Annotated in this window: 47 protein-coding genes and 2 pseudogenes; 22 read left to right on the forward strand and 27 right to left on the reverse strand. The window is 71.7% G+C overall.

Annotated features, from left to right (window positions below; translation table 11 throughout):
* Window positions 1-155: 155 nt before the first annotated feature.
* A complete protein-coding gene (locus ACFTXQ_RS30025) occupies window positions 156-866 on the reverse strand; it encodes a uridine kinase (RefSeq protein WP_382646733.1) in 711 nt (236 codons plus the stop codon).
* An 87-nt stretch (window positions 867-953) separates the two neighbouring features.
* Between ACFTXQ_RS30025 and ACFTXQ_RS30030 the strand changes: the two genes are divergently transcribed.
* Window positions 954-1,310: a hypothetical protein gene (locus tag ACFTXQ_RS30030; protein WP_382646619.1), complete on the forward strand. Its 357-nt coding sequence runs from the start codon at window positions 954-956 to the stop codon at window positions 1,308-1,310.
* 82 nt (window positions 1,311-1,392) lie between these two features.
* Here ACFTXQ_RS30030 and ACFTXQ_RS30035 read toward each other — a convergent pair whose 3' ends face one another.
* From ACFTXQ_RS30035 to deoC, 3 genes are read right to left on the reverse strand one after another with little or no spacing between them, the layout of a single operon-like run.
* Window positions 1,393-2,292, reverse strand: coding sequence for an aldehyde dehydrogenase family protein (locus ACFTXQ_RS30035; RefSeq protein ID WP_382646622.1), 900 nt, complete (start codon window positions 2,290-2,292; stop codon window positions 1,393-1,395).
* Window positions 2,285-3,721, reverse strand: a complete 1,437-nt coding sequence (locus ACFTXQ_RS30040) for an aldehyde dehydrogenase family protein (RefSeq protein WP_382646625.1) — start codon at window positions 3,719-3,721, stop codon at window positions 2,285-2,287. The genes ACFTXQ_RS30035 and ACFTXQ_RS30040 overlap by 8 nt, the downstream gene beginning before the upstream one ends.
* Window positions 3,722-3,726: 5 nt before the next feature.
* The gene (gene deoC, locus ACFTXQ_RS30045) at window positions 3,727-4,689 is read right to left on the reverse strand and encodes a deoxyribose-phosphate aldolase (RefSeq protein ID WP_382646736.1); all 963 of its coding nucleotides are present in this window, start codon (window positions 4,687-4,689) and stop codon (window positions 3,727-3,729) included.
* Window positions 4,690-4,932: 243 nt separating this feature from the next.
* On the opposite strand from deoC, the gene ACFTXQ_RS30050 reads away from it, so the two are divergent.
* The 3 genes from ACFTXQ_RS30050 to ACFTXQ_RS30060 all read left to right on the forward strand — a co-directional run bounded on the left by ACFTXQ_RS30050 (window position 4,933) and on the right by ACFTXQ_RS30060 (window position 7,285).
* Window positions 4,933-5,913, forward strand: coding sequence for a hypothetical protein (locus ACFTXQ_RS30050; protein WP_382646628.1), 981 nt, complete (start codon window positions 4,933-4,935; stop codon window positions 5,911-5,913).
* A 75-nt stretch (window positions 5,914-5,988) separates the two neighbouring features.
* Window positions 5,989-6,603 (forward strand): class F sortase, encoded by a 615-nt coding sequence (locus tag ACFTXQ_RS30055; RefSeq protein WP_382646631.1) that lies wholly within the window; start codon window positions 5,989-5,991, stop codon window positions 6,601-6,603.
* Between the two features lie 25 nt (window positions 6,604-6,628).
* Window positions 6,629-7,285 (forward strand): PH domain-containing protein, encoded by a 657-nt coding sequence (locus ACFTXQ_RS30060; RefSeq protein WP_382646634.1) that lies wholly within the window; start codon window positions 6,629-6,631, stop codon window positions 7,283-7,285.
* A 48-nt stretch (window positions 7,286-7,333) separates the two neighbouring features.
* Here ACFTXQ_RS30060 and ACFTXQ_RS30065 read toward each other — a convergent pair.
* Window positions 7,334-8,686: pseudogene (locus tag ACFTXQ_RS30065) on the reverse strand (calcium-binding protein); the annotation flags it as partial.
* Here ACFTXQ_RS30065 and ACFTXQ_RS30070 point away from each other — a divergent pair.
* A complete protein-coding gene (locus ACFTXQ_RS30070; protein WP_382646637.1) occupies window positions 8,600-9,184 on the forward strand; it encodes a VanZ family protein in 585 nt (194 codons plus the stop codon). The pseudogene ACFTXQ_RS30065 and the gene ACFTXQ_RS30070 overlap by 87 nt on opposite strands.
* Window positions 9,185-9,229: 45 nt before the next feature.
* Complete coding sequence (locus ACFTXQ_RS30075; protein ID WP_382646640.1) at window positions 9,230-9,430, forward strand: PspC domain-containing protein; 201 nt, start codon at window positions 9,230-9,232, stop codon at window positions 9,428-9,430.
* Between the two features lie 22 nt (window positions 9,431-9,452).
* On the opposite strand, the gene ACFTXQ_RS30080 is transcribed toward ACFTXQ_RS30075, so the two are convergent.
* From ACFTXQ_RS30080 to ACFTXQ_RS30090, 3 genes are all read right to left on the reverse strand, one after another.
* The gene (locus ACFTXQ_RS30080; protein WP_382646643.1) at window positions 9,453-10,217 is read right to left on the reverse strand and encodes a hypothetical protein; all 765 of its coding nucleotides are present in this window, start codon (window positions 10,215-10,217) and stop codon (window positions 9,453-9,455) included.
* A gap of 136 nt (window positions 10,218-10,353) precedes the next feature.
* Window positions 10,354-10,614 carry a hypothetical protein gene (locus tag ACFTXQ_RS30085; protein ID WP_382646646.1) on the reverse strand — a complete coding sequence of 87 codons (261 nt, stop codon included), beginning with the start codon at window positions 10,612-10,614 and terminating at the stop codon, window positions 10,354-10,356.
* A 139-nt stretch (window positions 10,615-10,753) separates the two neighbouring features.
* Window positions 10,754-11,902, reverse strand: a complete 1,149-nt coding sequence (locus ACFTXQ_RS30090) for an adenosine deaminase (RefSeq protein ID WP_382646649.1) — start codon at window positions 11,900-11,902, stop codon at window positions 10,754-10,756.
* Between the two features lie 113 nt (window positions 11,903-12,015).
* Here ACFTXQ_RS30090 and ACFTXQ_RS30095 point away from each other — a divergent pair, with 113 nt between their 5' ends.
* Window positions 12,016-12,750: an alpha/beta hydrolase gene (locus ACFTXQ_RS30095; RefSeq protein ID WP_382646652.1), complete on the forward strand. Its 735-nt coding sequence runs from the start codon at window positions 12,016-12,018 to the stop codon at window positions 12,748-12,750.
* 75 nt (window positions 12,751-12,825) lie between these two features.
* The gene (locus tag ACFTXQ_RS30100; protein WP_382646655.1) at window positions 12,826-13,194 is read left to right on the forward strand and encodes a cupin domain-containing protein; all 369 of its coding nucleotides are present in this window, start codon (window positions 12,826-12,828) and stop codon (window positions 13,192-13,194) included.
* On the opposite strand, the gene ACFTXQ_RS30105 is transcribed toward ACFTXQ_RS30100, so the two are convergent.
* Window positions 13,170-14,474, reverse strand: a complete 1,305-nt coding sequence (locus ACFTXQ_RS30105; protein WP_382646658.1) for an ATP-grasp domain-containing protein — start codon at window positions 14,472-14,474, stop codon at window positions 13,170-13,172. The two genes, ACFTXQ_RS30100 and ACFTXQ_RS30105, sit on opposite strands and share 25 nt — an antisense overlap.
* Before the next feature lie 137 nt (window positions 14,475-14,611).
* Here ACFTXQ_RS30105 and ACFTXQ_RS30110 point away from each other — a divergent pair, with 137 nt between their 5' ends.
* Complete coding sequence (locus ACFTXQ_RS30110) at window positions 14,612-15,628, forward strand: LuxR C-terminal-related transcriptional regulator (protein ID WP_382646661.1); 1,017 nt, start codon at window positions 14,612-14,614, stop codon at window positions 15,626-15,628.
* Window positions 15,629-15,652: 24 nt separating this feature from the next.
* Here the strand turns inward: ACFTXQ_RS30110 and ACFTXQ_RS30115 are convergent, their stop codons facing one another.
* Window positions 15,653-16,591, reverse strand: coding sequence for a LysR family transcriptional regulator (locus ACFTXQ_RS30115; RefSeq protein ID WP_382646664.1), 939 nt, complete (start codon window positions 16,589-16,591; stop codon window positions 15,653-15,655).
* Between the two features lie 98 nt (window positions 16,592-16,689).
* On the opposite strand from ACFTXQ_RS30115, the gene ACFTXQ_RS30120 reads away from it, so the two are divergent.
* The 3 genes from ACFTXQ_RS30120 to ACFTXQ_RS30130 all read left to right on the forward strand — a co-directional run bounded on the left by ACFTXQ_RS30120 (window position 16,690) and on the right by ACFTXQ_RS30130 (window position 19,895).
* Window positions 16,690-17,973: an MFS transporter gene (locus ACFTXQ_RS30120; RefSeq protein ID WP_382646667.1), complete on the forward strand. Its 1,284-nt coding sequence runs from the start codon at window positions 16,690-16,692 to the stop codon at window positions 17,971-17,973.
* 114 nt (window positions 17,974-18,087) lie between these two features.
* Window positions 18,088-18,801 (forward strand): L,D-transpeptidase family protein, encoded by a 714-nt coding sequence (locus tag ACFTXQ_RS30125; protein WP_382646670.1) that lies wholly within the window; start codon window positions 18,088-18,090, stop codon window positions 18,799-18,801.
* A gap of 95 nt (window positions 18,802-18,896) precedes the next feature.
* Window positions 18,897-19,895, forward strand: a complete 999-nt coding sequence (locus ACFTXQ_RS30130; protein WP_382646672.1) for a sigma-70 family RNA polymerase sigma factor — start codon at window positions 18,897-18,899, stop codon at window positions 19,893-19,895.
* On the opposite strand, the gene ACFTXQ_RS30135 is transcribed toward ACFTXQ_RS30130, so the two are convergent.
* The 13 genes and pseudogenes from ACFTXQ_RS30135 to ACFTXQ_RS30195 form a co-directional block, all read right to left on the reverse strand.
* Window positions 19,791-20,126, reverse strand: a complete 336-nt coding sequence (locus ACFTXQ_RS30135; RefSeq protein WP_382646675.1) for a hypothetical protein — start codon at window positions 20,124-20,126, stop codon at window positions 19,791-19,793. The genes ACFTXQ_RS30130 and ACFTXQ_RS30135 overlap by 105 nt on opposite strands.
* Window positions 20,127-20,176: 50 nt before the next feature.
* The gene (locus tag ACFTXQ_RS30140) at window positions 20,177-20,767 is read right to left on the reverse strand and encodes a Uma2 family endonuclease (protein WP_382646677.1); all 591 of its coding nucleotides are present in this window, start codon (window positions 20,765-20,767) and stop codon (window positions 20,177-20,179) included.
* 96 nt (window positions 20,768-20,863) lie between these two features.
* Window positions 20,864-22,141: a thymidine phosphorylase gene (locus ACFTXQ_RS30145; RefSeq protein WP_382646680.1), complete on the reverse strand. Its 1,278-nt coding sequence runs from the start codon at window positions 22,139-22,141 to the stop codon at window positions 20,864-20,866.
* A gap of 101 nt (window positions 22,142-22,242) precedes the next feature.
* Window positions 22,243-22,641, reverse strand: a complete 399-nt coding sequence (locus tag ACFTXQ_RS30150) for a cytidine deaminase (protein WP_382646683.1) — start codon at window positions 22,639-22,641, stop codon at window positions 22,243-22,245.
* A complete protein-coding gene (locus ACFTXQ_RS30155; protein ID WP_382646685.1) occupies window positions 22,638-23,903 on the reverse strand; it encodes an ABC transporter permease in 1,266 nt (421 codons plus the stop codon). The genes ACFTXQ_RS30150 and ACFTXQ_RS30155 overlap by 4 nt, the downstream gene beginning before the upstream one ends.
* Window positions 23,900-25,015 (reverse strand): ABC transporter permease, encoded by a 1,116-nt coding sequence (locus ACFTXQ_RS30160; protein WP_382646687.1) that lies wholly within the window; start codon window positions 25,013-25,015, stop codon window positions 23,900-23,902. Before ACFTXQ_RS30160 ends, ACFTXQ_RS30155 begins: the two co-directional genes overlap by 4 nt.
* Complete coding sequence (locus ACFTXQ_RS30165) at window positions 25,012-26,607, reverse strand: ABC transporter ATP-binding protein (protein WP_382646739.1); 1,596 nt, start codon at window positions 26,605-26,607, stop codon at window positions 25,012-25,014. Before ACFTXQ_RS30165 ends, ACFTXQ_RS30160 begins: the two co-directional genes overlap by 4 nt.
* Window positions 26,608-26,858: 251 nt before the next feature.
* On the reverse strand, window positions 26,859-27,923 hold the full coding sequence (locus tag ACFTXQ_RS30170; protein ID WP_382646691.1) for a BMP family protein: 1,065 nt from the start codon (window positions 27,921-27,923) through the stop codon (window positions 26,859-26,861).
* 229 nt (window positions 27,924-28,152) lie between these two features.
* Complete coding sequence (locus tag ACFTXQ_RS30175) at window positions 28,153-29,397, reverse strand: amidohydrolase (protein ID WP_382646742.1); 1,245 nt, start codon at window positions 29,395-29,397, stop codon at window positions 28,153-28,155.
* Window positions 29,398-29,534: 137 nt separating this feature from the next.
* On the reverse strand, window positions 29,535-30,683 hold the full coding sequence (locus ACFTXQ_RS30180; protein WP_382646694.1) for a hypothetical protein: 1,149 nt from the start codon (window positions 30,681-30,683) through the stop codon (window positions 29,535-29,537).
* A 33-nt stretch (window positions 30,684-30,716) separates the two neighbouring features.
* Window positions 30,717-31,631, reverse strand: coding sequence for an N-acetylneuraminate synthase family protein (locus tag ACFTXQ_RS30185; protein WP_382646744.1), 915 nt, complete (start codon window positions 31,629-31,631; stop codon window positions 30,717-30,719).
* Between the two features lie 339 nt (window positions 31,632-31,970).
* Window positions 31,971-32,354: pseudogene (locus tag ACFTXQ_RS30190) on the reverse strand (cytidylyltransferase domain-containing protein); the annotation flags it as partial.
* The gene (locus ACFTXQ_RS30195) at window positions 32,351-33,670 is read right to left on the reverse strand and encodes a DUF6716 putative glycosyltransferase (protein WP_382646696.1); all 1,320 of its coding nucleotides are present in this window, start codon (window positions 33,668-33,670) and stop codon (window positions 32,351-32,353) included. The pseudogene ACFTXQ_RS30190 and the gene ACFTXQ_RS30195, both read right to left, overlap by 4 nt.
* 176 nt (window positions 33,671-33,846) lie before the next feature.
* Here ACFTXQ_RS30195 and ACFTXQ_RS30200 point away from each other — a divergent pair, with 176 nt between their 5' ends.
* Both ACFTXQ_RS30200 and ACFTXQ_RS30205 read left to right on the forward strand, forming a co-directional pair.
* The gene (locus ACFTXQ_RS30200) at window positions 33,847-34,902 is read left to right on the forward strand and encodes a glycosyltransferase family 2 protein (protein ID WP_382646699.1); all 1,056 of its coding nucleotides are present in this window, start codon (window positions 33,847-33,849) and stop codon (window positions 34,900-34,902) included.
* Entirely contained in the window at window positions 34,902-36,215 is a 1,314-nt protein-coding gene (locus ACFTXQ_RS30205; protein ID WP_382646703.1) for a polysialyltransferase family glycosyltransferase, read from the forward strand. The genes ACFTXQ_RS30200 and ACFTXQ_RS30205 overlap by 1 nt, the downstream gene beginning before the upstream one ends.
* Before the next feature lie 13 nt (window positions 36,216-36,228).
* On the opposite strand, the gene leuE is transcribed toward ACFTXQ_RS30205, so the two are convergent.
* Together leuE and ACFTXQ_RS30215 are read right to left on the reverse strand one after the other, a co-directional pair.
* Window positions 36,229-36,879 (reverse strand): leucine efflux protein LeuE, encoded by a 651-nt coding sequence (leuE, locus tag ACFTXQ_RS30210; protein WP_382646706.1) that lies wholly within the window; start codon window positions 36,877-36,879, stop codon window positions 36,229-36,231.
* A gap of 60 nt (window positions 36,880-36,939) precedes the next feature.
* On the reverse strand, window positions 36,940-38,520 hold the full coding sequence (locus ACFTXQ_RS30215; protein WP_382646709.1) for a methylmalonyl-CoA mutase: 1,581 nt from the start codon (window positions 38,518-38,520) through the stop codon (window positions 36,940-36,942).
* A gap of 205 nt (window positions 38,521-38,725) precedes the next feature.
* On the opposite strand from ACFTXQ_RS30215, the gene ACFTXQ_RS30220 reads away from it, so the two are divergent.
* Complete coding sequence (locus ACFTXQ_RS30220) at window positions 38,726-39,598, forward strand: peptidoglycan-binding protein (RefSeq protein WP_382646712.1); 873 nt, start codon at window positions 38,726-38,728, stop codon at window positions 39,596-39,598.
* 251 nt (window positions 39,599-39,849) lie between these two features.
* Here the strand turns inward: ACFTXQ_RS30220 and ACFTXQ_RS30225 are convergent, their stop codons facing one another.
* Window positions 39,850-40,887 (reverse strand): hypothetical protein, encoded by a 1,038-nt coding sequence (locus ACFTXQ_RS30225; protein ID WP_382646715.1) that lies wholly within the window; start codon window positions 40,885-40,887, stop codon window positions 39,850-39,852.
* Complete coding sequence (locus ACFTXQ_RS30230; protein ID WP_382646747.1) at window positions 40,887-41,618, reverse strand: RNA polymerase sigma factor; 732 nt, start codon at window positions 41,616-41,618, stop codon at window positions 40,887-40,889. The genes ACFTXQ_RS30225 and ACFTXQ_RS30230 overlap by 1 nt, the downstream gene beginning before the upstream one ends.
* A gap of 328 nt (window positions 41,619-41,946) precedes the next feature.
* Between ACFTXQ_RS30230 and ACFTXQ_RS30235 the strand changes: the two genes are divergently transcribed.
* From ACFTXQ_RS30235 to ACFTXQ_RS30265, 7 genes are all read left to right on the forward strand, one after another.
* A complete protein-coding gene (locus ACFTXQ_RS30235) occupies window positions 41,947-42,552 on the forward strand; it encodes a 2-oxo-4-hydroxy-4-carboxy-5-ureidoimidazoline decarboxylase (RefSeq protein ID WP_382646718.1) in 606 nt (201 codons plus the stop codon).
* A 152-nt stretch (window positions 42,553-42,704) separates the two neighbouring features.
* Window positions 42,705-43,085, forward strand: a complete 381-nt coding sequence (gene sdhC / locus ACFTXQ_RS30240; RefSeq protein ID WP_365917729.1) for a succinate dehydrogenase, cytochrome b556 subunit — start codon at window positions 42,705-42,707, stop codon at window positions 43,083-43,085.
* Between the two features lie 5 nt (window positions 43,086-43,090).
* Window positions 43,091-43,582 carry a succinate dehydrogenase hydrophobic membrane anchor subunit gene (locus ACFTXQ_RS30245; RefSeq protein ID WP_382646721.1) on the forward strand — a complete coding sequence of 164 codons (492 nt, stop codon included), beginning with the start codon at window positions 43,091-43,093 and terminating at the stop codon, window positions 43,580-43,582.
* Between the two features lie 23 nt (window positions 43,583-43,605).
* Complete coding sequence (sdhA, locus tag ACFTXQ_RS30250; RefSeq protein ID WP_382646724.1) at window positions 43,606-45,360, forward strand: succinate dehydrogenase flavoprotein subunit; 1,755 nt, start codon at window positions 43,606-43,608, stop codon at window positions 45,358-45,360.
* The gene (locus ACFTXQ_RS30255) at window positions 45,360-46,127 is read left to right on the forward strand and encodes a succinate dehydrogenase iron-sulfur subunit (RefSeq protein ID WP_382646727.1); all 768 of its coding nucleotides are present in this window, start codon (window positions 45,360-45,362) and stop codon (window positions 46,125-46,127) included. The genes sdhA and ACFTXQ_RS30255 overlap by 1 nt, the downstream gene beginning before the upstream one ends.
* Before the next feature lie 190 nt (window positions 46,128-46,317).
* Window positions 46,318-46,497, forward strand: coding sequence for a hypothetical protein (locus ACFTXQ_RS30260; RefSeq protein ID WP_382646730.1), 180 nt, complete (start codon window positions 46,318-46,320; stop codon window positions 46,495-46,497).
* A gap of 205 nt (window positions 46,498-46,702) precedes the next feature.
* A complete protein-coding gene (locus ACFTXQ_RS30265; RefSeq protein WP_382646732.1) occupies window positions 46,703-47,239 on the forward strand; it encodes a hypothetical protein in 537 nt (178 codons plus the stop codon).
* Window positions 47,240-47,414 lie beyond the last annotated feature (175 nt).

Here is a 47,414-nt window from a genome sequence, read left to right on the forward strand (position 1 = left end):
CCCCGTACGTGCGCTCCGCGCCCGTGCCCTCAAACGCCGGGCGGGCTGGATTTGCGCAGCAAATCCCAGCCCCGCCGGCGTTTGAGGCGCGGGGTCCGGGGCGGAGCCCCGGCAACGGCGCCGCACGGAGATGGTGGCGTCGGCAAGCCGGGCGGCTATGCGGCCGGGGCTGCGGCTCGGTGGCGGCCCGCTGCGGCGGCGGCCAGGCGGCCCAACGCCTCGTCCCGGCCGCAGGCGTGGGCGCCCAGCGCGATGTGGCGGGCCACGATGCCCCGCTCGGCGCGCATCAGCCGCCAGCCCCTGCGCAGCAGGAAGGGGACGGACTTGCGGCCCTCCCGCAGGTCACGGGCCAGCCGGCGCCGGAAGGTGGTGGACGGCCGCCCCCGCAGGCAGATCGCATCGGCGAGCAGCCCCAGCTCCTGGCACCGCGCCGCGATGTCGGCGGCGAAGATGCCCTCGGCGATGAACAGCGGTGTCCGCGGCGACCGCGCGATGTCCAGCACCTCGGCTCCCGTACGCGCGCTCGTCGCGATGTCGTAGACCGGGACGTCCGTACGGCCGGACGCGCACAGCTCCACGATCGCGGCCACCGCCGCCTCCGCGTCCCAGGACAGCGGCGAGTCCCAGTCGATGTCGGAGCTGCCGTCGACCAGCGGGAGGGTGGGGTCGTCGCCCTCCTTGTAGAAGTCGTCGAGGCGCAGCACGGGCAGCCCGGAGCGGGCGGCCAGTACGGATTTTCCGGAGCCCGACGGACCGGTCAGGAGGACGACACGGGTCGGCGAAGGAGAGGAACAGCTCACGGGACACCAGTGTGGGGCATTACCCCGCGTAGGGGATCCTCCCGGTGCAGGGTTGGTATCCAGGATCACATCTCCACTACGCTGCGTGCGCGCACGACTACGACCGACTACGACCGAGTACGTCCGTACGACGACCCACAGGGCGGGAAACCCATGGCACGCCACTCAGCAGCAGCCCCCTCCGCAAGCAGCCGGCTCCGCAGCGCCGGGCTGACGGTTTCGATGGCCGGCGCGGCCCTGGCGATGGCGGCCGGGGGTGCGCAGGCCGGGGAGCTCGATGTTCCGGCGGCCCTGGCCGGGGTCACGGACCCGATCGCGAACCTGAAGGTGAACCCCCTCGCCCACACCGGCGTGGACCCCCTGGACAACGGCGTGGGAACCCAGGTGGCCGACTTCCCGGCCGTCAGCACCAAGGCGGTCACGGGGATCCTGACGCAGGGCCCGTCGGTCGGCGAACTGCCCGCCGCGGCCGCGTCCTCGCTGCTCGGGCCACTGCTGCCCAAGCAGTAGTACGGCCGGGAGGCACGGGAAGGCCCCGGCAGCGCGGGGGACGCTGCCGGGGCCGGTTCATGGGGCCTTCTCGTACGGGCTTCTAGTACGAGGAGCCGCCCGAGCCCAGCGAACCCGTCGGGTGCCAGACCGTCTTGGTCTCCAGGAAAGCCGTCATGCGGGAGGTTCCCGGGTCGGCGGTCCAGTCGTCCACAGGCTGTGGACGCAGGACGCGCTTGAGGTTGTCGGCCGCCGCGATCTCCAGCTCCTTGGCCAGCGCCGCGTCCGCGCCCGCCAGGTCGATCGCGTTGACGTCCTGGTGGGCCGCCAGGTGCGGGCCCATCTCCGCGGCCTTGCCGGAGAGGATGTTGACGACGCCGCCGGGCAGGTCGGAGGTGGCCAGCACCTCGCCCAGGGAGAGCGCGGGGAGCGGGGCCTTCTCCGAGGTGACCACGACCGCCGTGTTGCCGGTCGCGATGACCGGGGCGACCACGGAGATCAGGCCCAGGAAGGACGAGTCCTGGGGGGCGATGACCGTGACGACTCCGGTCGGCTCCGGGGTGGAGAGGTTGAAGAACGGGCCCGCGACCGGGTTGGCCCCGCCCACGACCTGGCCGATCTTGTCGGTCCAGCCCGCGTACCAGACCCAGCGGTCGATGGCCGCGTCCACGACCGCGCCGGCCTTGGACTTGGACAGGCCCTCGGCCTCGCCGACCTCGCGCACGAACTGGTCGCGGCGGCCCTCCAGCATCTCGGCGATGCGGTAGAGGACCTGCCCGCGGTTGTACGCGGTCGCGCCCGACCAGCCGCCGAAGGCCTTGCGGGCCGCGACGACCGCGTCACGCGCGTCCTTGCGGGAGGACAGCGGTGCGTTGGCCAGCCAGTTGCCCTTGGAGTCCTTCACCTCGTACACCCGGCCGCTCTCGGAGCGGGGGAACTTGCCCCCGACGTACAGCTTGTAGGTCTTGAAGACGTTCAGTCGGGTCGCAGAAGACTCAGACATCGAGGTAGCCCTCCAGGCCGTGGCGGCCGCCCTCGCGGCCGAAGCCCGACTCCTTGTAGCCGCCGAAGGGCGAGGTCGGGTCGAACTTGTTGAACGTGTTGGCCCAGACGACACCCGCGCGGAGCTTGTTGGCGACCGCGAGGATGCGGCTGCCCTTCTCCGTCCAGATGCCCGCGGACAGGCCGTACTGACTGTTGTTGGCTTTGGCGACGGCCTCGTCGGGCGTACGGAAGGTCAGCACGGACAGCACCGGGCCGAAGATCTCGTCGCGGGCGACGGTGTGCGCCTGGGTGACATTCGTGAAGAGCGTCGGGGCGAACCAGTAGCCGGCGGACGGCAGCTCGCACGCGGGAGACCAGCGCTCGGCGCCCTCGGCCTCGCCGGTGTCCGCGAGCGCGGTGATCCGGGCGAGCTGCTCGGCGGAGTTGATCGCGCCGATGTCGGTGTTCTTGTCGAGCGGGTCGCCGAGGCGCAGGGTCGACAGGCGGCGCTTGAGGCTGTCGAGCAGCTCGTCGTGGATCGACTCCTGGACCAGCAGGCGCGAGCCCGCGCAGCAGACCTGGCCCTGGTTGAAGAAGATGCCGTTCACGATGCCCTCGACGGCCTGGTCGACGGGGGCGTCGTCGAAGACGATGTTGGCGCCCTTGCCGCCCAGCTCCAGGGTGACCTTCTTGTCGGTGCCGGCGACGTGGCGGGCGATCTTCTTGCCCACGGCCGTCGAGCCGGTGAAGGCGACCTTGTTGACGTCCGGGTGCTCGACGAGGGCCGCGCCCGCGTCGCCGTAGCCGGTGAGGATGTTGACGACGCCCTTGGGCAGGCTCGCCTGGCGGCAGATGTCCGCGAAGAACAGCGCCGACAGCGGCGTGGTCTCGGCGGGCTTCAGGACGACCGTGTTGCCGGTGGCGAGCGCCGGGGCGATCTTCCACGCGAGCATGAGGAGCGGGAAGTTCCACGGGATGACCTGGCCGGCCACGCCCAGCGGGCGCGGGTTCGGGCCGTAGCCGGCGTGGTCGAGCTTGTCGGCCCAGCCCGCGTAGTAGAAGAAGTGCGCGGCGACCAGCGGGAGGTCCGCGTCGCGGGTCTCCTTGATCGGCTTGCCGTTGTCCAGGGTCTCCAGGACGGCCAGCTCGCGGCTGCGCTCCTGGATGATCCGGGCGATGCGGAAGAGGTACTTGGCGCGCTCGGAGCCCGGCAGCGCGGACCACGACGCGAAGGCCTTGCGGGCGGCCTTGACGGCGCGGTCCACGTCGGCGGCGCCCGCCTGGGCGACCTCGGCCAGGACCTCTTCGCTGCTCGGCGAGACGGTCTTGAAGACCTTGCCGTCGGCGGCGTCGGTGAACTCGCCGTCGATGAAGAGCCCGTAGGAGGGGGCGATGTCGACGACCGAGCGGGACTCGGGAGCCGGTGCGTACTCGAATACAGATGCCATGGTGATCAGTCCACCGTCACGTAGTCGGGACCGGAGTAACGGCCGGTGCTCAGCTTCTGCCGCTGCATCAACAGGTCGTTGAGCAGGCTGGAGGCGCCGAAGCGGAACCAGTGGTTGCTCAGCCAGTCCTCGCCCACGGTCTCGTTGACCAGGACCAGGAACTTGATCGCGTCCTTGGTGGTGCGGATGCCGCCGGCCGGCTTCACACCGATCTGGATTCCAGTCTGCGCGCGGAAGTCGCGGACGGCCTCGAGCATCAGCAGGGTGTTCGCCGGGGTGGCGTTCACCCCGACCTTGCCGGTCGACGTCTTGATGAAGTCGGCGCCCGCGAGCATGCCGATCCAGGAGGCGCGGCGGATGTTGTCGTAGGTCGACAGCTCACCGGTCTCGAAGATGACCTTGAGGCGGGCCGCGGTGCCGTCGGGGCGGACGCAGGCCTCCTTGACGGCCTTGATCAGCTCGTACGTCTCCAGGTAGCGGCCGGCGAGGAAGGCGCCACGGTCGATGACCATGTCGATCTCGTCGGCGCCGGCGGCGACGGCGTCGGCGGTGTCCGCGAGCTTGACCGGCAGGGCGGCGCGGCCCGCGGGGAACGCGGTGGCGACGGAGGCGACCTTGACGTCGGCGCCGTTCAGCGCCGCCTTGGCGGTGGCCACCATGTCGGGGTACACGCAGACGGCGGCCGTCATCGGGGTGCTGCGGTCGGTCGGATCGGGGTTGACGGCCTTGGCGGAGAGCGCCCGGACCTTGCCCGGGGTGTCCGCGCCTTCCAGCGTCGTCAGGTCGATCATCGAGATGGCCAGGTCGATGGCGTAGGCCTTGGCCGTCGTCTTGATCGAACGGGTGCCGAGGGAGGCCGCGCGGGCCTCCAGGCCGACAGGGTCGACGCCGGGCAGCCCGTGCAGGAAGCGGCGCAGCGCACTGTCGGACGTCGTCACGTCAGCGAATGCGGTGAGGGTGGTGGGCATGGTCACCACATGAGCATATCTACGCGCGTAGCGACCTGTCACCCCCTCCCCCGTATCCATTCGGAATCGGACATCCCGTTTGCTGTTACGCGGCCATGACAGGACCAAGATCGTCCACCCGCACAGGCTCCGTAGATTCTCCTTCAGCAGCCCGCCACACCTGACCCGGTGAACCAGACCGACCAGACTCAACGCGGCATGCGACTCTCCTCCACTCTCCTCACCCACGCTTCAGGAGTCGTTATGCGTACCGCCCTCGCCCTCCGCACCTCGCTCGTCACCGCCGTCGTCGCCGGTGCGCTCCTCGCGCCCGCCGCGGGTGCAGCGTTCGCCGCCGCCCCGCAGACCGCCGCGACCGGGTACGGAACCGTCTCGACGGGCAAGGCGGTCACCGTGAAGATCGGCAACAACCTGGTCGCGATCATGACGAACTCCGCGTCGGAAGGCCCGCGCGTCGAGATCCGCGTCACGGACAAGGACGGCAAGGTCGGCGGCCAGATCACCCAGGCCCCGCTGGACCGCACGCACACCAAGGAGGCGGTCCAGGGCACCGTCTTCGCCCTCACCAAGGCGGACTCCGCCACCCCGGTCCTCACGGTGACCACGTTCACGGAGAACGGCCCCGGCGAGACCAAGTCCTTCCCGCTGCCGGCGGGCGAGGCCACCGGTCCCGGCTCCTGCCTCTCCGAGATCAAGCAGGTGCAGGTGGGCGCCGGCATGATCGCCGACCTGACCATGTCCCCGAAGGGCCCGAAGGCCGTCGTGTACGGTTCCGCCCCCGAGGACAACTGGGCGCAGACGCTGGACCGCCTGCACCCCAAGGGCTCGGACGACTACTACCTGCGCATCGCGAACCCGAGCGGCGCCCAGCCCGTCCTGGAGTGGAAGACCCAGGGCGGTGACAACGTCCCCGTCCGGAAGGCCTCCTTCCCCGCGCTCCCCAAGGGCTGCACGCTCGAGTACAAGGTCACGGAGGAGCAGTCCGGGACGCCCGCGCCGAAGCCGTCGGCCACGGCGAGCGCCACCCCCACCGCCGCCCCGAAGCCGCAGACCGCCGGTCAGACCTCCGTCGTGCCCAAGGGCGGGGTCGCCGCCGGTGCCGAGATCGCCGCCGAGGACACCGACAACACCACCACCGTGGCGGCCGGGGCCGGTCTGATGGCCATCTTCGGTGCGCTCGGCGCCAGCGTGGTCCTGCGCCGCCGCCGCGCCACCCAGGGCTGATCCCCTCACATCTCGACCCGCGTCCGGCGGGCCACCTTCCCGGTGGCCCGCCGGAGCCCGTTCCCGGAGCACCCCATGGCCCACCGTGCCGCCCGCCCGCTGTTCGTCGCCGTACTCCTCGCCGCCGCTGTGACCGGCTGCGGTGCCTCCGCCACCACCGCCGGGACCCCGACCCCGGCCGCCCCGCCCGCCGTCACCCCGACGGCCGCCCCCGCCGCGACCGCGCCGGCCGCGCCGCTGCCCGCCTCCGCGCCCGTACGCGTACGGATCCCCGCGGCCGGGGTCGACGCCTCGCCGCTGCTGACGCTGGGGCTCGCGGCCGACGGCACGGTCGAGGTGCCCTCCGTCGCCGACGCGGAAAAGATCGGCTGGTACGGCAAGGGCGTCACCCCCGGCGAGACCGGCCCCGCCGTGCTGATCGGCCACTTCGACACCGTCCGCGGCCCGGCCGTCCTCAAGGACGTCTCCCGCGTCCACACCGGCGACGAGATCACGGTCTCCCGGGCGGACGGCAGCACCGCCGTCTTCCGCGTCCGCGAGCTGGAGCAGGTCGACAAGAAGCGGTTCCCCACCGACAAGGTCTACGGGGACACCGCCCGGCCGGAGCTGCGCGTCATCACCTGCGGGGGCGCCATCACCGACGGCCACCGGCCCGACAACATCATTCTGTACGCCGATCTCGTGGGGTGAGACGGCGTGGGGCACAATCGGCCCCATGAGCAGCCAGCAGCAGCCGACCCCCGACGAGCCGGTCTACCACGACCGGGTGTACCGCTCCTCCATGGGCGTGGCCGGCGGGATCGCGCTGCTCGCCCTGATCGCGTGGCTCTGCGGCGACGCCGTGGTGCGCGGCTCCGGCAACACCCCCTGGATCGCCCTCGCGATCGCGGTGTTCGCGGTCCCGCTGACGGTGGCCTTCACCCTCCGCCCGGCCGTCTTCGCCAACGACGACCGGCTGCGCGTTCGGAACCCGTTCCGGGTGATCGAGCTGCCCTGGGGGGCCGTGGACGCGGTGCGCGCCGGGTACTCGACGGAGGTGCTGGCCGAGGGCGGGAAGTACCAGCTCTGGTCCGTGCCGGTCTCGCTGCGCGAGCGGAAGAAGGCGAGCCGCGGGCAGCTCAGCCGCCGCGGCGGACTCACCGGCAGGGGCCTTTCCGCCCCGGAGCCGGACGGCGCCGCCACGCCGGCCGCACCGGCCGCGCCGCAGCGCGCCCGGGCGGACCAGGTCGTGGACGAGCTACGGGAACTGGCGGAGCGCGGTGCCTCGCGGCCCGGAGCCCAGGGCAGCGTACGGGTGCACTGGTCGTACGAGATCATCGTGCCGGTCCTGGCGGGCGCGCTGCTCCTGATCGTGCTGCTCGCCGTCAGCTGAGGCGGAGCCGGCGGCCACGGTCTCGCAGTTGAGCTCGACGTCGGTGCCGCCCTCGCCGTCGCAGTCGTCCGTGCCGGCGCCGCCGTTGAGGCTGTCGGCGGCGGGGCCGCCGCGGAGGAAGTCGTCGCCGGCGCCGCCGCTGAGGTGGTCGTTCCCGCCGGCGGCGCCGATCGATCCGCCCGCGAGGTCGCCCACGTTGTCGCCGATGATGTGGTCGTCGCCGCCGCGGCCGTCGATGATGTCGTTGCCCGCGGTGGCCCCGGTGGCGTCGTCGACTCCGCTGTCCCCGGCGAGGATGATCTCGCTCGCGGCGCCGCCGATGATCCGGTCGTTCCCCGAGCCGGTCGCCCGGCCCGAGTACGCGAGGTGGTCGCCCCAGGCGCCGAATCCGCCGTCGGCGCCCAGGTCGATGACGTCGTCTCCGCCGCTGCCCGTGGCGTTGCCGAGGATCGCGATGCTGTCGCCGGTCACGTCGCCGAACTCGCCCGGTCCCTCCAGCAGGATGTCGTCGGCGGCGCCCGAGGCGTCGTAGAAGCCGATCGAGTCGCCGACGAGGCCGTCGCTGTCCGCGCCGCCGTCCAGGCGGTCGCTCGCCGCGCCGGTGACGTAGTCGCCGCGGCTGTCGCCGGTCAGGACGTCGGTGCCGCCCCCTCCGAGCAGTACGTCGGACGAGGCGCCTTCGGCGATGCCCTGCAGGGCCCAGTGATCGCCGGTCAGGGTGTCGCCGTCGTCGCCGCCGGTGAGGATGTCGCGCCCGGTGGGGCCGGTCGCGTTCCCCGTCCACGCGATGTCGTCGCCGATCAGCGTGTCGTTGCCGGCGCCGCCGTCGACCCGGTCGTCGCCCGCGCCGCCGGCGATGTTGTCGTCGCCCGCGCCGCCGATGAGGGTGTCGCTGCCGCCCAGTCCGCAGATCAGGTCGTTGCCGCCACCTCCGTCGATGACGTCGTGACCAGGCGTGCCGATGATGACGTCGTCACCGGGTGTGCCCACCGTGGTCGTGGCTTCGGCGTTGAAGCAGGTCTGTGGCGCAGCGGCGGCCTCGGCCGCGCCGAGCCCGAACAGGGCCGCGACCAGGACCTGGGTGCTGACCGCGGCCACCGCCGTGCGGACGGCTCTTCGCTTTCCGAGCATGGCTGCTCTCCTTCCAGGGGCGTCGCGCTCACTGTGCGTGAGACCTGGGTGGTGCCGGGGCGGACTCGTCGCCGACTGCGGTGATTTCATCCGATCGGATTCTGATCGGATTCCTATCCGGCCTGCCGCAGAGCTGCTCCGACCGGCGGAACCAGCGCTACCGCGCGGTGCGTCCTCGCAGGTGTGCAGCGCAACGAGGCAGGCGGCAGCCCCGCCAACGCCATCCCTCTCCGGGCCCGGCTCCTGGCCGCCGCCCTGCTCGCCGCCCATCTCCTGATCGTCGGGTGGCTGACCCTGCGGCCCCTCGACGTCCCCTGGGCCGCCGCCGCCAACCTGACCCCGCTGGAGGGGATCAGAGCGCACCTCGGCCACGGGCCGCTGGAGGCCGCCCGGCGGCTCGGCGAGGGCGTGGCGCTCCTCGCTCCGCTCGGGATCCTGCTGCCGCTGGTCAGCGGGCGGCTCGCGCCGTCGCCGCTGTCCGCCTGGTCCTCGCTCGCCCGGACCGCCGCCGCGGGCGCGCTGGTCTCGGTGTGCATCGAGATGCTCCAGACCGCCGTTCCGGGCCAGGTCGTCGACGTGGACTCGGTGCTCCTGAACACCGTCGGGGTACTGCTCGCGCACGCGGCCGTCGTACCGGCGCTGCGCGCCCGTCTGCGACGGTCCCGCGCGGCCTCACAGACCGCTTATCAGGGGGCTACCCCGAGAATTACCAGGGTCGGGCTCGGCCCCTGGACCGAGGTTCTCTCGGCGGTGCCGCGGGAGTATTGAGGCATCGCGGGAAAGGGATCCCGCGATCTCGACGAAGGAGAAACCATGAGCGCCCTTGTCCGACCCCGTGACGGCCGATGGATCGGCGGAGTCTGTGCCGGTCTGGCGCGCCGCTTCGGGATTTCCGCCAACACGATGCGCGTCATCTTCGTCGTCTCGTGCCTGCTGCCCGGCCCGCAGTTCCTGGTCTACCTGGCGCTGTGGCTGCTCCTGCCGAACGAGAAGTCCGCCTCCACCGCCTGGTAGTGCTCGGGGGTGCCCGCCAGGGTCAGCCGGCCCGCTTGACCTTGTCGAGCTGCTTGTCGGCGACCTCCTGCGGCACCCGTGCCTTCTGCGCGCCGGACGCCACGTTGAGGGCCATCAGCCGCACGACGGTGTCGCCCTCGCGTACGACGACGAGGTGGACCTGCGCCGAGACGCCCTCGGCGGCCGCGACCGTGGTCCAGCTGACGCTCTCGTCGCCGGCCGTGCGGAAGTCGGCCGGCTGCACCTCGCGGTAGGTGCCGGTCTGCTTCTCGACCTTGGCGGAGAATCCCGTACCGCAGGCGGCGACGGCGGCCTTGAGCCGGGCGATGAGGGCCTTGGCGTCGCTCTCGGTGTAGGAGCTGACGGAGGCGGAGACGGCGAGTCCGACCTGCTTCTGGGAGCCGATGCCCCGGTTGACGGTCTCGTGTGCGGCCGGGTCCGGCTCGTCGCCCATGATGTCGGCCAGCGGCTGGCAGGCCTTCTTGTCGGCCTGCGGCTGGCCGTCCGGGGCGTTGGGGTTCTTGCCCTGGGCGGAGATCTGGTAGCCGGCCAGGTCGCCCTGTTCCAGTGCGGACCGCTCCAGCCTGCTGCCGCCGGTCTTCGGCGCGGCCGATCCGGCGGGGGTGGTCGCCGCCGGGGCGCCGGGCGCGCCCGAGGCGTGGCCGGGGGAGCCCTTGGGGTCCGGTGCCTTGCCCTTCGCGGGGGCGTCCGTGCCGGCGCAGCCCACGGCCGCGAACAGCAGGACGGGGAGCAGCGCGACCGTCGTCGCTCGTGCCTTCATGCGCATGACCAATGACCTCATACCGAGTGCGTCGGCGGGCAGTTGGTGGTGATCGTGGCACACGGCGCGGCGGGGTACACACCTCCTCGAAGAGGCGTACGCCCGCCGCACGCGCGTACGTTTCACGGCAGGATCGGCAGGATCAGCCGCCGAGTCCGTTCAGGCTGTTGGTGAGCGGGTTCAGCAGGCCGGTGACCTGGGAGGTGGGGTCGCTCGACTGCTGACCGTCCTCGGCGCCCATGTGCTGCTGGCTGGTCGCACCCTGGAGCAGGCCCGTGGCCGTGCCCAGCGTGTCGGTGAGGCCGACGGCCGGAACGGCGGCCGAGGCGGTACCGGCGGCGGCAACGGCGAAGGCGGCACCGATTGCGGCGGCACCGAGGGTCTTGGCAGCTGACTTCTTCATGAAAACGTGTCCTTGCGACGGGGAATTGAGCGGCTCCGCAAACTAGTCACTTCAAACCCCCGCCCGCAAACATCGGTAAATATGAGAAAGCGCCCGGGAATTGCTCCTCCCGGGCGCTTTCAGTACGTCAAGCCATGACCTAAGCCGAGACGGAACCGCTGGTGGAAGCGGTCTGCTGGAACAGCCACTCCGACTTCAGCTCCGCATAACCGGGCTTGATCACTTCATTGATCATGGCCAGTCGTTCATCGAAAGGAATGAACGCGGACTTCATCGCATTGACGGTGAACCACTGCATGTCGTCGAGCGAGTAGCCGAAGGTGTCGACCAGGTGCTCGAACTCCCGGCTCATGCTCGTGCCGCTCATCAGGCGGTTGTCGGTGTTGACCGTGAGCCTGAAGTGCAGCTTCCGCAGCAGACCGATGGGGTGGTCGGCGTACGAGGTGGCCGCGGCGGTCTGCAGGTTCGAGGTCGGGCACATCTCCAGGGGGATGCGCTTGTCCCGGACGTAGGAGGCCAGGCGGCCCAGCGTCACGGAGCCGTCCTCGGCGACCTCGATGTCGTCGATGATCCGCACGCCGTGACCGAGGCGGTCGGCGCCGCACCACTGCAGGGCCTGCCAGATCGACGGCAGACCGAAGGCCTCGCCCGCGTGGATGGTGAAGTGGTTGTTCTCGCGCTTGAGGTACTCGAAGGCGTCGAGGTGGCGGGTGGGGGGGAACCCGGCCTCGGCGCCGGCGATGTCGAAGCCGACGACGCCGTTGTCGCGGTAGCGGTTGGCCAGCTCGGCGATCTCCAGCGCGCGGGCGGCGTGACGCATGGCGGTCAGCAGGGCGCCGACGCGGATGCGGTGGCCGTTGGCCCGCGCGCGGCGCTCGCCCTCGCGGAAGCCCTCGTTCACGGCCTCGACGACCTCTTCGAGGGTCAGGCCGGCTTCGAGGTGCTGCTCGGGCGCGTAGCGGATCTCGGCGTAGACGACGCCGTCCTCGGCCAGGTCCTCGGCGCACTCGGCGGCGACCCGGAACAGGGCGGCCTTCGTCTGCATGACCGCGCAGGTGTGCGCGAAGGTCTCCAGGTAGCGCGGGAGGGAGCCGGAGTCGGCGGCTTCGCGGAACCAGATGCCGAGCTTGTCGGCATCGGTCTCGGGGAGGTTCTCGTACCCGACCTCGCGGGCCAGCTCGATGATGGTCCCGGGGCGCAGCCCCCCGTCGAGGTGATCGTGCAGGAGCACCTTCGGGGAGCGGCGGATCTGATCCGGGGTCGGCAGGTTGGGGGTCTCGCTCGTCATCTGGGCACTCTAGCTCCTACGCGCGTAGAGCGGGTGCCGACGGCGTGCGCCGATATGTAACAGAGACCGCACGGACCGGTGGCGTACACCTCGGAGTCTGAGACTGTTCCGCCATGGCACATCATGCGCCGCCGGCGCGCGGGGTCCGCCTGGGGCGGGCGGCCGGCGCGAACGGCTCGGATTCGACGGACAGACCGGTCAACGGGGTGGTGCTCCTGCTCCCCGGGGCGTCCAGGTTCTCCCCCGGTCCGGTGCGCCCGCTCGCGCGGGCGCTGGCCCGGGCGGGCGGGGCGGAAGGGCTGGTCGCGCACACCCTGGTCCACGGCGGGGGCGCCTCCCGGGAGGACGAGGCGGGCTGGGCCGCGGACGAGGCGGTGCGGCGGTACGGGGACGTACCGGTGTGCCTGGCCGGCTACGACGCCGGGGCCGTCGCCGCGCTGCGGGCGGCGGGTCACGAGGCCGTCAACTCGGTCCTGGCGCTCGCCCCTTGTTTAGGGGAAACGGCCACCGCCACGGATTCGCCGGAACCGGTGAAACAGCTGTCGGGCCGTCAGGTGCTGATCGTCCACGGTACGAACGACGCGCGCAGCGACCCGGAGGGATCGTTCCGGCTGGCGGCGCGGGCGAAGAAGGCGAACCGTTCGACCTGCCGGTTCGAGGTCCACTCGGACGGGCACGCGCTGCGCGAGCACCAGGCGGAAGTCGTGGCCCTGTCCGTGGACTTCGTCCTCGGCGCGGTGTTCTCGGGGCGGTACTCGCGCCCGGTGACGGACGCGCTCGCCGCTCCCCCGCCGCTGGGTCTGCGGATGCCGCTGGCCTCCGGCTTCGGGCGGTCGCTGCGGAGGTGAGGCGCGGGGTCCGCGCGTACCGTGGGGAGTGGACTCGGGGCGGCTCGGGGTGCCATTCCTCCGGAGGCGATGGGTATGGGCATCGTGCGCAGGAGCTTCGACCAGGCCGACGAAACGCGTCCGTTCACGGACGGCAAGGGCCGGCTGGACCTGATCCAGGCGGAAGGCGGCCCTGTCGGCCGCGCGGTCTTCGAGCCGGGCTGGAAGTGGTCGGAGAACATCAAGCCGCTGGCCGGTACGGACAGCTGCCAGTCCGCGCACACGGGATACGTGGTGAGCGGCCGGATGCACGTCGTCATGGACTCCGGGGAGGAAGACGACTACGGACCCGGCGACTTCATGCAGGTCACACCGGGACACGACGCGTGGGTCGTGGGCGACGAGCCGTGCGTGGCCGTCGACTGGACCGGCTTCGGCGACTACGCGAAGGCCGCCGGCGGCTGACGGTCGCGGGGACCCGGCTCCTGCCCGGGCCCGCCGCCGCGCGGGCCGCCGGGGTGGTGCGCGCCGTGCGCGGGTAGCGCCGCACGCCCGAGCGTGAGGACCGCACGGTCGAGGGTGCGTGCGAGGGCGCCCGCCGTGGGGGCGGTCGCGAGGACGTACGCGTGGTGCAGTGCGCCCGTCGGCGGGCGGCGGACGGTCGCGCCGCGCGGGATCTCCAGCCGCACCCCGGCCACGCCCGGGACGGCCCACGCGGCGGCCAGGCCCTGGCGCAGGCCGTCGACGCGGTGGCCGGGCGGGAAGTCCACGTACCGCACGCCGGCGTACGCGGCGCGCGGGCTGATCACCGGGTCGGGCAGGCCCAGCCCGGCGGCGAGCGCGAGGCCGAGGACGTCGGTGCCGTGGGCGGCCCGCAGCAGCCGGCTGAACTCCTCGCCGCCGGGGCGGGCGTGGGCCTCGACGAGGCGCGGCCCGTGCGGGGTGAGGATGACCTCGGTGTGGGAGGGGCCGTCGTGGTGCCCGGCGAGGTCGAGGACCCCGCGCACGAGGGCCCGTACGGCCTGCGCGGTCCCGGGATCGAGGGGCACGGGGAGGTCGTGGCCGGTGGCGGTCAGCCGGGGGCCGGTGAGGCGGCGGGTCCAGCCGAGGATGCGGTGGCGGCCCGCGCGCGAGAGGGCCTCGACGGTGAGCTCCGGCCCTTCCAGGTACTCCTCGACGAGGAGGTCGGTGACCTCGGGGTAGCCGCGGGCGGCGGCGCGCGCCTCGGCTTCGTCGCGGACGAGGCGGACCCCTTCGCCGTCGGTGCCCGCGCGGGGCTTGATGACGCACGGGTATCCGATGAGGGTGGTGATGAACGGGAGCGTCGCGGCGCGGCCGCAGCGCGCGAAGGACACGGGGCGGGCGGGGTGCAGGGTGTTGGAGCGGGCGCGCAGGGCGGCCTTGTCCATGAGGGCGGTCACGGCCGAGGTGGGGGTGCCGGACAGGCCCAGTTCCTCGTTGGCGCGGGCGGCCGCGAGGGCACCGGGGGCGGTGAAGCCGAAGACGGCGGCGCGGCCGTGCCGTACGGCTTCCATCCGGCCGATCGCCCCGACCAGCAGCCGGTGGTCGCGCCAGTCCGTCCGTACCCGCCGCTCCGCCCCCTCACGGTCGGATGGCACCGATGGATCCGGCGCGACCACCACGGTGCGCGCGCCCGCGCGGCGGGCGGCCGCCACCACGGCGGGCCGCGGGCTCAGCAGGACGGCCACGGGCCCCCGCCCCGTACCGGGCGTTCGCTCCTGCATACCGCGCTCCCCCCTCACGCCGTGCAGTCACTGTGCCTCTTCGGCATATGCCGAAAGCCCCCGGCCACGCGTCGTCTTGCCGCCTTGCGGGAACACGAGGGGTTTATAAACGGATGCAATCCGGGACCAATACGCATATGCCAGCCGAAGAAGCCGGAGAACTGAGCCCTGCGGCCCGGCGCCTCTACGCCTACGCGGTCGAGCGGCACGCCTTTGACGCGGGAGAGGCCACCGAGGCCCTGGGCGTGCGCGCGGCCGCCGCGATCACCGAGCTGGCCGCCGCACACCTGCTCCAGCGGGCGCCGGACGGGGCGCCGGACCGGTGGAGCGCGGTGGCCCCCCGGGCGGCGGCGGCCCGGGCGCTGGCCCCGCTGGCCCTGCTCGTACGGGAGACCCACGACGAGATGGACCGGCTGCGGGGGCGGCTGGAGGAGCTGGTGCCGGCCTACGAGGCGGGGACGGCGCACCGGGACCTGAGCGGGGCGGGGCGCCTGGAACTGGTCACCGACCTGGGCGCGGTGCGGGCCCTGATCGCGGAGCTGGTCGCGGCGTGCGAGAGGGAGCTGCTGACCTCGCAGCCGGGCGGCGGGCGGCCGCTGGAGACGCTGGAGGAGTCGATCGGGCGGGACGAGCAGCTGCTCACGCGGGGGGTGCGGATGCGGACGATCTACCAGCACACGGCGCGGTACTCGCGGCCGACGGCCGCGTACGTCGAGCGGGTGACGGCGCTGGGCGCGCAGGTGCGGACGCTGGGCGACGGGCTGATGCGGATGCTGGTCTTCGACGGGCACACGGGGCTGATGGCGGTGCCGGACCGGAGCGGGGCGGCGCTGGTGGTGCGGGAGCCGAACGTCGTGCACTTCATGACGTCGGCGTTCGAGCGGTCGTGGGTGGGGGCGGAGCCGTTTCCGGTGACGGTGAGTCCGGAGGCGGCGCGGTCGATCTCGGAGGAGTTGCGGCAGACCATCGTGCGGTTGCTGGCGGAGGGGCTGGAGGACAAGGTGATCGCCCGGCGGCTGGGGATGTCGGAGCGGACGTGTCAGCGGCACATCGCGGAGATCATGCGGGCCGTGGGGGCCAAGTCCCGCTTCCAGGCGGGGTACTTGCTGGCCCCCGGCCCGGGCCGGTCCCCGGCTCCGCCGGACACCCCCTAGGCCCGGACCTCGCGCGGGGTCCGGTCAGGCGGGCGGCTCCAGGTCGGGGATCAGGCGGCCCCTGCGGGAGAGGAGGAAGCGTTTGAACTCCGCCACCGGCGGGGTGTCGGGGTGGCCGTCCAGCCAGGCGACGCCGATCTCGCGGACGGCCCGGGGGGCGGTGACCGTCAGCTCGACCACGCCGGGGCGGGCCACGGCCGGGGGCGGCAGGAGGGCCACGCCGAGGCCGGCGGCGACGAGTCCGCGCAGGGTCTCGGCCTCCTCGCCCTCGAAGGCGACGCGCGGGGTGAACCCGGCCTCCGCGCACAGGTCGTCGGTGATGCGGCGCAGGCCGTAGCCCGCTTCCAGGGTGACGAAGGTTTCCTCGGCGGCCTCGGCGAGGCGGATCCGCTTGCGGCCGGCGAGGCGGTGGTCGTCGGGGACGACGAGGCGCAGGCGCTGTTCGTCGAGGCGGCGGGCGACGAGGTCGGGGGCGTCGGGGAGCGGCGAGGTGAGGCAGAGGTCGAGTTCGCCGGCCCGGAGCTTCTCCAGCATGGCCTCGCCGTAGTTCTGGACGAGCGAGAACCGTACGCGCGGATGGTCGGCGCGGAAGGCGCGGATGAGGCCGGGTACCGTCTCGGGGCCCAGGGTGTGCAGGAAGCCGAAGGCGACCTTGCCGAAGGCCGGATCGGCGTCCTGCTGGACGGATTCGGCGGCGCGGGCGATCCCGTCGAGGGCCTGTTCGGCGGAGGCGAGGAAGGTGCGGCCCGCCGTGGTGAGGGCGACCGTACGGCCCTTGCGGGCGAACAGCGTGACGCCCAGGTCCTGTTCGAGGCGGACCATCGCCCGCGAGAGGGTGGACTGCGGAACGCCCAGCTCGTGCGCGGCGCGCGTGACGTGCTCGTGCCGGGCGACGGCCGCGAAGTACGCGAGGCGCGGCGCCAGCAGACGTGTCAAGGAGACGTCTTCTTCGTAACGGTTCATTGACAGGCACCGTCCTGAGCTGTGCTGATGCGTGAGTGGATCGATTATCGCGAATCCGTGCATTGGACGCATCAAACGGACGGGCCTACCTTCGGGGTATGCCTCCCGCTCATACCGGGGCACCCGTCATCCCGGGTGCCTCCACCCCGTCGTTCCCCCGGCCCGAACCGCACTCCCCCGGCCGCCCCGGTTACCGCCGGATGAGCCTCGCGCTCTTCGCCGCCGGACTCGCGACGTTCGCGCTCCTCTACTCCACCCAGGCGCTGCTGCCCGCGATCTCCGACGGCTTCGGGGTGACGGCGGGTCAGGCCAGCTGGACGGTGTCCGCGGCCACCGGCGCGCTCGCCCTGTTCGTCCTGCCGCTCAGCGCGCTGTCCGAGCGGTTCGGGCGCACCCGGATGATGACCTGGTCGATGGCGGTGGCCGTCGGCGTCGGCCTGCTGGTGCCCTTCGCGCCGAGCCTGGAGTGGCTGGTGGCGCTGCGCGCCGTGCAGGGCGCGGCGATCGCCGGGATCCCGGCCTCCGCGATGGCGTACCTGGCGGAGGAGGTCAAGCCGAAGGCGCTGGTCGGTGCGATCGGCCTGTTCGTGGCGGGGAACTCCATCGGCGGCATGAGCGGCCGCCTCGTCACCGGCTGGGCGGCCCAGGCCTGGGGCTGGCGCGGCGGGCTCGCCGCGGTCGGCGCGATGGCGCTGGCCTGCGCGGTGGCCTTCCTGGTGCTGCTGCCCCGGGCCCGGTTCTTCCGGCCCGCGTCGCTGAACCCGCGCGCGGTGGGCCGTACGGTCGCCGGGCACCTGCGCGATCCGCTGCTGCTGCGGCTGTACGGGATCGGCGCGCTGTTCATGACCGTCTTCGGCGCGGTGTACACGGTGATCGGCTACCGCCTCGTCGACGAGCCGTTCTCGCTCGGGCAGGGCGTCATCGGGTCGATCTTCCTGATCTACCTGGTCGGGACGGTCTCCTCGGCGGCCGCCGGGCAGCTGGTGGCCCGGACGGGCCGGCGCGGTGCGCTGTACCTGGCGGTGACGACGACGGCGCTGGGGCTGCTGCTCTCGCTGGCCGACTCGCTGGCGGCGGTCCTGGCGGGGCTGGTCCTGATCACGGCCGGCTTCTTCGCGGGCCACGCGGTGGCCTCCTCGGCGGTGAGCCGTACGGCGAAGACGGGCCGGGCGCAGGCCTCCGCCCTCTACCAGTCGGCGTACTACCTGGGCTCCAGCGCGGGCGGCACCCTGGGCGCCCTCGCCTACCACTCCGCGGGGTGGGCGGCCACGGTGGGCATCGCGCTGCTGGCGGTGCTCGGCGTCGTCTCGATCACGCTGTACGGGACCCACGCGGCCCGCGCGGAGCGCCGGATCCCGACGGTGGCGGGCGCGGCGCGCTGACGCGCACCGATTCGTACAGGCGCTCGCCGGGAAAATACGCCTCCCCCGCACGCAACTCGGGTTTGTTTTCCGGGCATTCACTACGGAGGACGTGGTGCGAGCCGGGGAGGGCACATGGGAACGCGGACGGTGCGGGGGCGCGCGGGGCGGCGGGCCGCGGTGGTCCTGGGCGGGGCGGCGGCGCTGGTGCTGTCACTGCCGGCCGGGGGCGGCGCCACGGCGAGCGCCGCCTCCTGCAACCTCACCACCGGGCCCTACCAGCGGCAGGTGGAACAGTTCCTGGGCCGTCCGGCGGACGGGGTGCAGTCGGCGGCCGACTGCACGGCCATCAGGTCCTTCCAGGCGACCCACGGCATCACCCCGACCCAGGGGTACGCGGGGCCGCTCACGTGGCAGACGATGAGCACGATGCTGGCCCAGCGGGCGGCCGGCACCACCCCCAACCGGGCCGGGAACTGCCCGGTGGACCGGGGGCGGATCGCCTGCGTCGACCTGACGCGGCAGCTGAGCTGGATCCAGGACGGCTCCGTCCTGAAGTACGGCCCCGTCCCCGTCCGCACCGGCAAGGACGGCACGGAGACCCGGACCGGCCTGAAGAAGATCTACTACCGCAGCATCGACCACTGGTCGACGCTCTACGACGTGGCGATGCCGTACGCGCAGTTCTTCGACGGCGGGATCGCCTTCCACTCGACCACCAAGAGCATGTGGAACCCGCCCGGTTCGGGCGGCTGCGTGAACATGCGCCCGTCCGACGCCAAGGCGTACTGGAACATGCTGGGCAACGGCGAGGACGTCTACGTGTACGGCCGCAAGCCGGGCACGTAGGGCGACCGCACGGTCCGGTCCGGTGCTTCCGGCTGCCGTTGTCGGACCCTTCCGGTAGTTTCCGAAGGACCGGAACTACTGGGGGAACGACAGCCATGAGTGACCTCGCGACCACACCGACGGACCTGGATTCCGCGCTGGAGCGCTACCGCGTCGAACTGACCGGCTACTGCTACCGGATGCTCGGCTCCTCCTTCGACGCCGAGGACGCGGTGCAGGACACGTACGTCCGTGCCTGGCGCAGCTTCGAGAAGTTCGAGGGCCGCTCCTCGCTGCGGTCGTGGCTGTACCGGATCGCCACCAACGTGTGCCTGGACCTGCTGAACGCGGGCAACAAGCGGGCCCGCCCGATGGACCTGACCGCCCCGCAGCACCAGGCCTCGGCCGTGCTGAACGAGCGGCCGGAGGTGACCTGGCTGGAGCCTGTCCCGGACGGCCGGGTGCTGCCGCAGACCGCCGACCCGGCGGAGATGGCACTGGCCAAGGAGTCCGTCCGGCTCGCCTTCGTCGCGGCGCTCCAGCACCTGCCGGCCAAGCAGCGGGCGGTGCTCATCCTGCGCGAGGTGCTGGCGTGGAAGGCCGATGAGGTGGCGCAGCTGCTGGACACCACGGTGGCTTCGGTGAACAGCGCCCTCCAGCGGGCGCGGGCCACGCTGGCCGGCAGCCGGATCCGCGAGAGCGAGGCCGCCGACCCGCTGGACGAGGACCAGGCGAAGCTGCTGGAGCAGTACCTGTCGGCCTTCGAGGCGTACGACATCACGCGGCTCACCACGCTCCTGCACGAGGACGCGGTGCTGTCGATGCCGCCGTTCGACCTGTGGCTCCAGGGCCACGCCGACATCGCGGCCTGGCACCTGAACCAGGGCATCGGCTGCAAGGGCTCGCGCCTGGTCCCGACGACGGCGAACGGCATGCCGGCCTTCGGCCAGTACCGCCCGGCGGCCTCCGGCTCGGGCCACGTCCCGTGGGCGCTCCAGGTACTGGAGATCTCAGAGGGCAGGATCGTCGGCCTCAACGCCTTCCTGGACACCGCCCGCTGGTTCCCCCTGTTCGGCCTCCCCGAGCAGCTCGACGAGTCCTACGAGGCCCAGTAGCCCGCACAGCGCGGGGCCGGCGCCGCTCACCCGCAGCGGCCGCCCCCGGGCGGCGAGCCGCAGCCGGGCCAGCACCTCGACGGTGCCGAGGCCCGGCGCGGTGACGGCCCGCGTATCGCACTCCACCGCGCGGGCCCCCTCGTCGTACAGCCGGGCCAGGCGCGCGCACAGCAGCGCCGCGTCCTGGGCGGTCGGTCCGGGTCCGGGCAGCACGAGTCGGGCGATCTCCACGAGAGGGTGACTGCCCGGGCCGCCGGAACTCATCGGTGCCGGCGATCACGTCATGGTGTGGGGAACCCGGACGTGTCCAGGTCGAGGTCGAAGGGCGCGGGGAGGTGGAAGGTCTCCCCGAACTTGCCCGCCTGGAGTACGCGGTAGTGCCCGTTCTTCGGCTCGCCGTACAGCGTGATGGTGGGCCCGCCGGACGCGAAGGCATCGATGAGCAGATACAGCGGGATGGCTGCGGTTGCGTACCCCGCCAGCTTGGCGACGCGGTCGTTGACGGCGTTCGACTTGGAGGTGACCTCCACCGCCAGTTCCGCAACGGCGGCCGGGACGTAGTTGCCTTCCTCCAGGGCAGCCTCGTCGGGCACGACCACCAGGTCCGGGATGTAGAGGCCCACTCGGGACGGGACCGCCACATTGAGCGTCTGGTACACCTCACAGGCTTCGGGGAGCACCGGCAGCAGGGCCCGTTGGACCTTGACCGCGATGTAGTTGTGGTGGTTGACGGGCGGTGGCGCCACGGTGACGATCCCCTCGATGATCTCCACCTTGCAGCCCTCGGGCGCGTCCATCTCCTCCCAGAGACGGACAAGCTCCTCCCAGCTGTCGCCACCAAGTGGCCCATGCTGGACGGTGAGTGCGCTCATGGTGTGCTCCTCAATCGGTTCGTCACCGATCCCAGCATGCAGAACGGGACCGGCGCAGGTCCACCGGTCCCGTTCACCCGTATGGGAAGCCGCAGGTCAGGCGATGCGGTCCAGGACGATCGGCGTGGCGGTGAAGGACGTGCCCGCCGGGGCGATGTCGTGGGAGCCCTCCAGCGACGCCAGGGCGTACTCGAACTTCTCCGGGGTGTCCGTGTGCAGGGTCATCAGGGGCTGGCCGGCCGTGACCGTGTCGCCCGGCTTCGCGTGGAGCTCGATGCCCGCGCCCGCCTGCACCGGGTCCTCCTTGCGGGCGCGGCCCGCGCCCAGGCGCCAGGCGCCGACGCCCACCGCGTACGCGTCGAGGCGGGTCAGGACGCCCGAGGCCGAGGCGGTGACCACGTGCTGCTCGCGGGCGACCGGGAGGGTGGCGTCCGGGTCGCCGCCCTGGGCCGCGATCATGCGGCGCCAGTGGTCCATCGCCGAGCCGTCGGCCAGGGCCTTCGCCGGGTCGGCGTCCTTGATGCCGGCCGCGTCCAGCATTTCGCGCGCCAGCGCGATGGTCAGCTCGACGACGTCCGCCGGGCCGCCGCCGGCCAGGACCTCCACCGACTCGCGGACTTCGAGCGCGTTGCCCGCCGTCAGGCCGAGCGGGGTGGACATGTCGGTGAGCAGGGCGACCGTCTTGACCCCGCTGTCCGTGCCCAGGCCCACCATGGTGCGGGCCAGCTCGCGCGCGTCCTCGATGTTCTTCATGAAGGCGCCGCTACCGACCTTGACGTCCAGGACGAGCGAACCGGTGCCCTCGGCGATCTTCTTCGACATGATCGAGGAGGCGATCAGCGGGATGGCCTCGACCGTGCCCGTCACGTCACGCAGCGCGTAGAGCTTCTTGTCCGCCGGCGCCAGGCCGTCGCCCGCGGCGCAGATGACCGCGCCGGTGGTGTCCAGGACGTGCAGCATCTCCTCGTTGGACAGCAGCGCGCGCCAGCCGGGGATGGACTCCAGCTTGTCGAGGGTGCCGCCGGTGTGGCCGAGCCCGCGGCCCGACAGCTGCGGCACGGCCGCACCGCAGGCGGCGACGAGCGGGGCCAGCGGCAGCGTGATCTTGTCGCCGACGCCGCCGGTGGAGTGCTTGTCGGCGGTCGGGCGGGAGAGGGAGTCGAAGTTCATGCGCTCGCCGGAGGCGATCATCGCGGCGGTCCAGCGCGCGATCTCGGCGCGGTTCATGCCGTTGAGCAGGATGGCCATCGCCAGGGCCGACATCTGCTCGTCGGCGACGACGCCGCGGGTGTACGCGTCGATGACCCAGTCGATCTGCTCGGGGCTCAGCTCGCCGCGGTCCCGCTTGGTCCGGATGACGGAGATGACGTCCATGAGGTGCTTCCTTCTACGCGCATAGAGAGAGGGGTGGGGAGGAAGGTCGGGAGGAAGTGCGACGGCCCTCCGCCCGCAGGGGCGAAGGGCCGTCGGCACGGCTATCTCAGGTGGTCGGGACCGAAGGCCTGGGGCAGCATCGCCGAGAGCGGAAGGATCCCGTCCGGGGTCTCCACCAGCAGCTCCGGCCCGCCGAACTCGAACAGCAGCTGGCGGCACCGCCCGCACGGGACGAGGATCTCGCCCTTGCCGTCCACGCACGTGAAGTGCGTGAGCCGGCCGCCGCCCGTGGCCTGGAGCGAGGAGACCAGCCCGCACTCGGCGCACAGGCCCAGCCCGTAGCTCGCGTTCTCCACGTTGCAGCCGGTCACGACCCGGCCGTCGTCCACCAGCGCGGCGACGCCGACCGGGAAACCCGAGTAGGGCGCATACGCGTGGGACATGGCCTCGCGCGCCGCGACGCGCAGGGCCTCCCAGTCCACCGCGTGGGCCGAGGTCACTTGCCCTGGCCCTTGCGGTACGGCATGCCGTCCGCCTTGGGCATCCGCAGCCGCTGCGCGGACAGTGCGAGCACCAGCAGCGTGGTGACGTACGGCGCGGCGTCGACGAACTGGCTCGGGACGGCGTCGGTCAGGGCGTACCAGAGGAACAGGCCCGCCGCGCAGACCGCGGCGATGCCGGCCTGGACGTACTTCTTCTTGTACAGCTGCCAGGCGACGGCGACCACGAGCAGGATCGCGATGAGCAGGAGCATCGCGTGGACGTTCTCCGCGCCGCCGCGCAGGCGGAGGCTGTAGGTGAAGCCGAAGAGGCCCGAGCCGAGGGCCATGCCGCCCGGCATCCAGTTGCCGAAGATCATCGCGGCGAGGCCGATGTAGCCGCGGCCGCCGGTCTGGCCCTCCTGGTAGATGCCGGTGGAGACGATCGCGAGGAAGGCGCCGCCGAGGCCGGCCATCGCACCGGAGACGATCACGGCGATGTACTTGTACTTGTAGACGTTGACGCCGAGGGACTCGGCGGCGATCGGGTTCTCACCGCACGAGCGCAGGCGCAGGCCGAAGGCGGTCCGCCACAGCACCCACCACGTGGCCGGGACCAGCAGCACCGCCAGGACCGTCAGGAGCGACAGGTTGGTGACGAGGCCGCCGAGGACGCCGGCGATGTCGGAGATCAGGAACCAGTGCTTGCCCTGGAGCGTGCCCAGCCAGTCCGAAAGCCCCGGAACGGTGATCTCGGTGATCGGCTCGATGCGCGGGGACTGCTTCGAGGAGCCGCCCGGCGCCTTGTCGAAGGTGTAGTTCGACAGGTACTGGGTGAAGCCGATGGCCAGGATGTTGACCGCCACACCGGAGACGATGTGGTTGACGTTGAAGGTCACGGTGATGATCGCGTGCAGCAGGCCGCCGAGGGCGCCGCCGACGATGCCCATGACGACGCCGGTCCACGGACCCCACTGGTAGCCGGCCCAGGCACCGAACCAGGTGCCCAGGATCATCATGCCTTCGAGGCCGATGTTGACCACGCCCGCGCGCTCGGCCCACAGGCCGCCGAGGCCCGCGAGACCGATCGGCACGGCGAGCTGGAGGGCACCGGAGATCTGGCCGACGGAGGTCAGGTCGTCGGCACCGGAGATGACGCGGACCAGCGAGATCAGGGCGAGGCCGCCCGCGATGATCAGCAGGATCCAGGGAAGGGTGAGCTTGCGGCGGCCGCCGCCCTTCTTGGGCGCGGCGCTCGTCGCGGAAACGGTGCTGGTGCTCACGCCGCGACCTCCTTGTTGTCGGTCTTGAGGGCGTGGCCGGCGGCCAGCTCTTCGCCGACCTTCTGCTGCTGGCGGCGGATGCCGTAGCGGCGGACGAGCTCGTAGCTGACGACGACGGCGATCACGATCAGGCCCTGCATGATCGTGCCGATCTCCTGGGCGTAGCCGTTCTGGTCGAGACCGGCGGAGGTCTGCTTGATGAAGGCGAGCAGGAAGGCCGAGAAGAGGATGCCGACCGGGTTGTTGCGGCCGAGCAGCGCGACCGTGATGCCGGTGAAGCCGATGCCCAGCGGGAACGAGAGGTTGTACGTGTGGGACTCGCCGAGCAGCAGCGGCATGCCGGTCAGACCGGCGACCGCGCCCGAGATGAGCATCGCAGTCATGATCATCTTCTTGGGCTCGACGCCGGAGGCCTGCGCGGCGGACTCGCTGGCGCCGGAGGCGCGCAGGTCGAAGCCGAAGCGGGTCCGGTTCAGCACGAACCAGTAGACGATGCCGAGCGCGAAGGCCACGAAGGTGAAGCCGTAGATGTCGCCGCCCGGAAGGGACAGCGCCGGGAACCAGCCGGACTCCGGGATGTCACCGGTGGTCAGGTCGTTCGAGCCCGCCGGCTGGACACCGAAGTTCTTCGGCAGGATCAGCCAGGCGATCAGGGAGGTCGCGATGGCGTTGAGCATGATCGTGGAGACGACCTCGCTCACCCCGCGCCGGGCCTTGAGGATGCCCGCGATGCCGGACCAGAAGGCACCGGTCGCCATGGCGACGAGCACGATCAGCAGGATGTGCAGCGGACCGGGCAGCGAGACCGACGCGCCGACCACGGCCGAGACCATCGCCGCGAGGCGGTACTGGCCGTCGACGCCGATGTTGAAGAGGTTCATCCGGAAGCCGATGGCGACGGCCAGGGCTGCCAGGAAGTAGATGCCGGCCTGGTTGACGATCAGGACCTGGATGTCCTCGTAACCGGCCTGGTCGATCATGATGCGCAGCGGGTCGATCGGGTCGACGCCCGAAGCGGCCAGCACGATCATGGTCAGCACGAAGGCGCTGAGCAGTGCGAGTACGGGTCCGGCGGCCGCGAGGAGCAGCCGGTCCTTGTCGAATTTCTTCATCGGGCCTCGTCCTCCGTCGTGTCACCGTCGGCAGCGGCGGAAGGGTTGTCGTTGGCTTCCAGGTGTCCGCGGGCGGCACCGGTCATGGCGGTGCCGAGTTCCTCGGGCGTGATGGTCGCCGGGTCGGCGTCCGCGACCAGGCGGCCGCGGTAGATGACGCGCAGGGTGTCGGACAGGCCGATCAGCTCGTCCAGGTCGGCCGAGATCAGGAGCACGGCCAGGCCCTCGCGGCGGGCCTCGCGGATGGCGTCCCAGATCTGCGCCTGCGCGCCGACGTCCACACCACGGGTGGGGTGGGCGGCGATGAGGAACTTCGGGCTGTGGCTCATCTCGCGGCCGACGATCAGCTTCTGCTGGTTGCCGCCGGAGAGCGAGGCCGCGGTGACCTCGATACCGGGGGTGCGGACGTCGTACTCGCGCACGATCCGCTCGGTGTCCTTGCGGGCCGCCTTCGGGTCGAGGATGCCGCGCTTGGAGTTGGGCGCCTCGGTGACGTGGCCGAGGATGCGGTTCTCCCAGAGCGGGGACTCCAGCAGCAGGGCGTGGCGGTGGCGGTCCTCGGGGATGTAGCCGATGCCGCCCTCGCGGCGCTTGCGCGTCGGCGTGGTGGAGATGTCCTTGCCGTCCAGGGTGATGACGCCGCCGTCCGGGAGGCTCATGCCCATGAGGGCCTCGATGAGCTCCGTCTGGCCGTTGCCCTCCACACCGGCGATGCCGAGGACCTCGCCCTTGTGGATGGTGAAGTCGATGCCGGCGAGCACGTCGCGGACGACGCCGTCCGGGTCGGTCGCGCTCAGGCGCAGGTCCTGGACCTTGAGCATCGGAACGTCCGTGACCGTCGACTCGCGGGTCTCCGGGGTGGGCAGCTCGCTGCCGACCATCAGCTCGGCGAGCTGCTTGGTCGTCGCGGTCTTCGGGTCGGCGGTGCCGACCGTGGTGCCGCGGCGGATGACGGTGATGTCGTCGGCGACCTTCAGCACCTCGCCCAGCTTGTGCGAGATGAAGATGACGGTCAGGCCCTCGGCCTTGAGCTCGCGCAGGTTGTCGAAGAGCGCGTCCACTTCCTGCGGCACGAGCACCGCGGTGGGCTCGTCGAGGATGAGGGTGCGGGCGCCCCGGTAGAGGACCTTGAGGATCTCCACGCGCTGGCGGTCGGCGACGCCGAGGTCCTCGACCAGGGCGTCCGGGCGCACGCCGAGGCCGTAGGCGTCCGAGATCTCGCGGATCCGCTTGCGCGCCTTGGCACCGATGCCGTGGAGCTTCTCGCCGCCGAGGACGACGTTCTCCAGGACGGTGAGGTTGTCGGCGAGCATGAAGTGCTGGTGCACCATGCCGATGCCGCGGGCGATCGCCTCGCCGGGGTTGGCGAAGGTGACCTGTTCCCCGTCGATGGCGATGGTGCCCTCGTCCGGCTTCTGCATGCCGTAGAGGATCTTCATCAGGGTCGACTTGCCGGCACCGTTCTCACCGATGAGGGCGTGGACCGTGCCCTTGCGGACGGTGATGGCGATGTCCTTGTTGGCGACGACGCCGGGGAAACGCTTGGTGATGCCGTGCAGTTCGACTGCTGGGGGCGGGCTGGACGCGTTGATGACGCACTCTCCTTGGCGCGGAAGGAGCGGAAGGCAGGGGACAGGGCGGAAATCGGCCGGGCGGGTGGGCGGGAGTCGGACGGTATCGCGTCCACACTGCCTCTACGCGCGTAGCTCTGTCGGAAGTGAAAACTTGCGGCCAACTGGCCACAAGCAGTCACGGACACGGGCCGGAGAACGCGGCTCGGGGCCCGGGAAGCGGTGAGGACCGCCGCCCGGACCCCGGGACCACGACAGACTGTCAGACGACCTTACGGGGTGGTCTTGACGGTGATCTTCTTGGCGATGATGTCGGCCTTGGCCTTCTCCACCGCGGCGATGACGTCGGCCATCTTCTTGTACTCGGGGTTGGAGTCGGCCAGGCCGACGCCGTCGCTGTCCAGGCCGTAGCGGATCTCACCGGTCTGCGGCTTGCCGTCCTGGACCGACTTGATCAGGTTGAAGACGGCGTCGGAGACGTCCTTGGTGACGGAGGTGAGGATCTTGTCCTTGTACTTGGACAGACCCGCCTGGTTGTACTGGTCGGAGTCGACACCGATGGCCCACTTGCCGGCGGCGGCGGTGGCCTCGATGGCACCCGAACCGGCGAGACCGGCGGCGGCGTAGACCACGTCGGCGCCGTTGTCCAGCTGGCCCTTGGCGGCGGCCTTGCCCAGGTCGGGCTTGGCGAAGCCGGAGAAGTCCGGCGGCTGGGTCAGGTAGGCCGACAGCACCTTGGCGTTCGGGTTGGTGTCCTTGACGCCCTGGGTGTAGCCCGCTTCGAACTTCTTGATCAGCGGAACCTCGACACCGCCGATGAAGCCGACCGTGCCGGTCTTGGAGGCCTTGGCGGCGGCGACGCCGGCCAGGTAGGAGCCCTGCTCCTCGTTGAAGACCAGGTTCGCGACGTTCGGGCCGGTCACCGAGGTGTCGTCGATGAGGCCGAAGGTGGTCTTCGGGAACTTCTCGGCGACCTTCTTGATGGCCGGGGCATAGGCGAAACCGACGCCGATGACCGGGTTGTTGCCCTTGCGCGCGAGCTCGGTGAGGCGCTGGACCTTGTCGGCCTCGCTCTCGCCCTCGGTGGGCTCGGCCTCCGCGCCCTTGATCTTGAGCTCCTTCTCGGCCTTGTCGAGACCGGCGAAGGCGGCGTCGTTGAACGACTGGTCGCCGCGGCCACCGATGTCGTACGCGATGGCGGCGCTGGCCGCCTTCGAGTCGGAGGAGGCGGTGGAAGACCCGCCGTCGGAAGACTTCTTTCCGCCACAGGCGGTGGCCGAGAGGGCCAGCGCCGCGGACGCGATGCCCACGGTGGCGATCCTGGTGATCCGGCGCAAGGGGAGGCTCCTTCAAAACCTGACCGAAGCGCCACGACCGGCGCTGGTTTCGCCGCGATCGTAACGCGCGTAGATGTCAGTTAAAGGCCCGTTCATGAGTCGTTATCGGATCGTCGCGAACCGGACAGTGACCGATCGGTAACTCCTCACGCGTCCAGCCCTTGTGTACCAAGGGCTGGACGCGTCCGACGGGCGACGCGCGAATGTTGTACGGACTTTGGCCGCGGCTTTACCTCACATGGCCCGCGCGGCGCCCGTCGAGCAGGGCCGCGGCCGTGAAGAACTCCACTCCGACGGCGATCGCGGACTCGTCCACGTCGAAGTCACCCCGGTGCAGGTCCCGCTTGGCCGTGTCGCCCGGGGTGCGGACGCCGAGGCGGGCCATCGCGCCGGGGACGTGCTCCAGGTACCAGGAGAAGTCCTCACCGCCCAGGCTCTGCTCGGTGTCCTCGATCGCCTCGGAGCCGCGGCGCACCGACATCGCCTCGCGGAGCAGTTCGGTGATCACCGGGTCGTTGACCACCGGCGGCACCCCGCGGACGTGGTTGATCTCGAACTTGGCCCCGTGCATGGTCGCGACCTCGTCGATCGCCGCGTGGATCATGTCCGGGGCGTCGTGCCAGGCGTTCAGGTCCAGGCACCGGACGGTTCCGGACAGCTCGGCGTGCATCGGGATGACGTTGCACGCGTGGCCGGCCTCGATCCGGCCCCAGGTGACCGACATGCCCGAACGGGCGTCCATCCGGCGGGTCAGCAGGGCCGGGACGTCCACGGCGACCCGCGCGGCGGCCGTCACCAGATCGGTGGTCAGGTGCGGCCGCGCGGTGTGCCCGCCGGAGCCGGTCAGGCTGACCTCCAGGCGGTCGCAGGCCGAGGTGATGGGGCCGGGCCGCAGCCCGATCCGGCCGGCGTCTACCCGGGGGTCGCAGTGCACCGCGACGATCTTGCCCACTCCGTCCAGGACCCCGGACTCGATGGCGTCGGTCGCCCCGCCCGGGAGGACCTCCTCGGCGGGCTGGAACAGCAGCCGCACCGGCCGGGGCAGCAGGCCCTGGCGGTCGAGCTCGGCCAGGACGAGGCCGGCGCCGAGGACGACGGCGGTGTGCACGTCGTGGCCGCAGGCGTGCGCGCGGTCCGGGAAGGTCGACCGGTACGAGACGTGCGTCTTGGCATCCGGGATGGGCAGGGCGTCGATGTCCGCGCGCAGCGCCAGCATGGGGCGTACGCCGTCCCAGGTGCCGACGTCACAGATCAGGCCCGTACCGGACTTCAGCACCTGTGGTCGCAGGCCGGCTTTCTCGAGCCGGGCCTTGATCGCTGCCGTGGTGCGGAATTCCTGGTGCCCGAGCTCCGGGTGCATGTGCAAGTCCCGGCGGAAGGCGATCAGTTCGGTACGCAGGTGATCCGGAAGCTTGCCGGGCAGCTCGGGGCGCTCGGACGCGGCGGGCCGGTCGGTCTGGGACTCGCGGGACATCAACTGGTTCACCCGTTGAAGGGTAGGCGCACGGATGGGTCAACTGGCCGGGGATCACGAAAAGTTCATGCCGTTAGGGGAAAGAAACCCGGCCTCTGGACGCATGACCGGGTGGACCCGGGGGTAAACTCGCGCGCTCATCCGGCCGCAGGAGCCGCCTGGGCTGGGAGTCTGCGCACATCACGGGCGGTGTCGGTGACCCCGGCGAGGAAACTGCGGGCGCGCGGGGAGGCGGACCCGGTGAGCCATTCGGGGTCGATATCGCATACGGCGACGGTCACACCGGTACCGGCCAGCGCGTACGGCAGCGTGTGGACGACCGTGGACGGAAAGCTGACGATCGTACGTCCGACGGGTCCGCGCCGCGCGATCAGCTCCAGCGGCAGGTCCGGCCGGACGATCTCCAGCCCGGTCGCCTCGCTGAGCGTGCGCAGCTTCTCGGGGGACTCCCGGCGGTGCGCGAAGTAGCGGGTGGCGCCGTGCTCCAGGGTCAGGGCGCGCACCGCCTCCAGGTAGCGGTCCGGGTCCACCACGCCGGTCTCCACGAGGGAGGTGCCGACGAGGTCGGTGCCCTTGGTCAGGCGGGGCGGGCCGAAGCGGGCGCGGGTCCAGGCGAAGTCGTTGACGCGCAGCGCCATCCCGGGCAGCGGGACGACGGGCATGGAGGTGAAGACCTCCACCTGCCGGCCGGGGCCCGGGGTCAGCCGGCGCCGGGCCCGCCCGGAGACCGGGGCGTAGGCGAGCTCCTTGATCCGGCCGAGGGGGCCGCCGCCGGCGCGGTGCCAGCGGCGGAGCCGTTCGCCGCGGCCGGCCTGCGCCAGGAACTCCATGGTGGCGGTGCCGTCGTCGACGACGACCAGTTCCTTCGCCCGGGCCGGGACCAGCAGGAGCTGGACGAACCGGGAGAAGGGGTCGCCGACGACGATCCGTTCGGCCCGGCGGACCTGTCCGGCGAGCGCCGCCAGTGCCCTGAAGGGTGCGCCGGCGCCGCCGCGGGCCTCCTGCCACTGCACGGAGTGTCCCTCGTCCCTGGCGATGCCGCAGACGCGGCGCAGCTGGCCGCGGGACATCGGGTCGGTGGGCGGGAGCACCACGATGCGCAGTCGCTGCGCGGGGTACTCGGGGGCGGGGGCCGGGGCGGCGCCGGCCGCGCGGCGGGCCTGGCGCGGGACGCCGTCCAGCCGCGGACCCCGGGGCACGGCGCTTTCCGCGTGCGCCCACTCCAGCACGTTCAGGAGTTGGACCGGACTCTCGACGAACGCCAGCGTGGGGCCGGAAGGGGTCACCGGGTACTCCTCGTCTCGGGGGCGGAGCGCGGGTCAGACGGCGGCGAGTTCGCCCTGGACGCGGCGGAGCTTCTTCATGGGGCCCAGCTCGGACTCGTAGACGCGCTTGATGCCGTCGCCGAGGGCGGTCTCGATGGTGCGGATGTCGCGGACCAGACGGGTGAGGCCGCCGGGCTCGACGGAGGCGGCCTGGTCGGAGCCCCACATCGCGCGGTCGAGGGTGATGTGACGCTCGACGAAGGTGGCGCCGAGGGCGACGGCGGCGAGGGTGGTCTGCAGGCCCGTCTCGTGGCCGGAGTAGCCGATCGGGACGTTGGGGTACTCCTCCTGGAGGGTGTTGATCACCCGCAGGTTGAGCTCCTCGGCCTTGGCCGGGTAGGTGGAAGTGGCGTGGCAGAGAAGGATGTTGTCGCTGCCGAGCACCTCCACGGCGTGGCGGATCTGGCGCGGGGTGGACATGCCGGTGGAGAGGACGACGGTGCGGCCGGTGGCGCGCAGGGCGCGCAGCAGCTCGTCGTCGGTGAGGGAGGCGGAGGCCACCTTGTGGGCGGGGAGGTCGAACTTCTCCAGGAAGGCGACGGCCTCGGTGTCCCACGGGGAGGCGAACCAGTCGATGCCGCGCTTGGCGCAGTGCTCGTCGATGGCGCGGTACTCGGCCTCGCCGAACTCGACGCGGTGGCGGTAGTCGATGTAGGTCATGCGGCCCCAGGGGGTGTCGCGCTCGATGTCCCACTGGTCGCGCGGGGTGCAGATCTCGGGGGTGCGCTTCTGGAACTTGACGGCGTCGCAGCCGGCTTCGGCGGCGGCGTCGATGAGGGCGAAGGCGTTGCCGAGGTCGCCGTTGTGGTTGATGCCGATCTCGCCGACGACGTAGACGGGGTGGCCGGGGCCGGCGATGCGCGAACCGAAGGCGCGGGTACGGGCGTTGGGGGTGACGGCGGCGGTCATGGCAGGTGACGTCCTTCGTTCGGTGCGCGGGGGGTCGAGCGGGGCGAACAGCGGGGCGAGCAGGCGGGCCCGCTCCAGGTCGTGCGGGTCGTCGATCTCCAGGACCCGTGCGGGGTCGGTGGCGACGGGGAGGGTGCGGCCGAAGAACCGGTGCCGGGCGGCCCGGAAGCCGGCGGTGTCCATGGCGTAGGCGGCGCCGGTCTCCAGGAGGTCCTGGGGGCGGTCCTGGCGGCGGGGACGGACGGCCTTGTCGTGGTTGACGCCGCTGCCTTCGCCGTCCTGCTCCCGCCAGAGGAAGCCGTGGAAGGGGGCGACGGTGAGGGCCGAGTCGGCCGCGCCGGTGGCGACGGCGGCGGCGACCGACTCGACGTCGGAGGGGGTGAGGAAGGGGCTGGTGCACTGGACGAGGAGGACCACGTCCACGGCGAGGGAGTGCAGTTCCTCGAAGGCGTCGAGGGCGTGCAGCAGGGCGGCTTCGCTGCTCGCCGTGTCGCCGGAGATGGCGGCCGGGCGGGAGATCACGTCGGCGCCGGCGGCGCGGGCGGCGTCGGCGATGCCCGCGGAGTCGGTGGAGACCACCACGTCGGTGACGGTCGGCGCGCCGAGGCAGGCCCGGACGGCCCGCGCCACGAGCGGCACCCCGGCCACCTCGGCGAGGTTCTTGCCCGGAACCCCCTTGGATCCGCCACGCGCCGGAATCACGGCGAGCACACGGGGGTTCACAGCTCCCCCATCCGGCGGATCACGGGGGCCACGCGCTGCACCCCGTGCCGGTACGCACCCCGGGCCGCCTCCCGCAGGTACGACCGCAGCCGCTGCCGCACGCGGGACTCGCCCGCCGTCGGGCGGACGGCCCCGGGCAGCGGTGTCCCGTCGGGCGCGAGGTGATGCCGGGCGAGGATCCCGGGCAGGTAACCGGGGGCGGTGGTGAGCGTGTAGTAGGGAGCGGGGGCGGATAGCCTCTCCTGCCCCAGCAGCACTGCGAGCCTCTCCCGCGCGGCGGCGTACGCGTCGCCCGCGGCGGGCGCGGCACCCGGAGGGCGGACTCCCTGGGCGGCCAGCCAGTCCGCGTCCCCCTGCGGGAGCAGCCCGGCGTCGAGCTGGTCCCACGAGGCCAGGCAGCCCGAGCCCAGGAAGTGGTGGTTGCCGAGGGCCTCGCGGATGCCGAGGTCGGTGAGGACGGCCGTCGGGATGGAGCGGTGCAGGGATTCCAGGGCGGCGGTGGAGGAGACGGTGACCAGCAGGTCGGCGCCGTCCAGGACCTCGCCCATGTTCCCGTACACCAGGCGGCAGTTGGGCGGAAGCCCGCCCGGGACCCTGGCGGCGAGCCGCTGGTACGGCTGCTCCTCCAGGTGCGTGGTGTGCTCCCCGGGCCGGCTGCGCAGCTTGATCAGCACTTCGCGGTCCGGGTGCAGCCGCGCGTGCCCGGCCGCCCGCTCCAGCAGGTACGCGCGGTCGGCGCGGCTGTCGGGGACGGAGGGCTGGACGGCGAAGACCACCGTGTGGGCGCGGCTCCCGGCCGGCTCGTACGGTGCCCCGCCCAGGAACGGCAGCGCGGTCTCGGTGACCGCGCCCGCGTCCGCCCCGACCCCCTCGTACACGGCGCGGAACCGCTCCGCGTCGTGGCGGGAGTTGGCGAGGACGAGGTCGGCCCCGTGCCGCAGCAGCAGCCCGTCGGCGAGCTTCTCGTAGACGACGCCCACGTACCCGGTGACGAGGACGGGCCGGGCCGCGGGGGCGGGCCACAGGGCGCGGGCCCCGTGCAGGACGGCCTGGACGGCTCCACCGACGAGGGCGAGGACGACCACGTCGTACTCCTCGCGTCCGAGTTCGGCGAGGAACTGCGCGCAGGTCACCTCGGTCAGCCGGTCGGCCCGTACCCCCACCTCGCCGAGCTGGCGCGCGGTCGGTGTGGCGCGGCCGCGCAGCAGGTAGCCGGTGAGCTGGTGGTCGGGCACGAGACGGCGGGCGGTGAGCGCGCCCCATTTCCATCGCGTATCGGAATCGGCGAGTACGGCGACGCGTTTGCGTTCTGGCACGCCGCAGAAGCTATTCCGCAATTTCGGTGATCGGCCCAACGAATGCACAACAGAGGGTTAACAACCCGTCGACGGATTGCGAATCCGCCCGGGTTAACGCGCCCGCCCCGCGCCGTTCATGTGGAATCCTCATCCGGGCCACAGTGAATGCCGAGCGGCGTCCTAATGTCCTGCAGGTGCCCAAGCTCTCTGTTGTCGTGCCGTTCTACAACGTGCAGACATACGCACCGGATGCCCTGAAGAGTCTCGAACTCAACGCCCGGGATGATTTCGAGTTCCTGCTCGTCGACGACTGCTCGACGGACGGGACGCCCGGCCTGCTGGAGCGGGCGGCGCGCGAGCTGCCCGGGGCGGTGCTCCTCAGACACGAGCGGAACGGCGGCCTGGCCACCGCACGGAACACCGGCCTGGACGCGGCCCGCGGCGAGTACCTCGCCTTCCTGGACGGCGACGACTGGCTGGCCCCCGGCCACCTTGCCCGGACCCTGGCCGCCATAGAGGCTCTGAGCTGCGATTTCGTCCGCACCGATCATGTGCAGTGCACGGGCAGGGCGCGCAGCGTGCGCCGCGTCCCCTACGGGCCGGAGTCGGTCGTGGCCGACCCGCGCTCCGCGATCCTGCCCGCGGACCGGGCCACCTCGGTGGACTACCCGTACGCGTGGGCCGGCATGTACCACCGGCGGCTGCTGGACCGCGGGCTGCTGCACTTCACCGACGGGCTGCGCACGGCCGAGGACCGGCCGTGGATCTGGCGGCTGCACCGGGAGGCGGCCTCCTTCGCCGCGGTCGGAATGCCCGGAATCTTCTACCGGCGCGGGGTTTCCACCTCGCTGACGCAAATCGGCGACGAACGGCAGCTCGATTTCATCCGCGCATTCGATCAGGTGGTGTCGGAGGTCATCGCGGACCGGGAATCCGATCTGCTGCTCCCGAAAGCCGTCCGAACATATTGCGCGATTATCGCTCATCATTTCGGCTCCATCGAGAGGTTCGAACCGGCTGTGGCCAGAAAACTCCGTTCGATGAGTGCGGCCGCGCTCGGCCGCATGCCCCAGGACGTGCTGGACCGGGTCCTGGACTCGATGGACCTGGAGCGCTCCACCCTGCTGCGCCGCGTGCGCGCCGGCGGCGGCCGGCTCGCCGGGATGGCCGGGATGGCCGGTCTCACCGCCCGCACCCGCCGCAAGGGCCCCGCCGGCCGCACCGCCTCCGCCCCGGGGGCGACGGCCTGATGCCCACGCAGATCTTCCTGGCCTCCACCCTCTACGGCACGGCCACCCTCGCCGCGGGCATCGACGCCGGCTCCTTCCCGCCCGCCGGCCGCCGTATCCTGCTGACCAGCAACCACTCCGTCACCGCCGAGGTCAGCCCCGGCGTCGCGGACATGCCGGGCTTCGCCGCCCTGCGCACCCGCTTCGACGAGGTGCTCGACTGGAACCGGGTCATCGCGCCGCAGCACCCGAGCACCTGGGCCCCGCGCACGGAGGACGTCCCGCTGTGGGAACGGCAGCTGCGCACCCTGTGGGGCCTGGGCGAGGACCGCGTCGAGCTGATCGTCGAATCCCTCCAGGTGCCGCCCGCCCAGACCCTGTGCCGCCTCTTCCCGGGGGCCGCGGTCGACGTCTACGCCGACGGGCTGATGAGCTACGGGCCCACCCGCTTCCGCCTCGACGCGCAGCTCGGGATGCGGGTCCGGCGGGTGCTCCACCTGGACCTCGTACCGGGACTGGAGCCGCTGCTGCTGACCGAGTTCGCGGTTCCGGCCGAGCTGGTGCCGGCGGAGCCGTTCCTGAAGGTCCTGGCGGAGCTGCCCGCGCACGACACCGGCCTGGACGGCATCGGGGGGTCCCCGGCGCTGCTCCTGGGCCAGTACCTCTCCGCGCTCGACCTCATGAGCCCGGACGAGGAGGAGGAGCTGCACGTCTCGATGGTCCGGGGCGCGCACGCCCGGGGCCACACCGAGCTCGTCTTCAAACCGCACCCCAGCGCCCCGGCCGCCTACTCGCGCCGCGCGCAGGCGGAGGCCGAGCGGCTCGGCGCCCGCCTGACCGTGATCGACGGCCCGCTCCTGGCCGAGGCCCTCTACCAGCGGCTGAACCCGGCGCTGGTCGTCGGCTGCTTCTCCACCGGCCTGCTGACCGCCGCCACGCTGTACGGGCTCCCGGTGGCCCGCACCGGCACGGAGGCCATACTGGCCCGTCTGGCCCCGTACCCGAACAGCAACCGGATCCCGCTGACGCTGGTGGACGCCCTGGTCCCGGACCTCGCCGACCCCCGGGGCACGGCGGGCGAGGCCCCTGCCGACCTCGCCGCCCTGGTCACCGCCGTCGGGTTCACGATGCAGCCGAACGTCCTCGCCGCGCGCCGGCCGGCCGCCGAGGCCTACCTCGCCGGGCACCTGACCGACCGCACCCGTCGCTACTTCACCCGCCGCCGGCTGACGGCCCTGGGCCTGCCGGGCGGCATCCCGGCCGGGCTGTCCTTCCTGCCGCGCAGCCGGGCGGTGCGGCGCGTGGCCCGGCGGCTGCGCCGGGCGCTGGGCTGACCGGCGCCGGCGCTCAGCTGACGGCGAGCTTGGCCGCGAAGCCGAGGAACAGCACGCCCGCCGCCGAGGTCGCCCCGGCCGACAGCCGCTTGCGCCGCCGGAACGCGGCGGACAGCCGGGTACCGCCGAAGATCAGCAGCGTCAGGTACAGGAAGCTGCCGGTCTGCAGCAGCCCGCCCAGGACCAGGAACGACAGGGCCGGGTAGGCGTAGGACGGGTCCACGAACTGCACGAAGAACGACATCAGGAAGAGGATGGCCTTCGGGTTGAGCAGGCTGATCACCAGCGCCCGCCGGTAGGGCCGCTCGCTCTCGCCCGGGTCGGCGGGGGCGGCGGCCGGCGCCTCGTCCCGTTCCCGGCGCGTGCGCCACAGCGCCCAGGCGCCCCGCATCATCCCGACGGCCAGCCACGCCAGGTACCCGGCTCCGAGGGTCTTCACGACGGTGAACACCAGCGGGCTCGCCTGCAGCAGCGCCCCGGCGCCGACCGCGGTCAGCGCCATGAGGACGGCGTCGCCGGTGAACACGCCGGCGGCGGCCTTGTACCCGGTGCGCACCCCGCGGCGAGCGGCGACGGACAGCACATAGAGCGAGTTCGGCCCCGGCAGCAGAATGATCAGCACCAGGCCGGCGAGATAAGTCGGAAGATCTGTCACACCCAGCATGTGCAGGAGTGTCCCACAAAGACGCACCTGTCAGTCCAGCGGCGCTTCCAGTGGGCACAGTCACCATGCGGAATCGACCGGTTCGTACGTCCCCCACACCTCCCGCAGCGCCCCGCACACCTCCCCCACCGTGGCCCGCGCCCGCAGCGCCTCCTTCATCGGATAGAGCACGTTCTCCGTCCCGGCCGCCGCCTCCCGCAGCGCCCCGAGCGCCGCCTCCACCGCCGCCCCGTCCCGCTCCGCCCGCAGCCGGGCGAGGGCCTCGCACTGCCGCGTCTCGATGGCCGGGTCCACCCGCAGCGGCTCGTACGGCTCCTCCCGCTCCAGCGCGAACCGGTTGACCCCGACCACCACGCGCTCCCCGCCCTCGGTCTCCTGCGCGATGCGGTAGGCGTTCCGCTCGATCTCCCCCTTCTGGAAGCCGTTCTCGATCGCGGCCACCGCCCCGCCCTGGTCCTCGACCCGCCGCATCAGGCCGAGGGCGGCCGCCTCCAGCTCGTCGGTCATCCGCTCCACCGCGTACGAGCCCGCGAAGGGGTCCACGGTGTGCGGCACGTCCGTCTCGTACGCGAGCACCTGCTGGGTGCGCAGCGCGAGCCGGGCGGACTTCTCCGTCGGCAGCGCGATCGCCTCGTCGAAGGAGTTGGTGTGCAGCGACTGCGTGCCGCCGAGCACGGCGGCCAGGGCCTGCACGGCCACCCGTACGAGATTCAGCTCGGGCTGCTGCGCCGTCAGCTGGACCCCGGCGGTCTGGGTGTGGAAGCGCAGCATCAGCGACTTCGGGTCCCGGGCCCCGAACTCCTCGCGCATGACCCGGGCCCAGATCCGGCGGGCCGCGCGGAACTTCGCGACCTCCTCCAGCAGGGTGGTGCGGGCGACGAAGAAGAAGGAGAGCCGGGGCGCGAACTCGTCGACCGCCATCCCGGCCGCCAGCGCCGTACGGACGTACGCGATGCCGTCGGCGAGGGTGAAGGCCACCTCCTGCGCGGGCGAGGCCCCCGCTTCGGCCATGTGGTAGCCGGAGATGGAGATGGTGTTCCACTTGGGGATCTCGGCCCGGCAGTAGCGGAAGGTGTCGGCCGTCAGCCGCAGCGAGGGCCCGGGCGGGAAGATGTACGTGCCGCGCGCGATGTACTCCTTCAGGACGTCGTTCTGGACCGTCCCGGTCAGCTGCGCGCCCCCGATCCCGTGCTCCTCGGCGACCAGTTGGTACAGCAGCAGCAGGAGCGCCGCGGGGGCGTTGATGGTCATCGAGGTGGAGACCCGGTCGAGGGGGATCCCGTCGAACAGGATCCGCATGTCGTCGACGGAGTCGATCGCGACCCCGACCTTGCCGACCTCGCCGTGCGCGAGCGGGGCGTCGGAGTCGTGCCCCATCTGCGTCGGCAGGTCGAAGGCCACCGACAGCCCCGTCCCGCCGCCGGCGATGAGCTGCCGGTACCGGGCGTTGGACTCGGCGGCCGTCCCGAAGCCGGCGTACTGCCGCATGGTCCACGGCCGGCCGGTGTACATGGTCGGGTAGATGCCCCGGGTGTACGGGAATGCCCCTGGCTGCCCCAGTTCGGTCTCCGGGTCCCATCCCGTCAGATCGCCGGGCCCGTAGACGGGTTCGATCGGGTTTCCGCTCTCGGTACGTGCCATGTGACGAAACCTCCGTAGAGCGACGGGGCCCCGGGCTGGTACAACCTCCCCGGCGAACACCGGGGGAGCGCCCCGGCCGCTCATCGCTTCGTAAGGCCGCGGACGGGCCCTGGTCACAATGGCGCAACATCCCGGGGCGGAGTGCAACTCTCCACGCGCGCGGAGCATCACCTAGGTACACGACGTAGAAATCGGGGGACTGCTAATGCACCGCCAGAGAGTCATAATCCGTGCGCTCGGGGTGGCCACCGCCGTCGCGCTCGCCGCGACCGCCTGCGGGCCGCAGAAGGCGGAGTCCACGGGCTCCGCCTCCTCGGCTCCGTCCTCGCCCGCGGCGGGGCCCTCCACCGAAGCGTCGCCGTCCGCGGACAACAAGCCGGCCGAGGCCTCGCCGTCGGCCTCGCCCTCCGCCTCGGCGTCCCCCTCCTCCTCGCCTTCGCCCACCGTGAAGCAGATCATGGCCAACGGCGACGACAGCGACGAGGTGCGCGAGCTCCAGGCCCGCCTGAAGCAGCTGGGGCTGATGACGGTCGCACCGACCGGTTTCTACGGCACGAAGACCACCGCGGCCGTCAAGTCCTTCCAGTCGAAGAACGGGCTGAACCCCACCGGTTCGGTCGACGAGGCCACCTGGAAGAAGATCCAGGCCGCCACCAAGAAGCCCACCGAGGACGAGCTGCGCCCGCCGACCACCAACGAGGTCGACGCGCCGGACCCGCGCTGCATGACGGGCCGGGTCATGTGCATCAGCAAGGAGAGCCGCACCCTCGCCTGGATGATCGACGGCAAGGTCGTCTCCACGATGGACGTGCGCTTCGGCTCGGAGAACACCCCGACCCGCGAGGGCGAGTTCAAGGTGGAGTGGAAGGCCAAGGACTGGACGTCGACGATCTACCACACGCCGATGCCGTACTCGATGTTCTTCAGCCGCGGCCAGGCGGTGCACTACTCGGCCGACTTCGCGGCCCGCGGCTACGCCGGCGCCTCGCACGGCTGCGTGAACGTCCGGGACAAGGGGAAGCTGTCGGCCCTCTTCGACCAGGTGCAGGTCGGCGACAAGGTCGTCGTCTACTGGTGAGGCCGGGGCCGGTGCGCCGGGGGCCCTGCGGCGGGCAGGTCGTGAAGTAGAGGGCGCGGGCAGGGCCGGGGGAACGTGCCCCGCCCGCGCCGGTTGCGCAGAGCCCAGGGGTACGGGGGGAACCCCGGCTCATGCGCGGCCGATGACCAGTCGGCTCGTTACGTACTGCGTCACCGGTTCGAAAAGTGTTACAGGCGGGTGAGCGGATGTGTCAGGTCATGTGCCGGAGGCATCTTCCGGAGCCTCACGGATCAGCTGTGGGTCGCCAGCGGGGTCCCCGAGAGCGCCGGCGCCAGGGACGGGGCCTTGAGCACGTTGTCCTTCGGAGCCTCGGCGGTGCGGCCGCCGTCGGTGACCCCGTCGAGCAGCGCCTCGCAGTAGTACGGAATGCGCGCGAGGCCGTTGGCCAGGGCCGAGAGCCGCTTGCGCCGGTCGGCGTCGAGGTGGCCGGCCCGGTAGTCCTTGCAGAGGTCCACGGCCCTGCGGTGGTTCTCCCGGTCCCGGTCGCGGTCCTTGCCGCTGCTTCCGGTTCCGCCTCCGCTGCCGAACGCCTCCCGCTCCCCGTCCTTGCCGCCCTGGGCGTCCTTGCCCGAGCCGTCGGAGCCGGTGGCGCCCGGTGAGGCACCGCCGCCGCCCGCGGCCGCGCCGTCCGTCGTACGGCCACCGCTGCCGTCCGTGGGCACGGCCGTGCCCGCCGCGGCCGACTCCCCGGAGCCGTCCGGAAGCGGGTTCGGCCGGAACTGCGGGGTCAGGGTGGGCGAGTCGCTCTCGGTGCCCTGGGCCGTGGTCCCGTCCGCGCTGACGGACATCGCCGGGCCGGGGCCCGCCGTGGTGCGCCGCGGCTGGTCCAGCAGTCCGGCTCCCGCCGCGGCGGCCAGTCCGCCGACCGCGATGCTCGCCAGGGCGGCCGCCAGGCCGAACCGGACGGGCCGCAGGGACCGGCCGCGCCGCGCCGCGGGGGCCGAGCCGCCGCCGATGAGGGTGCGGCCGAGGTCGACCACGGGTGCGCCGGAGCCGGAGCCGGACCGGCCCGCGCGGGCTCCGGCCGCACCGTGCGCCGTACCGCGCGCCGTGCGGAAGGCGGCGAGCGCCGCGGCCTCGCCGGGCAGCTCTCCGCCCGCCGGCGCGGGGGCGCCCAGCGCATCGAGGGAGTCGAGGGCGGCCCGCAGCCGGGCGGCTTCGTGCCGGGCTCGGGGTTCGGCGGCCGGCCCCACAGGTTCCACCGGTTCTCCGCGCAGCAGTTTTTCCGCCGCGGCTCCGTCCAGCCACCTGTCGCGCTCGTCGGCCATCACATGTCCTTCTGCGTCCGCCAACGTGAATGCGTCACACCGGTTTGTTCTACGAGGCCCCCGCCATGGCCGCGCTGCGCGGGTACGGCGTCGAGATCCCTCCCGCCCCCGCCGTCCCGTGCCTGGCCACCGGCATTATGGCCGACCCGGCCCTCCGGATCCGAGTCCGCATCCGGCCCCGGTTGGTCACCGAGGAGCTCGGCGAGCTTCTTGAGGCCCCGGTGGGCGGCCGTGCGTACGGCTCCGGGCCGCTTGCCGAGGGTCTCGGCGGCGCTCTTGGCGTCCAGGCCGACCACCACCCGCAGGACCACGGCTTCCGCCTGGTCCTGCGGAAGCTGCGCGATGAGCGCCATGGTCGTGCCGGTGGAGAGGGACTCCATCGCCGCGCCGGCGGTGTCGCAGTCGGCGGCCCAGCCTGTGAGCTCCGTCTCGTCGCCGCCGATGGCGGGGCGGCGGCCGCGCATGCGGATGTGGTCCAGGGCGCGGTTGCGGGCGATGCGGGCGGCCCAGCCGCGGAAGCGGTCGGCGTCGCCGGTGAAGGAGTCGAGGTCGCGGGCGATCTGCAGCCAGGCCTCGGAGGTCACGTCCTCCGCGTCGCCGTCCCCGACGAGCGTGCGTACGTATCCGAGCAGGCGCGGGTGCACGGCGCGGTACACAGTACGGAACGCGTTCTCGTCGCCGTCCTGTGCCGCGAGCACCGCGGCGGTCAGCTCCGCGTCGTCCCCCAGCAAAGTCCCCAACCCGTTCACTGTCCTGTACGTGTGGCGCAAATCAGCACGTTACGGCTTTCAAGTACCTCTCGTCCACGAGTTGTACAACCAGCAACCAACCCTGCGCGGAGCGAGGTGTGACAGAAAACGCACTCCGGGCGCTGACAGGGGTACGGGCTTGTCGCACGAGTCCGTGACGGATGGCGACCGGGGCCTCTCCTGTGGGGGGTGGCGGCCTCGGTCGCCCTCCCCTTCTCGTTCACGCCTCTGGCGCCCACGTCATCCTTTCGGCTCACTTCCGGGTGAAATCCTCGAATGGGTACGACACAGCCTGCCCTGCGTCGATAGCGTGGCGGTACACCCGCGCCACGCCCCGAGGAGCCCCTCGCTGTCCAGCCACCTTCCGGCACAGGCCCGCGGCAGTTCCGACTCCTCTCACGGCTCCGGGCTGGCGCGGTTCAACGCCCTGTCCCCCGAATCCGCCCAGGCCGCCCTGATGCACTGCTGCGGCAGCCGGCGCTGGGCCCACCGGGTGGCCGCACACCGCCCTTACCCGGATTCCGACGCTTTGCTCGCCGCCGCGGACGAGGCTTCGTACGACCTCTCCCAATCGGACCTGTCGGAGGCGCTGGACGCCGAATTCTCGGCGGAGCTGGCCCACGGGGCTCCGTACGCCGCACTGCTGGCGCTCGACGCGGCCCACGCCGAATACGAACGGAAGTTCGGCCACGCCTTCGTGATCTGCCTCGACGGGCATCCGCCGGAGGAGCAGGCGGACCAGCTCCTGGGCGCGATCCGGCGTCGAATGGGTCACGAGGTGGACGAGGAACGCTCGATCTCCGCCGACGAGCTGCGGCGGGTCGCACAGGCCCGGCTGCTGGACCTGACGCGCTGGCTGACCTCGGCGGATGGGCCGTCTGCAACGGAAATCGGGCTATTCGCGCCTGTGGGATAGTCCGTACGTGCCTGTTTGATCACACCGAAGACCCCCGGGCGAAGGAACCGACAAAGCGTCGCTACGATGTGCGGGGCCGGAGGACCGTACCCGGCCGGGCCCGACCGACAACGAAGCCGGCTGGCCCCCACCCCGCTTCCGGAGGGTTTTCCGTGCCGGCTGGAACGTTGTACCGCGGCCGGGAAGGAATGTGGTCCTGGGTGGCTCATCGAGTCACCGGCGTCCTCATTTTCTTCTTCCTGTTCGTACACGTCCTCGACACCGCTCTCGTTCGCGTCTCCCCCGAGGCGTACGACGATGTCGTGGCTACCTACAAGACCCCGATCGTCGCGCTGCTGGAGTACGGCCTCGTCGCCGCAATCCTCTTCCACGCGCTCAACGGTCTCCGTGTCATCGCTGTGGACTTCTGGTCCAAGGGCCCGCGCTACCAGAAGCAGATGCTCTGGACCGTCGTGAGCATCTGGATCGTGCTGATGGCCGGGGCCGTGTACCCCGTCCTGAACCACGCGTACCTCGAACTGTTCGGGAAGTGACACGCATGTCTTCTGACACTTCTTCCGTCAACATGGCCAAGGGCATCAGCGACGTGGAGGGCGACTCCCTCTACGACATCGAGAACCCGGCGCCGTACATCGAGGCCCCGCGCAAGCGCACGGGCAAGACCCCGCGCTCGACCCGCGGCAACTTCGAGATGGTCGCGTGGCTCTTCATGCGCCTCTCGGGCATCGTCCTCGTCGTCCTGGTCATCGGCCACCTGCTGATCCAGCTGGTGCTCGACGGCGGCGTGTCCAAGATCGGCTTCGCCTTCGTGGCCGGCCGCTGGGCGTCCCCGTTCTGGCAGGTCTGGGACCTGTTGATGCTGTGGCTGGCCATGCTGCACGGCGCCAACGGTCTGCGTACGGTCATCAACGACTACGCGGAGCGCGCCAACACGCGGCTGTGGCTGAAGGGCCTGCTCTACACCGCCACGGTGTTCACCATCCTTCTGGGCACGCTGGTGATCTTCACCTTCGACCCGAACATCCGCTAGGCAACGGGGCTGAGGCGAAACCAATGAAGATCCACAAGTACGACACCGTCATCGTCGGCGCCGGTGGCGCGGGCATGCGCGCCGCCATCGAGGCGACGAAGCGCAGCCGCACCGCCGTGCTGACGAAGCTCTACCCCACCCGCTCCCACACGGGCGCCGCGCAGGGCGGCATGGCCGCCGCGCTCGCCAACGTGGAGGACGACAACTGGGAGTGGCACACCTTCGACACGGTCAAGGGCGGTGACTACCTGGTCGACCAGGACGCCGCCGAGATCCTGGCGAAGGAGGCCATCGACGCGGTCCTCGACCTGGAGAAGATGGGCCTGCCGTTCAACCGCACCCCGGACGGCACCATCGACCAGCGCCGCTTCGGCGGCCACTCCCGCAACCACGGCGAGGCCCCGGTCCGCCGGTCCTGCTACGCCGCGGACCGCACCGGCCACATGATCCTCCAGACGCTGTACCAGAACTGCGTCAAGGAGGGCGTGGAGTTCTTCAACGAGTTCTACGTCCTGGACCAGCTCCTGGTCGAGGAGGACGGCGTCAAGAAGTCGGCCGGTGTGATCGCGTACGAGCTCGCCACCGGCGAGATCCACGTGTTCCAGGCCAAGGCCGTCATCTACGCCTCCGGCGGCACCGGCAAGTTCTTCAAGGTGACCTCCAACGCGCACACCCTCACGGGTGACGGCCAGGCGGCCTGCTACCGCCGCGGCCTGCCGCTGGAGGACATGGAGTTCTTCCAGTTCCACCCGACGGGCATCTGGCGCATGGGCATCCTGCTGACGGAGGGCGCCCGCGGTGAGGGCGGCATCCTCCGCAACAAGGACGGCGAGCGCTTCATGGAGAAGTACGCGCCGGTCATGAAGGACCTTGCGTCCCGTGACGTCGTCTCCCGCTCCATCTACACCGAGATCCGCGAGGGCCGCGGCTGCGGTCCGGCCGGCGACCACGTGTACCTGGACCTGACGCACCTCCCGCCGGAGCAGCTCGACGCGAAGCTCCCGGACATCACCGAGTTCGCGCGCACCTACCTGGGCATCGAGCCGTACACGGACCCGATCCCGATCCAGCCCACCGCGCACTACGCCATGGGCGGCATCCCGACCAACGTCGAGGGTGAGGTCCTGGCGGACAACACCACCGTCGTCCCCGGCCTGTACGCGGCCGGCGAGGTCGCGTGCGTGTCGGTGCACGGCGCGAACCGCCTGGGCACCAACTCGCTGCTGGACATCAACGTCTTCGGCAAGCGCTCGGGCATCGCGGCGGCCGCCTACGCCCACGAGAACGACTACGTCGAGCTGCCGGAGAACCCGGCGCAGCAGGTCGTCGAGCTCGTCGAGCACCTGCGCAACTCCACGGGCAAGGAGCGGGTCGCCGACCTGCGCCTGGAGCTCCAGGAGACGATGGACGCGAACGTGATGGTGTTCCGTACGGAGCAGACCATCAAGACCGCGGTCGAGAAGATCGCGGAGCTGCGCGAGCGCTACAAGAACGTGTCCGTCCAGGACAAGGGCAAGCGCTTCAACACGGACCTGCTGGAGGCAATCGAGCTGGGCAACCTGCTCGACCTCGCCGAGGTCATGGCCGTGTCCGCGCTGGCGCGCAAGGAGTCCCGCGGCGGCCACTACCGCGAGGACTACCCGAACCGCGACGACGTCAACTTCATGCGCCACACCATGGCGTACCGCGAGGTAGGCGCCGACGGCAAGGACTCCGTCCGGCTGGACTACAAGCCCGTCGTCGTCACCCGCTACCAGCCGATGGAGCGTAAGTACTGATGGCCACCCCGACCATGAGCAAGACGGACCAGATGGAGGCCGCGGCCGCGGCCTCGCCCTTCATCACGGTCACGTTCCGGATCCGCCGCTTCAACCCCGAGATCTCGGACGAGGCGCAGTGGCAGGACTTCCAGATCGAGATCGACCCGAAGGAGCGCGTGCTCGACGGTCTCCACAAGATCAAGTGGGACCTCGACGGCACGCTGACCTTCCGCCGCTCGTGCGCGCACGGCATCTGCGGCTCCGACGCGATGCGGATCAACGGCAAGAACAGGCTCGCCTGCAAGACGCTGATCAAGGACATCAACCCGGAGAAGCCGATCACCATCGAGGCCATCAAGGGCCTCACGGTGATGAAGGACCTCGTCGTCGACATGGAGCCCTTCTTCCAGGCGTACCGGGACGTCATGCCGTTCCTGGTCACCAAGGGCAACGAGCCGACGCGCGAGCGCCTGCAGTCGGCGGAGGACCGCGAGCGGTTCGACGACACGACGAAGTGCATCCTGTGCGCGGCCTGCACCTCCTCCTGCCCGGTGTTCTGGAACGACGGCCAGTACTTCGGCCCGGCGGCGATCGTCAACGCGCACCGCTTCATCTTCGACTCGCGTGACGAGGCCGGCGAGCAGCGGCTGGAGATCCTTAACGACAAGGACGGCGTGTGGCGCTGCCGCACGACCTTCAACTGCACCGACGCGTGCCCGCGCGGCATCGAGGTCACGAAGGCCATCCAGGAAGTGAAGCGTGCGCTGATCACGCGCCGCTTCTAGCCTTCTGGACGGACTCCGTCCGTCGGCTCCGGCTGAGACCGCTGCACCGCTGAGGCCCGTACCCCTTCCCGGGGTACGGGCCTCAGCGGTCGCCGCCGGCGCGGCCGTCGCCTCGCACCCTCCCCGCGCACTGGAAGCCGATCACGGTGGGCCAGTTGATGAGCCACACCAGCGGCCTGGGGCTGGCCCGGTGCCGGCCGACCCGAGCGAGATCGAGCCGTGGGCCTGGGCCGCGGGCGGGATGATCTCCAACGCCCCGGATCTGGAGCGCTTCATGACCGCCCTGCTGCGCGGCCGGCCGGCCGGCTGCTGCGGCCCGCCGAGCAGCGGCAGCTGTTCGCCGTGCCGGCGCTCTCTTCGGAGGGCGTGAAGGACAGGGACCGGTTCTGCATGGGCGGTCTGATGCGCCACGAGATCGGCGGGACCGTGGTGTGGGGCAAGACGGGGTCCATGGGCGCTCCGTCAGCGGGGTGTTCGGCACCGAGCACGCTCTGCGTGCGCACATCGGAGAGCTGGTGGCCGCGGCTCTCTGACCGGGGTACGGAGCAGGGGGTCCCTGTGGAAGGATCGGCCGCATGAGTGATCAGCAGCCGAATCCGTACGCGAGCGACCCCTCCCAGGGCGGGGACGCCTACAAGTGGGGCCCGGGCGAGGCCAGTTATGGCTACCCCCAGCCGTACCCGGCGGCCCCGGCCTACCAGCCCACCATCGGCGGCACGGGCATGCCGACCCCGGCCTACCCCACCGCGGCCCCGGGCGGCGTTCCCGGCGGCGCCGGCTTCAGCCTCGGTGACATCAGCATCGCCGGCGACCAGATCATCACCCCGTCGGGCTCGATGCCGCTCAGGGGCGCGATGTGGAACGCGACGGACTTCTCGCGCACCGAGGAGAAGATCCCCGCGCACGCCATCGTGCTCGCCGTCATCTTCTTCCTGTTCTGCCTGCTCGGGCTGCTCTTCCTCCTGATGAAGGAGAAGAAGACCACGGGCCACATCCAGATCACGGTCACCAGCGGCGGCCGCCACCACTCCACGATGCTCCCGGCCACGGACGCGATGGCGTACCAGCGCGTGATGGCACAGGTGAACTACGCCCGCTCGCTGAGCATGTAACGAGCGGGGGCTGCCACGAAGGGGGCGGAAGCGAGAAGCGGGCCGGCGGCTTCGGAATGGTCGGGGCCCAAGTAACCGGTACCAGAGAAGGTTTGGGGGTTTCCCGCCAGTCTCATCGTCCTTCCGCGCCGGCCCGGCCTGTCAAGGGCGCTCCTTCGTCGCGTCGCTTCGCGAT

The sequence above is a fragment of the Streptomyces sp. NPDC057010 genome, from assembly GCF_042673805.1.
In the GTDB taxonomy this organism is placed as follows: Bacteria; Actinomycetota; Actinomycetes; order Streptomycetales; family Streptomycetaceae; genus Streptomyces.

Coding starts and splice junctions, on each gene's coding strand:
- ACFTXQ_RS30030 (WP_382646619.1), top strand. CDS start 954: ATGGCACGCCACTCAGCAGCAGCCCCCTCCGCAAGCAGCCGGCTCCGC.
- ACFTXQ_RS30035 (WP_382646622.1), bottom strand. CDS start 2,292: ATGTCTGAGTCTTCTGCGACCCGACTGAACGTCTTCAAGACCTACAAG.
- ACFTXQ_RS30040 (WP_382646625.1), bottom strand. CDS start 3,721: ATGGCATCTGTATTCGAGTACGCACCGGCTCCCGAGTCCCGCTCGGTC.
- deoC (WP_382646736.1), bottom strand. CDS start 4,689: ATGCCCACCACCCTCACCGCATTCGCTGACGTGACGACGTCCGACAGT.
- ACFTXQ_RS30050 (WP_382646628.1), top strand. CDS start 4,933: ATGCGTACCGCCCTCGCCCTCCGCACCTCGCTCGTCACCGCCGTCGTC.
- ACFTXQ_RS30055 (WP_382646631.1), top strand. CDS start 5,989: ATGGCCCACCGTGCCGCCCGCCCGCTGTTCGTCGCCGTACTCCTCGCC.
- ACFTXQ_RS30060 (WP_382646634.1), top strand. CDS start 6,629: ATGAGCAGCCAGCAGCAGCCGACCCCCGACGAGCCGGTCTACCACGAC.
- ACFTXQ_RS30075 (WP_382646640.1), top strand. CDS start 9,230: ATGAGCGCCCTTGTCCGACCCCGTGACGGCCGATGGATCGGCGGAGTC.
- ACFTXQ_RS30080 (WP_382646643.1), bottom strand. CDS start 10,217: ATGCGCATGAAGGCACGAGCGACGACGGTCGCGCTGCTCCCCGTCCTG.
- ACFTXQ_RS30085 (WP_382646646.1), bottom strand. CDS start 10,614: ATGAAGAAGTCAGCTGCCAAGACCCTCGGTGCCGCCGCAATCGGTGCC.
- ACFTXQ_RS30090 (WP_382646649.1), bottom strand. CDS start 11,902: ATGACGAGCGAGACCCCCAACCTGCCGACCCCGGATCAGATCCGCCGC.
- ACFTXQ_RS30095 (WP_382646652.1), top strand. CDS start 12,016: ATGGCACATCATGCGCCGCCGGCGCGCGGGGTCCGCCTGGGGCGGGCG.
- ACFTXQ_RS30100 (WP_382646655.1), top strand. CDS start 12,826: ATGGGCATCGTGCGCAGGAGCTTCGACCAGGCCGACGAAACGCGTCCG.
- ACFTXQ_RS30105 (WP_382646658.1), bottom strand. CDS start 14,474: ATGCAGGAGCGAACGCCCGGTACGGGGCGGGGGCCCGTGGCCGTCCTG.
- ACFTXQ_RS30110 (WP_382646661.1), top strand. CDS start 14,612: ATGCCAGCCGAAGAAGCCGGAGAACTGAGCCCTGCGGCCCGGCGCCTC.
- ACFTXQ_RS30115 (WP_382646664.1), bottom strand. CDS start 16,591: ATGAACCGTTACGAAGAAGACGTCTCCTTGACACGTCTGCTGGCGCCG.
- ACFTXQ_RS30120 (WP_382646667.1), top strand. CDS start 16,690: ATGCCTCCCGCTCATACCGGGGCACCCGTCATCCCGGGTGCCTCCACC.
- ACFTXQ_RS30125 (WP_382646670.1), top strand. CDS start 18,088: ATGGGAACGCGGACGGTGCGGGGGCGCGCGGGGCGGCGGGCCGCGGTG.
- ACFTXQ_RS30130 (WP_382646672.1), top strand. CDS start 18,897: ATGAGTGACCTCGCGACCACACCGACGGACCTGGATTCCGCGCTGGAG.
- ACFTXQ_RS30140 (WP_382646677.1), bottom strand. CDS start 20,767: ATGAGCGCACTCACCGTCCAGCATGGGCCACTTGGTGGCGACAGCTGG.
- ACFTXQ_RS30145 (WP_382646680.1), bottom strand. CDS start 22,141: ATGGACGTCATCTCCGTCATCCGGACCAAGCGGGACCGCGGCGAGCTG.
- ACFTXQ_RS30160 (WP_382646687.1), bottom strand. CDS start 25,015: ATGAAGAAATTCGACAAGGACCGGCTGCTCCTCGCGGCCGCCGGACCC.
- ACFTXQ_RS30175 (WP_382646742.1), bottom strand. CDS start 29,397: ATGTCCCGCGAGTCCCAGACCGACCGGCCCGCCGCGTCCGAGCGCCCC.
- ACFTXQ_RS30185 (WP_382646744.1), bottom strand. CDS start 31,631: ATGACCGCCGCCGTCACCCCCAACGCCCGTACCCGCGCCTTCGGTTCG.
- ACFTXQ_RS30205 (WP_382646703.1), top strand. CDS start 34,902: ATGCCCACGCAGATCTTCCTGGCCTCCACCCTCTACGGCACGGCCACC.
- leuE (WP_382646706.1), bottom strand. CDS start 36,879: ATGCTGGGTGTGACAGATCTTCCGACTTATCTCGCCGGCCTGGTGCTG.
- ACFTXQ_RS30215 (WP_382646709.1), bottom strand. CDS start 38,520: ATGGCACGTACCGAGAGCGGAAACCCGATCGAACCCGTCTACGGGCCC.
- ACFTXQ_RS30220 (WP_382646712.1), top strand. CDS start 38,726: ATGCACCGCCAGAGAGTCATAATCCGTGCGCTCGGGGTGGCCACCGCC.
- ACFTXQ_RS30225 (WP_382646715.1), bottom strand. CDS start 40,887: ATGGCCGACGAGCGCGACAGGTGGCTGGACGGAGCCGCGGCGGAAAAA.
- ACFTXQ_RS30245 (WP_382646721.1), top strand. CDS start 43,091: ATGTCTTCTGACACTTCTTCCGTCAACATGGCCAAGGGCATCAGCGAC.
- sdhA (WP_382646724.1), top strand. CDS start 43,606: ATGAAGATCCACAAGTACGACACCGTCATCGTCGGCGCCGGTGGCGCG.
- ACFTXQ_RS30255 (WP_382646727.1), top strand. CDS start 45,360: ATGGCCACCCCGACCATGAGCAAGACGGACCAGATGGAGGCCGCGGCC.
- ACFTXQ_RS30265 (WP_382646732.1), top strand. CDS start 46,703: ATGAGTGATCAGCAGCCGAATCCGTACGCGAGCGACCCCTCCCAGGGC.